This is a genomic window from Rhizobium sp. 10N414, from assembly GCF_056394785.1.
Genome location: NZ_JBFTIN010000003.1, coordinates 1 through 57,671 on the forward strand (window position 1 = coordinate 1; position 57,671 = coordinate 57,671).

The 57,671-nt window shown below is 60.7% G+C and carries 47 protein-coding genes and 1 riboswitch (1 of these 48 running past the window's edge); of the genes, 29 read left to right on the plus strand and 18 right to left on the minus strand.

Annotation, left to right across the window (positions count from 1 at the left end):
• Positions 1-145: 145 nt before the first annotated feature.
• From AC1DE4_RS05020 to AC1DE4_RS05030, 3 genes are all read right to left on the minus strand, one after another.
• Positions 146-1,021 carry a hypothetical protein gene (locus AC1DE4_RS05020; protein WP_192304772.1) on the minus strand — a complete coding sequence of 292 codons (876 nt, stop codon included), beginning with the start codon at positions 1,019-1,021 and terminating at the stop codon, positions 146-148.
• Positions 1,022-1,154: 133 nt separating this feature from the next.
• Positions 1,155-1,679 (minus strand): DUF1003 domain-containing protein, encoded by a 525-nt coding sequence (locus tag AC1DE4_RS05025; RefSeq protein ID WP_113471032.1) that lies wholly within the window; start codon positions 1,677-1,679, stop codon positions 1,155-1,157.
• Positions 1,680-1,760: 81 nt separating this feature from the next.
• Positions 1,761-3,689, minus strand: a complete 1,929-nt coding sequence (locus AC1DE4_RS05030; protein WP_477880349.1) for an LTA synthase family protein — start codon at positions 3,687-3,689, stop codon at positions 1,761-1,763.
• Between the two features lie 216 nt (positions 3,690-3,905).
• On the opposite strand from AC1DE4_RS05030, the gene AC1DE4_RS05035 reads away from it, so the two are divergent.
• Both AC1DE4_RS05035 and bluB read left to right on the plus strand, forming a co-directional pair.
• Positions 3,906-4,739, plus strand: coding sequence for a TolB family protein (locus AC1DE4_RS05035; RefSeq protein WP_018854828.1), 834 nt, complete (start codon positions 3,906-3,908; stop codon positions 4,737-4,739).
• A gap of 26 nt (positions 4,740-4,765) precedes the next feature.
• Positions 4,766-4,947: riboswitch (cobalamin riboswitch) on the plus strand.
• A gap of 40 nt (positions 4,948-4,987) precedes the next feature.
• Complete coding sequence (gene bluB, locus AC1DE4_RS05040; protein ID WP_192240598.1) at positions 4,988-5,677, plus strand: 5,6-dimethylbenzimidazole synthase; 690 nt, start codon at positions 4,988-4,990, stop codon at positions 5,675-5,677.
• A 6-nt stretch (positions 5,678-5,683) separates the two neighbouring features.
• Here bluB and AC1DE4_RS05045 read toward each other — a convergent pair whose 3' ends face one another.
• A complete protein-coding gene (locus AC1DE4_RS05045; protein ID WP_477880351.1) occupies positions 5,684-6,769 on the minus strand; it encodes a DUF2865 domain-containing protein in 1,086 nt (361 codons plus the stop codon).
• A gap of 122 nt (positions 6,770-6,891) precedes the next feature.
• Positions 6,892-9,204: an NADP-dependent malic enzyme gene (locus tag AC1DE4_RS05050; protein WP_113471035.1), complete on the minus strand. Its 2,313-nt coding sequence runs from the start codon at positions 9,202-9,204 to the stop codon at positions 6,892-6,894.
• A 227-nt stretch (positions 9,205-9,431) separates the two neighbouring features.
• On the opposite strand from AC1DE4_RS05050, the gene AC1DE4_RS05055 reads away from it, so the two are divergent.
• Both AC1DE4_RS05055 and AC1DE4_RS05060 read left to right on the plus strand, forming a co-directional pair.
• A complete protein-coding gene (locus tag AC1DE4_RS05055) occupies positions 9,432-10,256 on the plus strand; it encodes a UDP-2,3-diacylglucosamine diphosphatase (protein WP_477880353.1) in 825 nt (274 codons plus the stop codon).
• Between the two features lie 163 nt (positions 10,257-10,419).
• A complete protein-coding gene (locus AC1DE4_RS05060; RefSeq protein WP_018854833.1) occupies positions 10,420-11,640 on the plus strand; it encodes an MFS transporter in 1,221 nt (406 codons plus the stop codon).
• Here AC1DE4_RS05060 and dgcA read toward each other — a convergent pair.
• Complete coding sequence (gene dgcA / locus AC1DE4_RS05065; RefSeq protein WP_192240601.1) at positions 11,592-12,575, minus strand: N-acetyl-D-Glu racemase DgcA; 984 nt, start codon at positions 12,573-12,575, stop codon at positions 11,592-11,594. The genes AC1DE4_RS05060 and dgcA overlap by 49 nt on opposite strands.
• Positions 12,576-12,674: 99 nt before the next feature.
• Here dgcA and AC1DE4_RS05070 point away from each other — a divergent pair, with 99 nt between their 5' ends.
• From AC1DE4_RS05070 to AC1DE4_RS05085, 4 genes are read left to right on the plus strand one after another with little or no spacing between them, the layout of a single operon-like run.
• A complete protein-coding gene (locus AC1DE4_RS05070; RefSeq protein ID WP_026371471.1) occupies positions 12,675-13,844 on the plus strand; it encodes an MlaE family lipid ABC transporter permease subunit in 1,170 nt (389 codons plus the stop codon).
• A gap of 9 nt (positions 13,845-13,853) precedes the next feature.
• Positions 13,854-14,699 (plus strand): ABC transporter ATP-binding protein, encoded by an 846-nt coding sequence (locus AC1DE4_RS05075; RefSeq protein WP_037089011.1) that lies wholly within the window; start codon positions 13,854-13,856, stop codon positions 14,697-14,699.
• Between the two features lie 9 nt (positions 14,700-14,708).
• A complete protein-coding gene (locus tag AC1DE4_RS05080; protein ID WP_018854837.1) occupies positions 14,709-16,079 on the plus strand; it encodes an MlaD family protein in 1,371 nt (456 codons plus the stop codon).
• 22 nt (positions 16,080-16,101) lie between these two features.
• The gene (locus tag AC1DE4_RS05085) at positions 16,102-16,710 is read left to right on the plus strand and encodes an ABC-type transport auxiliary lipoprotein family protein (RefSeq protein WP_192240603.1); all 609 of its coding nucleotides are present in this window, start codon (positions 16,102-16,104) and stop codon (positions 16,708-16,710) included.
• Between the two features lie 184 nt (positions 16,711-16,894).
• Here the strand turns inward: AC1DE4_RS05085 and AC1DE4_RS05090 are convergent, their stop codons facing one another.
• Positions 16,895-23,104, minus strand: coding sequence for an apolipoprotein A-IV repeat region-like domain-containing protein (locus AC1DE4_RS05090; protein WP_477880357.1), 6,210 nt, complete (start codon positions 23,102-23,104; stop codon positions 16,895-16,897).
• 464 nt (positions 23,105-23,568) lie between these two features.
• On the opposite strand from AC1DE4_RS05090, the gene AC1DE4_RS05095 reads away from it, so the two are divergent.
• On the plus strand, positions 23,569-23,937 hold the full coding sequence (locus AC1DE4_RS05095; protein ID WP_025661679.1) for an Hpt domain-containing protein: 369 nt from the start codon (positions 23,569-23,571) through the stop codon (positions 23,935-23,937).
• A 204-nt stretch (positions 23,938-24,141) separates the two neighbouring features.
• Positions 24,142-24,462: a 2Fe-2S iron-sulfur cluster-binding protein gene (locus tag AC1DE4_RS05100; protein ID WP_018854842.1), complete on the plus strand. Its 321-nt coding sequence runs from the start codon at positions 24,142-24,144 to the stop codon at positions 24,460-24,462.
• Between the two features lie 290 nt (positions 24,463-24,752).
• On the opposite strand, the gene AC1DE4_RS05105 is transcribed toward AC1DE4_RS05100, so the two are convergent.
• Positions 24,753-25,379, minus strand: a complete 627-nt coding sequence (locus AC1DE4_RS05105; RefSeq protein ID WP_025661680.1) for a DUF922 domain-containing Zn-dependent protease — start codon at positions 25,377-25,379, stop codon at positions 24,753-24,755.
• Between the two features lie 92 nt (positions 25,380-25,471).
• On the opposite strand from AC1DE4_RS05105, the gene folP reads away from it, so the two are divergent.
• From folP to folK, 3 genes are read left to right on the plus strand one after another with little or no spacing between them, the layout of a single operon-like run.
• Positions 25,472-26,344: a dihydropteroate synthase gene (gene folP / locus AC1DE4_RS05110; RefSeq protein ID WP_018854844.1), complete on the plus strand. Its 873-nt coding sequence runs from the start codon at positions 25,472-25,474 to the stop codon at positions 26,342-26,344.
• Positions 26,341-26,709 (plus strand): dihydroneopterin aldolase, encoded by a 369-nt coding sequence (gene folB / locus AC1DE4_RS05115; protein WP_025661682.1) that lies wholly within the window; start codon positions 26,341-26,343, stop codon positions 26,707-26,709. Before folP ends, folB begins: the two co-directional genes overlap by 4 nt.
• Entirely contained in the window at positions 26,702-27,220 is a 519-nt protein-coding gene (gene folK, locus AC1DE4_RS05120) for a 2-amino-4-hydroxy-6-hydroxymethyldihydropteridine diphosphokinase (protein ID WP_477880360.1), read from the plus strand. The genes folB and folK overlap by 8 nt, the downstream gene beginning before the upstream one ends.
• A gap of 52 nt (positions 27,221-27,272) precedes the next feature.
• Here the strand turns inward: folK and AC1DE4_RS05125 are convergent, their stop codons facing one another.
• The 4 genes from AC1DE4_RS05125 to AC1DE4_RS05140 form a co-directional block, all read right to left on the minus strand.
• The gene (locus tag AC1DE4_RS05125) at positions 27,273-27,824 is read right to left on the minus strand and encodes a hypothetical protein (protein ID WP_477880362.1); all 552 of its coding nucleotides are present in this window, start codon (positions 27,822-27,824) and stop codon (positions 27,273-27,275) included.
• 209 nt (positions 27,825-28,033) lie between these two features.
• A complete protein-coding gene (locus AC1DE4_RS05130; RefSeq protein WP_477880364.1) occupies positions 28,034-29,110 on the minus strand; it encodes a YcjF family protein in 1,077 nt (358 codons plus the stop codon).
• Positions 29,107-30,579 carry a YcjX family GTP-binding protein gene (locus AC1DE4_RS05135; protein ID WP_025661685.1) on the minus strand — a complete coding sequence of 491 codons (1,473 nt, stop codon included), beginning with the start codon at positions 30,577-30,579 and terminating at the stop codon, positions 29,107-29,109. Before AC1DE4_RS05135 ends, AC1DE4_RS05130 begins: the two co-directional genes overlap by 4 nt.
• Positions 30,580-30,658: 79 nt before the next feature.
• Positions 30,659-31,156 carry a SixA phosphatase family protein gene (locus AC1DE4_RS05140; RefSeq protein ID WP_018854849.1) on the minus strand — a complete coding sequence of 166 codons (498 nt, stop codon included), beginning with the start codon at positions 31,154-31,156 and terminating at the stop codon, positions 30,659-30,661.
• Positions 31,157-31,428: 272 nt separating this feature from the next.
• Between AC1DE4_RS05140 and dksA the strand changes: the two genes are divergently transcribed.
• Positions 31,429-31,848 carry an RNA polymerase-binding protein DksA gene (dksA, locus tag AC1DE4_RS05145; protein WP_007532954.1) on the plus strand — a complete coding sequence of 140 codons (420 nt, stop codon included), beginning with the start codon at positions 31,429-31,431 and terminating at the stop codon, positions 31,846-31,848.
• A 76-nt stretch (positions 31,849-31,924) separates the two neighbouring features.
• On the opposite strand, the gene AC1DE4_RS05150 is transcribed toward dksA, so the two are convergent.
• Positions 31,925-32,941 carry a flagellar biosynthetic protein FliO gene (locus tag AC1DE4_RS05150; protein WP_025661686.1) on the minus strand — a complete coding sequence of 339 codons (1,017 nt, stop codon included), beginning with the start codon at positions 32,939-32,941 and terminating at the stop codon, positions 31,925-31,927.
• Positions 32,942-33,229: 288 nt separating this feature from the next.
• Between AC1DE4_RS05150 and cckA the strand changes: the two genes are divergently transcribed.
• A complete protein-coding gene (gene cckA / locus AC1DE4_RS05155) occupies positions 33,230-35,830 on the plus strand; it encodes a cell cycle histidine kinase CckA (protein ID WP_025661687.1) in 2,601 nt (866 codons plus the stop codon).
• 28 nt (positions 35,831-35,858) lie between these two features.
• On the opposite strand, the gene AC1DE4_RS05160 is transcribed toward cckA, so the two are convergent.
• Both AC1DE4_RS05160 and AC1DE4_RS05165 read right to left on the minus strand, forming a co-directional pair.
• Positions 35,859-36,785 (minus strand): pseudouridine-5'-phosphate glycosidase, encoded by a 927-nt coding sequence (locus AC1DE4_RS05160; RefSeq protein WP_477880367.1) that lies wholly within the window; start codon positions 36,783-36,785, stop codon positions 35,859-35,861.
• Between the two features lie 28 nt (positions 36,786-36,813).
• A complete protein-coding gene (locus AC1DE4_RS05165; protein ID WP_025661689.1) occupies positions 36,814-37,758 on the minus strand; it encodes a carbohydrate kinase family protein in 945 nt (314 codons plus the stop codon).
• 240 nt (positions 37,759-37,998) lie between these two features.
• Here AC1DE4_RS05165 and recA point away from each other — a divergent pair, with 240 nt between their 5' ends.
• The 3 genes from recA (at position 37,999) to AC1DE4_RS05180 (ending at position 42,893) form a co-directional block, all read left to right on the plus strand.
• Positions 37,999-39,087 carry a recombinase RecA gene (gene recA / locus AC1DE4_RS05170; RefSeq protein ID WP_016554154.1) on the plus strand — a complete coding sequence of 363 codons (1,089 nt, stop codon included), beginning with the start codon at positions 37,999-38,001 and terminating at the stop codon, positions 39,085-39,087.
• 154 nt (positions 39,088-39,241) lie between these two features.
• Positions 39,242-41,902, plus strand: a complete 2,661-nt coding sequence (gene alaS, locus AC1DE4_RS05175; protein WP_477880369.1) for an alanine--tRNA ligase — start codon at positions 39,242-39,244, stop codon at positions 41,900-41,902.
• Between the two features lie 139 nt (positions 41,903-42,041).
• Positions 42,042-42,893 (plus strand): AraC family transcriptional regulator, encoded by an 852-nt coding sequence (locus AC1DE4_RS05180; RefSeq protein ID WP_025661691.1) that lies wholly within the window; start codon positions 42,042-42,044, stop codon positions 42,891-42,893.
• Between the two features lie 11 nt (positions 42,894-42,904).
• On the opposite strand, the gene AC1DE4_RS05185 is transcribed toward AC1DE4_RS05180, so the two are convergent.
• The 3 genes from AC1DE4_RS05185 to AC1DE4_RS05195 form a co-directional block, all read right to left on the minus strand.
• On the minus strand, positions 42,905-43,525 hold the full coding sequence (locus AC1DE4_RS05185; RefSeq protein ID WP_018854856.1) for a glutathione S-transferase family protein: 621 nt from the start codon (positions 43,523-43,525) through the stop codon (positions 42,905-42,907).
• A gap of 88 nt (positions 43,526-43,613) precedes the next feature.
• Entirely contained in the window at positions 43,614-44,060 is a 447-nt protein-coding gene (locus AC1DE4_RS05190; protein ID WP_025661692.1) for a GNAT family N-acetyltransferase, read from the minus strand.
• Positions 44,061-44,138: 78 nt separating this feature from the next.
• Positions 44,139-45,350 (minus strand): NADP-dependent isocitrate dehydrogenase, encoded by a 1,212-nt coding sequence (locus AC1DE4_RS05195; RefSeq protein WP_018854858.1) that lies wholly within the window; start codon positions 45,348-45,350, stop codon positions 44,139-44,141.
• 187 nt (positions 45,351-45,537) lie between these two features.
• On the opposite strand from AC1DE4_RS05195, the gene AC1DE4_RS05200 reads away from it, so the two are divergent.
• The 11 genes from AC1DE4_RS05200 to AC1DE4_RS05250 all read left to right on the plus strand — a co-directional run.
• Positions 45,538-46,068, plus strand: a complete 531-nt coding sequence (locus tag AC1DE4_RS05200) for a hypothetical protein (RefSeq protein WP_025661693.1) — start codon at positions 45,538-45,540, stop codon at positions 46,066-46,068.
• A gap of 133 nt (positions 46,069-46,201) precedes the next feature.
• On the plus strand, positions 46,202-48,184 hold the full coding sequence (locus tag AC1DE4_RS05205; protein WP_477880373.1) for an FUSC family protein: 1,983 nt from the start codon (positions 46,202-46,204) through the stop codon (positions 48,182-48,184).
• Positions 48,185-48,241: 57 nt separating this feature from the next.
• Positions 48,242-49,072 (plus strand): RNA methyltransferase, encoded by an 831-nt coding sequence (locus AC1DE4_RS05210; RefSeq protein WP_018854861.1) that lies wholly within the window; start codon positions 48,242-48,244, stop codon positions 49,070-49,072.
• Positions 49,053-49,853 carry a glutamate racemase gene (gene murI / locus AC1DE4_RS05215; RefSeq protein WP_025661695.1) on the plus strand — a complete coding sequence of 267 codons (801 nt, stop codon included), beginning with the start codon at positions 49,053-49,055 and terminating at the stop codon, positions 49,851-49,853. The genes AC1DE4_RS05210 and murI overlap by 20 nt, the downstream gene beginning before the upstream one ends.
• Positions 49,854-49,994: 141 nt before the next feature.
• Entirely contained in the window at positions 49,995-51,122 is a 1,128-nt protein-coding gene (locus tag AC1DE4_RS05220; protein ID WP_025661696.1) for an MFS transporter, read from the plus strand.
• A 92-nt stretch (positions 51,123-51,214) separates the two neighbouring features.
• Positions 51,215-52,729: a helicase HerA domain-containing protein gene (locus AC1DE4_RS05225; protein WP_025661697.1), complete on the plus strand. Its 1,515-nt coding sequence runs from the start codon at positions 51,215-51,217 to the stop codon at positions 52,727-52,729.
• Between the two features lie 164 nt (positions 52,730-52,893).
• Positions 52,894-54,351, plus strand: coding sequence for an alkaline phosphatase (gene phoA, locus AC1DE4_RS05230; RefSeq protein WP_025661698.1), 1,458 nt, complete (start codon positions 52,894-52,896; stop codon positions 54,349-54,351).
• Between the two features lie 244 nt (positions 54,352-54,595).
• Positions 54,596-55,213, plus strand: a complete 618-nt coding sequence (gene rpsD / locus AC1DE4_RS05235) for a 30S ribosomal protein S4 (RefSeq protein WP_025661699.1) — start codon at positions 54,596-54,598, stop codon at positions 55,211-55,213.
• A gap of 69 nt (positions 55,214-55,282) precedes the next feature.
• Positions 55,283-56,212: a glutaminase gene (locus tag AC1DE4_RS05240; RefSeq protein ID WP_025661700.1), complete on the plus strand. Its 930-nt coding sequence runs from the start codon at positions 55,283-55,285 to the stop codon at positions 56,210-56,212.
• A 59-nt stretch (positions 56,213-56,271) separates the two neighbouring features.
• The gene (ttcA, locus tag AC1DE4_RS05245; RefSeq protein ID WP_025661701.1) at positions 56,272-57,156 is read left to right on the plus strand and encodes a tRNA 2-thiocytidine(32) synthetase TtcA; all 885 of its coding nucleotides are present in this window, start codon (positions 56,272-56,274) and stop codon (positions 57,154-57,156) included.
• A 29-nt stretch (positions 57,157-57,185) separates the two neighbouring features.
• On the plus strand, positions 57,186-57,671 hold the 5' portion of the coding sequence (locus AC1DE4_RS05250; protein WP_025661702.1) for an inositol monophosphatase family protein. It continues 339 nt past the right edge of the window; the window shows 486 of its 825 coding nt (coding positions 1-486); the start codon lies at positions 57,186-57,188; the stop codon falls past the right edge of the window.

Consider the following 57,671-nt stretch of genomic DNA (forward strand, 5'->3'; position numbering starts at 1 on the left):
TGCGACCACCGGGCACAAACGGCTTCAGCCGCTCCCACTGGTCATCTCGAAGAACCTCACCATCCATCGCCGACCTCCAAAAGTCAGCGTTGAATCTGATTTGCGACTCGAATGGAATCCCGGATCGTTAAATTGTCACCACAGCCTAGCGGATTTGGCCGGCCGCCCAGTGGATAGCGCTGTCCAATTCGGCAAACTTTGCGGATTGCCAGTGGAAATAGTCCTCGATGAATGTCTTGGAAAGCCATAGCGTGCCACGGTTGCGCGGGTTTTCCCAGCCGAGCATGCCGTCCGTTTCTGCTTTCTTGAACATCCGTTTCAAGTTGGTGAGGGAGATGCCGAAGTCGCTCGCGATTTCGCTGATCGTCACGCCTTTCAGCAGAGTGCGATCATGCTCCCGCGCGTCGTCCGGCAGGCGGCTGATCAGATCGTGCAGCACGAGGCCGCCGACATCCGACCAGAGGAAATGCCCGATGCTGCTCCGGGGTTCCTTCCAGACCGGATCCTGGATAAGGGCACGCGCAGCTCGCGGCTGTGCGAGAAGGAAGAGCCGCGGGGTGTCAGCGGTCAGGCTTGCGCGATTGCCGCCGTCGAGTTGATCGAGGCAGGCCATATGGCCCTGGAACCAGGAGGCCATGGCCTCCTCGCTCGCCTCGGTCGTCTCGAGGCGACGCAGGCGCCGGTCGGGCGTTTCATCGGCAGCATCCCGCAGGAACTTATAGGCAATCAGTTCTGCAAGGAACGACGCAGCCGTATTCTTACTGGCGAGATCGAACTCTTTGGCCACCTGCATCATGCGGCCGGCCGTGAGCCCCGAGCGTGGGTTGCCTCGGTCTCGTCCGGCATGCATGGCAAACAGCGTTTGCGTCATTAGCCACTTTTGGTGCGAGGCGGCGAGGCGGGCAAGGCGAGGAGCGCGCTTGTGAATGCCGATAAGGTGGAGTGCGATCTGGCGTTCGATCGACAGAAACAGAGGGTGATGAAGGATTTCGTCGCGTGTATGCAGTCGGCCAGTGAGCATCGTATCGTATTGTCGGATCGGATTGGTTCCCGTTGCTCCTCCAACATTTGCGTCGATGTTTCAATGCGGCACTTGGTTAGCGGATCGTTAATCGATTGGTATAGTTAAATTCAAGCGATCCCGGATCCTTCGATCAACTGGGCAGACGCTGGTTCAAACGCTCGATGTCTTCGCGCAATGCTGCAATTTCGGTGAGCACGCGCATGTCAATCTTCTGATGCAGGGATAGAACTTCCAGTTCTGCTTTGAGATTGACCTCATAGTCTTTTGCCGCCTCGAAACGATCGCGCTCCGCCTGGCGGTTTTGCGACATCATGATGATCGGAGCCTGGATCGCCGCCAGCATCGAAAGCACGAGATTGAGGAAAATGAACGGATAGGGATCGAAGGCGCGCGTCAGCAATACAATGGTGTTTACAACGCACCAGCAGACCAGGAAGAGCAGGAAAGCAATAATAAAGCTCCACGAGCCGCCAACACGCGCAATCGTATCTGCCAAGCGCTGGCCGGAGGAAGATTCGGCTTGAAGAGCGGCATTGATATCGGTCGAGATTATCTTCCGCTCGTGCGCCTTCGCGAGAACGCGCCTTTCGATCTCGCCGAGTTCGTCGGCCGGCTTGTCGAAGTGATGGTGGATGAGGTCCGATAGGTTATGCATGGCCGACTCCGAATGCTAGATCGCTCGGGCGCCAGTATTCCGTAGTGTTTTCAAATTGCAATGCGGGCTTGTGCCGCTTTTCTATGTGCCTTGCGCATAGAGCCAGGCATGCTGCGGGAAGAACCGCTCGAGCGTCTGAGCCTTGCCGAACATGATGTCATGCTGGAGGTATCGATAGTCCCGGACGAGGGGATCGAGGTTCTTCGGCTTCAGGACCCAATCGGGAGATGCCGTGTTGTCGCGGGCAATGAGCTGATATCGGTCGATGACGCTGTACTTCTTCTGCACGCGGCCGAGGAAGCCCGTGTAGTAGGGATGCTCGAAGCCGGCGAACTTCAGGAGGTGGTACGAAAGCAGTGACGGGCTGATGGTGCCGACATCCTTCTTGCTGCCCTTCTTGTTCGACCAGATGACGAGCGGGGTCTCGTGTTCCTGCTTCATGACGCTCACTGATGCCTTGCGGGTGGCAACCTGGTCCGGCATGTAGCCGGTCGCCATGTAGACATTGCCGAGCGGGGGCAGGTGGTCGCCCCACAGCACGATGATCGTTTCGCGGTCGCGCTTTTCTGCCCAATCCATCAGCATCTTGAGGCTGTCGTCGGCTTCCTTGACACCCTGCGTATAGGTGCCAAGGGTGGCGCGGTCGGCATCGTTCAGGTTGCCCTTGATGTCGATAGTGTTGTGGGCGTAACGGTTCGGTTCGTAGGGGCCATGTCCCTGCAAGGTGACACCAAAGAAGAAGAACGGGCGATCCATGCCGTCAGCCTCGTTCATGATCTCCTTCATAAGCGACTCGTCCGAAGCGAAGATGCCTCGCTTTTCCATGGGAGGCAGGGTTTCTTCGGAGCGGAACTGCTCGAAGCCGAAGTCCTTGTAAACCTCGTTGCGATTCCAGAACCAGCCGCTGAACGGATGAAGCGACCGCGCCGCGTAACCTTCGCCACGGAAGAACGTGGCGAGCGAGGGAACATCACGACGGATGTATTGCTGGTAGGGAATGCTGCCGTATGGCAGGAAGGCGTTGGAGAAACCTGTCAGCGCCTCGAATTCGACATTGGCGGTCATGCCGCCAAACTCCGGCGAGAAGACATAGCCGGACTGCTCTGCACGGATCGTCGGCATAGGATCTGGCGACAGGCTCAGCGTCTTCAGGCGGGTCGGATCCCAGAATGACTCGCTCATCAGCATGATCACGTCGGGCTTTTCGCGTGGCCCGCTGAGGTAGCCGTAGTTGCGGCCGGGGATGGCGTCGAGCGCCTCTGTACCGAAGCCGACAGGCGCTGCCACGTCTGCCATCGGAATGTTGAAGATGAAGGCGAGGATGAAGCCGTTGCTGCGGTAGTTTTCCTTCTGGTCCCACATCATCGGAACCACCTGCAGGCGGTCACGGATGAAGGAATATTGGGAATAGTCCATCAAGGACCCGAAAGCCGCGATAACGGGCAGGCCGACGCTAAGCCGGCGGACGCGAGAGGCCCTTGGGAGCTTTGGGAAGTTGCGCCAGGCGAAGCGCCAGAGGAAGACAATCGCGGTAACGGACAAGACGATGCCGACAAGCATCGCAACGGCCGTCCAGGGGCGGTCGCGCACCATCACAGGGAGCAGTTCCATGATCTGCCGCCCGAAAAGGACGTCCGATGGATAAAGCGGGTCCGAAAGGTAGTGCTGCTTCTGGTTGGATACGATGGCGGGGACGATCACAAGCGGAAGAACGATCAGCGCCGAAATGAACCGCCGGCCCAGGACTGCATCGAGCGACAGCATCAGGACAGTCAACATCACAACCGTCGTCATCCCCGGACGCACAGGCGATGTCAGGAATTCGCGGACGTCGGCCAACCCATCGCGGGCAATGATCTCGACAGTGGCGGTGGCAAGGAGCGCAAGCAGGGCACAAAAAGCAACGCTGAGTGCGGTGCGTAGGGCGGGCGACCGAGCGCTTCCCCCGAAATCGGTGGAAAGCGACGCAAAACGCGCTGCCGCTGCAGACCTCATTACCAACGCGATCAACTGGAAAACTCCGACGTCATAAAAGCTTCGTCGAACTGTCACATCTTTGTCATGAATGCTAGATGAACCGTTAGGTTTCCTGCATTTGTGATCGGTGGATAAACGCCCATCACGCAGGAACTACCTCCAGAGCAGATTCTCGGTCAGGCGCATTTGCTTGTGCTGAGTGGCGAGCCGTCGTAGGTCTGGCGGATTCGATGCTTAGGAGGATTCAGATTGCGCAGTTCCGTTGAGATCTACAGCATCAGGACAGGCGAGGCGCGCGTCGTCTGGCAAACCACGCAACTCGTTGAGGCGCCGAACTTTTCGCCGGATGGGACCTATCTGCTGTTGAACGGCGACGGACTCCTCTACCGTCTCGCACTTGATGGTTCGAGCAAGGTCGGCAAGGTCGATACCGGCTTTGCGACGACCTGCAACAACGACCACGGCATTTCGCCCGATGGCCGCCAGATCGTCATCTCCGACAAAACCGAGTTCGGGAAGTCGACGATTTATGTGCTGCCGGCCGAAGGTGGTACGCCGCGGCTGGTGACGCAAAATCGGCCATCCTATTGGCACGGCTGGTCGCCCGACGGGAAGCAACTCGCCTATTGTGGCATCCGCAACGATTTGTTCGATATCTACACGATCTCCGTTGACGGCGGCGAAGAAAAGCGGCTGACCCACGGCGAGGGACGCAATGACGGGCCGGACTATTCCGCCGACGGTCAATGGATCTACTTCAATTCTAGCCGCACCGGCCTCATGCAAATCTGGCGAATCCATCCCGATGGGACCGGTCTCGAGCAGGTCACCAGTGACAACTATGGGAACTGGTTTGCCCATCCGTCGCCCAACAACGACAAGGTTCTGATCCTTTCTTACGATCCTGATGTGTTCGACCATCCACGCGATCTCGATGTTCGCCTGCGGCTGATGGACATGGACGGCGGAAACCTGACGATGCTCTTCGATCTCTTCGGCGGGCAGGGAACGATCAACGTGCCCAACTGGTCGCCGTCAGGTGATGAGTTCGCCTATGTGCGCTACTTTCCCGTCTCGGATTAAGGGATTGCGTCGGCCAGGGTTTATGGGCATAGACGCGTCCGTCGGGTGCCCGCCGCGGGCGGGAGAATCGGGAATTCGGTGAAAGACCGAAACGTGCCCAACGCTGTAAGGCTGACGGCTGCCGCAAAGAGCCACTGGTCCAGTACCGGGAAGGCGCGGCAGTCGGATGACGCCAAGTCAGAAGACCGGCCCGACACCATAGACTGACCCGCGTGGACGGCGGGCGGTTGTGTTGTTGGGGATTGACGATGCGACCAGACCATTCAGGCTCCCTGTCGGGAGCCGCAGCCTTTTCGACCGAGGAACGCGACGCCGTCTACAGGGCGATTTCGACGCGACGCGACGTGCGTTCCGAGTTTCTCCCGGATGCCATTCCGGACGACGTCGTCAAAAGGCTTCTGACGGCCGCGCATCACGCGCCGTCCGTTGGGTTCATGCAGCCCTGGAATTTTATCCTGGTGCGCGATGACAAGGTGAAGGAGGCCGCGTGGCAGGCCTTCAATCGCGCCAACCGCGAGGCCGGCGAGATGTTTGAAGGCGGGCGGCAACAGCTCTATCGCTCGCTGAAGCTTGAGGGCATCCGAACCGCACCGCTCAGCATCTGCGTGACCTGCGATCCGGACCGCTGCGGCGATGTCGTTCTTGGCAGGACGCACAATCGGCGGATGGATTCCTACTCCACGGTCTGCGCCGTGCAGAATCTGTGGCTCGCCGCCCGCGCCGAAGGCGTGGGGGTCGGCTGGGTGAGTATCTTTCACGAGTCCGATATCAAGGACATCCTCGGTGTTCCTGATCGGGTCGAGATCGTTGCCTGGCTCTGCGTCGGCTATGTCGACCGGCTCTATGACCAGCCGGAACTCGCCGTCAAAGGATGGCGCCAGCGATTGCTGCTGGATGAACTGGTGTTTACGGATCGCTGGGACAATCCAGCGGACTGAGGGCGGCTATTGCTGCTGCGGCTGAGGGCCCGGCTTTGCCGGATGCTTGAGGTCGATTGTGCCTTGGTCGCCGGCCAAGAACTGCGGACCGATCTGGCGCACCTTGTTGGTCGCCGGATCATATGGCCTGTCCGGCACCTGAGGCTGCGGTGCAGCCGGGGCGGCGACCTTGCTCGCTGGCTCGGGCTTCTTGGTTTCGATCGTGGTGATCGATCCTTGTTGCGGCGGTTCGCTGATCGATTGGCTTTTTCGCATCCGCTCATAGTAGGCGTTGAGGTCGCAGCTGCAGGATGATTTTTCGCCGGGTTTGCGGTTCTTGTAGGCGAAAGCGTTCGGCATTGCGCTGTAAGGAGCGCCCGTCGCCGCCGATATCATCTGTGAAGTCTCAGTGCTGGAGACGTCATGATAAAAGAGCTCGGTGTCGATGCCGGGACACATCTTCGAGCAGGTGTCGGCATCGCGGGCGAAGTCCTGCGAGGTTGCATTCGAGCTTAACGGAAAAAAGCCACCGTCGCAGGTGCGCACACAGACGGTATTGAGATGAGAGGGCGTCGACATGCCGGGGAGACCGTATCGGCGCTGGCCGGGATCGCCACCCGGCGGTACGAAGGTGTCGTTTCGCAGCGCCTGATCTTCAATGCTTGGAGGCGGTGCATATCCATCGCCGCTGTCGGCGGGCCACTGTTCCTCGTTGCAGCCATTGTCATCGAGCGCCGCAAGAAGCTCGTTTCGCGTGCGGACATCCTCGCTTTGGCCACGCAGCTCGTCGCGCCGCTGCTGCAGATAACGGATGTTGTCGACCATTTTGCTCTCCGCGCGCTCAAGCTCCCCGCAATAGCCGTCATCGTCGCCGATCACGACCATGCTGCCGCTTGTGCAGCCGTTCTGACGGAGATCGCTACGGACTTTGCGAAGCTCAAGGTTCTGTTCGGCGATGGCGCTGGCGAATTTGCGCACCTCGGGTGTGCTGCCGATGATTTGCGGCAGATCCGCAAGGCGGGCACGCAGGTCTCCGCAGATCGCCGGCACCTGGGCATGGGCCGGGCCGATCAACACAAGTGCGGCTGCGAATGACAGAATCCAGCGGTTCAAGGCATCGTCCCATCGGTGAGCAGGTCGTAAGGCGCGGCGTCCCGCCGCGCCTCCATTGCTAGCCCGTTTGTCTTAACAGGCTGCAGTCGGAATCTTAGCGCATTTTCTCGATCGGCCGCAAATCACGCCGGCTGTGAAGCCTCGACGACGGCGAGGGCAGCCATGTTGACGACACCGCGGGAGGTCACCGAGGGCGCCAGGATGTGCGCCGGCAGCGCAGCGCCCAGCAGGATCGGCCCTACATGCAAGCCGTCGATCATCGATTTCACGACGCCGAGGGTGATATTCGCCGAATCCAGGTTCGGGAAGACCAGCAGGTTCGCTTCGTCATGCAGGGTCGTGTCGGGCATGACGCGCTTGCGCAGGGCGTCGGAGATCGCGCTCTCGCCATGCATCTCGCCGTCGACTTCAAGCTCCGGGGCTGCTTCGCGAACGAGCTTGAGAGCAGCACGCATCTTCGTCGCGCTCTCGGATTCACGCGAGCCGAAATTCGAGTGGGAAACGAGGGCCACGCGCGGCGTAATGCCGAAGCGCTTGATTTCCTCGGCGGCGAGAACCGCGGACTCGGCGATTTCTTCCGCAGTCGGATTGAAGGTGACGTAGGTGTCCGTGAAGAACGTGGCTCCGCGCTGCGAGATCAGCAGGCTGAGTGCCGAGAAGTCGCAGACGTCATGCCGCTTGCCGATGATCTGGCGAACGTCGCGCAGATGCTTCTCGTAACGGCCTTCCAGGCCGCAGATCAGAGCGTCGGCTTCGCCGCGCTTCAGCGCCAGCGCGCCGATGACGGTCGTGTTGGTACGAACGATCGTGCGGGCGGCCTCCGGAATGACGCCGCGACGCCCGACCAGCGAGAAGTAGAGATCGACATATTCGCGGAAGCGCGGATCGTCTTCCGGGTTGATGACGTCGAAATCCGAAAGCGGGCGGATGCGCAGGCCGTAGCGCTGGAGGCGCGTTTCGATGACCTGCGGGCGGCCGATCAGGATCGGTTCGGCAATGCCTTCTTCCAGCAGCACCTGCGCGGCGCGCAGCACGCGTTCATCCTCACCTTCCGAGAAGATGACCCTCTTGCGCTCGGCATTCTTCGCCGCAGCAAAGATCGGTTTCATGATGAAGCCGGAACGGAAGACGAAACGGTTGAGCTGGTCGAGATAGGCGTCGAAATCGGTGATCGGACGCAAGGCGACACCGCTTTCGGCGGCAGCCCTCGCGACCGCCGGGGCGATCCGCAGGATCAGGCGCGGGTCGAAGGGCGAAGGGATCAGGTAGTTCGGGCCGAAGACCGGCGTTTCACCCGAATAGGCGCGGGCGGCGACGTCGGACGGCTCCTCGCGCGCAAGTGCCGCGATGGCGCGCACGGCAGCCATCTTCATTTCTTCGTTGATGGTGACCGCGCCGCAATCCAAAGCACCCCGGAAGATGTAGGGGAAGCAAAGAACATTGTTCACCTGGTTCGGGAAGTCGGAGCGACCGGTGCAGATCATTGCATCGGGGCGGGCAGCGCGGGCGAGATCGGGCATGATCTCCGGCGTCGGATTGGCGAGCGCCATGATCAGGGGGTTTTCGGCCATCTGCGCCAGCAGTTCCGGCTTCAGCACGCCGGCGGCAGACAAGCCAAGGAATACGTCGGCGCCACCGATGTTTTCCGCAAGCGTGCGCGTGTCGCTCTTTTGGGAGTAGACGCTCTTCCACTCGTCCATCAACTCTGTACGGCCTTCGTAGACCAGGCCTTCGATGTCGTGGACCCAGATATTCTCGCGTTTGGCGCCCAGCGTGACGAGGAGGTTGAGGCAGGCGAGGGCAGCGGCACCCGCGCCCGAAGCGACGATCTTGACCTCGTCGATCTTCTTGTTAGCCAGTTCCAGGCCATTGAGGATCGCCGCAGCGACGATGATGGCCGTGCCATGCTGGTCGTCATGGAAAACCGGGATCTTCATGGTCTCGCGGAGACGGCGCTCGATCTCGAAACATTCCGGCGCCTTGATGTCCTCGAGATTGATGCCGCCGAAGGTCGGCTCGAGCGAGGCGACGGTCGAGACCATCTGATCGACACTCGTTGCATCGACCTCGATATCGAAGACATCGATGTTGGCAAACTTCTTGAAGAGGACGGCCTTACCCTCCATGACCGGCTTTGATGCCAGCGGACCGATATTGCCGAGGCCGAGAACGGCCGTACCGTTGGAAATGACCGCTACGAGATTTGCGCGCGAGGTATAGTCGGCGGCCGTCTCGGGATTGTCGCGGATGGCGAGACAGGGTGCTGCGACGCCGGGGGAATAGGCCAGCGCCAGGTCGCGCTGGTTGCCGAGCGGCTTGATTGCCTGGATTTCAAGCTTGCCCGGACGCGGATAGCGATGGAAGTAGAGCGCTTGCTCGTCGAGGCTTCCACCTGCCAAATTCTTTTCCGTCTTGGACTTTTCGTGATGATCCATCATCGCCTCCGGCTGCCGCATGCTGTCTTTGAACTGCCTTCAATACATCAAACGGGATGGTCGAACAGTCGGAATTTCCGTTCGAAATGCGAAAACAGCGCAAATCTGCCGTGACGGGAGCGCAGGTCTGTAGAGACCGGGAAAATCGGGCGTGACAACCGGATGTCATCTTCCTGAAACACGAGTCTGGTTTTGGAAGGTCAGGTGAACCATGGGACACGAGCAGGATGCTTGTGAGGGACAATATGGATACGCGGCACTTCCGTACGCTTTTCATTTCCGATGTGCATCTCGGCTCCAAGGCCGCGAAGGTGGACTTCCTGTTGGATTTTCTCAAGCATCACGAGGCCGATACCATCGTCCTCGTCGGCGATATCATCGATGGCTGGCGACTGAAGCGCAACTGGTACTGGCCGCAGGATTGCAACGACGTGGTCCAGAAGCTGCTGCGCAAGGCGCGCAAGGGCACGCGGGTGGTTTATATCCCCGGCAATCACGACGAATTCCTTCGTGACTTTCCAGGCACCCATTTCGGTGGCATCGAGGTTGCCGAGCGCATCATGCACGAAGCGGCCGACGGCAAGAAGTACCTCGTGCTGCATGGCGACGAGTTCGACGTCGTGGTGCGCAACGCCCGCCTGCTCGCCTATCTCGGCGACTGGGCATACGACATGGCGATCATAATCAATATTGGCCTAGCAGCAATCCGTCGCCGGATGGGGATGCCGTACTGGTCGTTTTCCGCATGGGCCAAGCTTCAGGTGAAGCATGCAGTCAACTTCATAGGCGAGTTCCAGCGCGTCGTTGCCGACGAAGCCCGTAAGCACGGTGCGGACGGCGTGATTTGTGGCCACATTCATCACGCTGTCATGGAAGACATGGACGGGATCCGTTACATCAACACTGGAGACTGGGTCGAAAGCTGTACGGCGATCGCCGAGCATCAAGACGGCGCCTTTGAATTGATCGAATGGCGTTCCATGAGCGGTACGCAGGCGGTCCCGATGGCGATCGGGCATCGCGAAAAGGACGTCGCCCCGCAAGCCGCTTAGGCGCAATCTCCCAAGCCAGCAATTCAATGCATCAGTTTAGCCCGTTGTGTCTTTGCGACAGGCCCTATTTATTTTTTTAAACGTTTCAATCGGGCAATTTCTTGCCATAGTCGCCCTTAGGTTGACGTGATAGGCAGCGTTCAGTTTCCTGCAGGTCCACCTAATGATTCCCGCTCAAAACCCTCAGACAGGCGAGGGCGCCCCGCCGCGCTTTCGGCTTCTCAGTGCCCTGTCTTACTGCGCGCCCCTGCTCGTCAATGGCGTTGCGTTGCCCTTCTTTCCGATGTGGCTTGCACAGCACGAATTCAACGACCACGAGATCGGCGTCATCCTCGCGGTGCCGATGGTCGTGCGCGTGCTCGTCGCCCCGATCGTGGCGATGTATGCCGACCGGATGAGGGAGCGAGCGGATGTGCTGCTGTTTTCCGGAGTCCTGTCGCTGCTGACAGCCATCGCGCTCTACTGGACGAACACATTCTGGCCGGTGCTGATCGTCTACACGATCCAGGGAGCGACCTTTGCCTGTTATGTCCCGGTTGTCGAATCGATCGTGATCTCCGGAGTGCGGCGCTGGGGTCTGGATTACGGCTCCATGCGGGTATGGGGGTCGGTAGCGTTCATCGTCTCCACTCTGATCGGCGGGCAGCTGATCGGGCATTGGGGTGGCGAGATGGTGTTGCCGGTCATGACCTTTGGCTTTGTTATGACTGTTGTGATGGCTATCTATTGTCCCCGGATCGGCCCGACGCGCAGGCGCGGGATACCTGTCGATATCTCGGCTGCAACGGGGAGTTCTCTGCGCCAGCCCCATTTGTTGGCGTTGCTGATCGGGGTCGCAATCCAGCAGTCGAGCCACGCGGTGCTGCAGGCCTTCGCATCCCTCTACTGGCGAGAACTCGGCTTTTCCGGCACCGAGATCGCCGTTTTGTGGAGTGCTGGCGTTGCGGCCGAAGTGACCGTCTTCTTTCTTTCCCGCCGGCTGAACCGCCGGTTCAGCGCCTGGACGCTAATCCGGTTCGGGGCGGCGGTCAGCGTGTGTCGCTGGATTCTGTTCCCGATGCATTGGGGGTTCTGGGGCTTCTTCCTGCTTCAGTGCATGCATTCCTGCACCTATGCGTTCGTGCATACGGGCGTGCAGACACGTATCGTCGCCTCGGTGCAGGAGACGCAGGAATCGTCGGCGCAGGGCGCGTATTTCTTCTACAACGGCATGTTCATGGGGCTGATGACCATCGCCTCCGGTTACATCTACGCTTGGCTCGGCCTCGCAAGCTACTACGTGATGGCACTCGTCGCCCTGACCGGTCTCGGGCTGGTTATCGCGGCTTACTATCTTCAGCCCCAGAGCGTCGTTTCCGGCGGGAAAACGAGAGAGGCCGTATAACGCAGTCCCGGTTCGCGGTCGCGAGCAAGCAGCAGCGGTCCATCGAGGTCGACGAACTCGGCGTCCTGGGCCAGCAGCACGGCTGGCGCCATTGCCAGCGACGTGCCGACCATGCAGCCGACCATGATCTTGAAATCAAGGCGTTGCGCCTCTTTCTTCATCACAAGCGCCTCCGTGAGGCCACCCGTTTTGTCGAGCTTGATATTGATCGCGTCGTAGCGGTCGCGAAGGCTGGCGAGGTCCCCGGTATGGTGGACGCTTTCATCCGCGCAAACGAGGACGGGACGACGGATCTCCGCCAGAAATTCATCCTTGCCGGCCGGCAGCGGCTGTTCGACCAAGGCGACGCCCATCTCGGCAGCGATGCGCAGATGATGCTCAAGCGTTTCGTCAGGCCAGCCCTCATTGGCATCGAGGATGATCGCCGCATTGGGCGCTGCCTCGCGAACCGCGCGGATACGGCTTTCGTCATCGCCGGTGCCGACCTTGACCTTCAGGAGGGCCCGATCGGCGTTTGCGCGCGCCTGTGCAGCCATGACGTCAGGTTCGCCGAGCGAGATCGTGAAGGCGGTCGTCAGCGGCTGCGGCTGCGCCAGGCCAAGCGCCATGATCACGGTTTCGCCCGAACTCTTGGCTTCCAGATCCCAGAGGGCGCAGTCAACGACATTGCGCGCGGCGCCGGGAGGCATAGCTCGCTGAAGTTCCTTTCGCGTCAGGCCGGCTTCAATCAACGGCTTTGCCGCTTCGATCTGTGCTGCCACGCTTTCCATGGTCTCGCCATAACGGCGATAGGGAACGCATTCGCCTCGGCCGGCAAACCCGTTTTCCCGGATTATGCAGAGGATCACGTCTGCCGACGTTTTGGCGCCCCGCGAGATCGAGAATGTGCCCGCTATGGGGAAGGAATCCGTCTGAATTTGAAGTGACCGTGGCATATTTGCAATCCTGCGCGCATGGAAATTTGGTGYGGCTTGGGTATATTGATCCGAAGCGGCGAACCGTTAGTTCGCGAGTCGGCAATGTCGCCGTAAGCCTTGAAAGACACAAGCGTTTTGAAGTCCGAAACCCGTAACGCCGCCTCACTGCATGTGGACGACCAGAGCCATGGCGCGGGTCAGTTCGTTCATATCGAAGGGAACTGGCGAAGCGCCAACCTGCATCTCGTTTTGCGTGACTTCGACAAGCTTACCGCCGGCCGAAGCGGCGAGGTGACACTCGACCTATCAGGCGTGACCGATATCGACACTGCGGGCGTCTGGCTGCTCTGCCGGCTGAAGAAGCAGGTGGAAGGCGCCGGTGGGACCGTGCGCTTCGAAGGCAGTAACACCCATATCGACGAGATGATCGCGGAGTTTTCCGAGGAACCGCCGCAGCCCGAGCAGGAGCCGCAGCCAAGCGCAAGCTGGCCGGAGCGGATCTTCGCACCGATCGGCAAGATCACCTCCGAGCTCTGGAACAACCTCGCGGCCGCGATGTATATCCTCGGCTCCGCTGTCCGCGGCGCGCAAATGAAATTCGGGCGAGGCAGCGGCGTATCGCCGGCGTCGATCGTCAACCAGATCGACCACATGGGCGTGCGCGCGGTGCCGATCATATTGCTGATGTCGTTTCTGATTGGTGCGATCATCGCGCAGCAGGGCGCCTTTCAGCTCCGCTATTTTGGCGCCGAAGTCTTCGTCGTCGATCTCGTCGGTATCCTGCAGCTTCGCGAAATCGGTGTGCTTCTCACCGCCATCATGATTGCCGGCCGTTCGGGCAGCGCCATCACGGCTGAAATCGGCTCGATGAAGATGCGCGAGGAAGTGGACGCATTGAAGGTCATGGGGCTCAATCCCGTGGGCGTGCTGATTTTCCCGCGCCTAGTTGCCCTTACGGTGGCGCTGCCGCTGTTGACGGTCATCGCGAACTTTGCCTCGCTCGCCGGCGCAGCCGTGGTCGCCTGGGCCTATTCCGGCATCACCTTCGCCAACTTCGTCTCCCGCCTGCATGAGGCGATCACGCTGTCGACGGTGCTGTCCGGGATGATCAAGGCGCCGTTCATGGCGCTGGTTATCGGTATCGTTGCGGCGGTCGAGGGCTTAAAGGTAGGCGGCAGCGCCGAGTCGCTTGGCCAGCACGTGACCGCGGCGGTAGTGAAGGCGATCTTTGTCGTTATCCTCATGGACGGGCTTTTTGCCATGTTCTATGCGGCCATCAATTTCTAAGGATTGTACGTGGACGGGCAGCATACAGAGACCGGAAACAACGAGGGGCGAGATGTCGTGCTATCAGCGCGCGGCGTGACCGTCGCTTTCGGGTCGAAGGTTGTTCTCGACCATCTGGATCTGGATATCTATCGCGGCGAAATTCTCGGTTTTGTCGGAGCGTCGGGAACGGGCAAGTCGGTCTTGATGCGGACGGTGCTTCGGTTGCTGCCGCGGCGCTCTGGAACGATCAAGATTCTCGGTCAGGACTTCGATGAGTTGGACGAGCCGCAGCGCAACGCGCTCGACATGCGGCTCGGTGTGCTGTTCCAGCAGGGGGCGCTGTTTTCGTCGCTGACCGTCCGGGAGAACATCCAGGTTCCAATGCGCGAGTATCTGGACCTGCCCCAGTCGCTGATGGACGAACTCGCGCAGCTCAAGATCCGCCTCGTCGGGCTTGCGGCTGATGCCGCCGACAAATACCCGTCGGAGCTTTCGGGCGGCATGATCAAGCGTGCTGCGCTGGCACGCGCGCTTGCGCTCGATCCGGAATTGGTCTTCCTTGACGAGCCAACGTCGGGCCTCGACCCGATCGGTGCCGCGGAGTTCGACGAGCTCATCGCAAGGCTCAGGGACACCCTCGGCCTGACCGTCTACATGGTCACGCACGACCTCGACAGTCTCTTCTCGGTCTGTGACCGGATTGCGGTGCTTGGCAAGAAGCGGGTATTGGTCGAGGGAACGATCGACGACATGCTGGCCTGCGACGATCCTTGGGTTCAGGCTTATTTCAAGGGCAAGCGGGCGCGTTCGGTCGTGCCGCAGCGTGGCCACGCAGGCAAGGACAGCCTGGCGCAAGATAGCCGCGGGAAGTGAGCGGATACGATGGAAACAAAAGCGAACTACACGATTGTCGGCTTTTTCACGGTGCTCGTTATCGCGGCGGCGTTCGGTTTCGTTTACTGGATGGCGGAATATGGGCGCGGTGGGCCGATGGCCGAACTGATCGTCCGGATTCCCGGCTCCGCGAACGGCTTGAGCGTCGGCTCGCCGGTGCGGTTCAACGGCATTCAGGTCGGTTCGGTCAAGTCGCTGTCCATCGATGCCGACGATCCCAGTTTCTCACTGGCGTTCACCGAGGTGCGGGTCGACGCGCCTATCTATCCCTCGACGAAAGCCATCCTTGAAATCCAGGGTCTGACGGGTGCTGCCTATATCGAACTTTCGGGCGGGAGGATCGGCGAAAAGAACATCCTTCAACAGTCCCTCGAGACCGGAAAGCGAGCGGTCATCGTCGCGGATCAGTCGAGTGTCACGAACCTTCTGGCGACGGCAGACAAGATTCTTGACAGAGCGAACGATGCTGTCGGGCAGATTCAGGGCTTTGTGACGGATGCACGCGGGCCGCTGACGAAGACATTGCAGAATGCCGAGACCTTCTCCGATGCACTGGCCAAGAACTCAGGCAACATCGACTCGTTCCTGCAGAGTGTCGGCCAACTCTCCGAGACCGTGCGTAAGGTCTCGGGTCGTGTCGACTCGACGCTGGAAGCGGTCGAGGCCCTCGTGAAGGCCGTCGACGCGAAGAAGATCGACACCATTCTCAGCAATGCCGAGAAAGTCAGCCGCGACGTCGCGGATGCTTCGGGAAACTTCAAGGGAGCGATCCAGAAGTTCCAGGAAACGGCGACTACGTACAACGACCTCGGCAAGAAGGCGCAGGCGACGCTCGATCGAGTAGATACGTTGGTCGCGCAGATCGACCCGGCGAAGGTCAAGGGATCCGTCGACGATATCTCGCAGGCGACAAAGGACGCACGCACCGCAGTCGCTTCGATCAAGGACGTCGCGAACACTGTTTCGGCTCGGCAGAAGGACATCGACCAGACGATCCAGAATGTTTCGCAGATGGCGAACAAGCTGAACGCGGCCTCCACACGTGTCGACGGCATTCTGATCAAGCTGGACGCGCTGCTCGGTACGGACAATACGCAGTCGCTGTTTGCGCAGGCGCGTGACACGCTCACCTCATTCAAGAAGGTCGCCGACAATCTGAATTCGCGCATCGGTCCTATTGCGGACAACTTGCAGAAATTTTCCAGCGGTGGGCTGCGCGATGTGCAGTCGCTCATCAACGACACGCGCTCCACCGTGCAAAACCTCAACGATGCGATCGGCAATTTTGACCGCAATCCGCAGCGGCTGATCTTCGGTGGGGATACCGTAAAGCAATATGACGGCCGGACGCGGCGTTAATAGGGATATTAGGGGAGCGCATATGGCCGTATCGGATCTGTTGCAGCGTCGTTCGTGGCTATCGACGACCGCGATTACGCTGCCGCTATTGGCGGGTCTGGCAGGCTGTGGGACGGCTGCCAGGAACGACACCTACGACCTCTCCGCGTCGGTGACTGGCAGTGGGCCGGCGGCCAGGGGCCGGCAGATCCTGGTGCAGCAGCCAACTGCGTTGCGGGCGATCGACAGCGAACAGATCGTCATTCGGGTGGCGCCGTCGCAGATACAGTACCTTTCCAAGGCGCAATGGGGCGACAAGCTGCCGCGCATGGTCCAGGCAAAGCTCGTCGAAGCCTACGAGAACTCAGGCAAGCTCGGCGGCGTCGGCGTGCCCGGGCAGGGACTGGCGATCGACTATCAGCTCGTGACCGATATCCGCGCTTTCGAGATCGACACGACCGGTGGCAGCCACGCGGTCGTCGAGATTTCGGCCAAGATCGTGAACGACCGGAATGGCACCGTGAGAACCCAGAAAGTGTTCAGACAAGCGGTGCCGGCCAATGGGTCCAACGACGGTCTTGTGACGGGTCTCGATCGCGCGTTCGCGAGCGTGACGGCTGAGATCGTGAACTGGACCCTCCAGTCGATCTGATAGAGGGCGCCGGCAATGCACCACAAGGTGCCTGCTGGCGCGTGCCGGCCTAGCGCGATGGCGTAACACGATCCACCGTCCACGACCCGACCCGACCTTTCGCAGAGAGCGACGTCAGGACAATCGCCCGAGATGAAAATGGCCGCCTCTTGGGCGGCCATTTCATTTGTTCCTTGAGTGTGGCTTAGCCCAGTCGCCCTGCGGCGTGAGCAAGCATCGTATAGACCTTGCCGGTATCCGAAGTCAGATAGGACTGCGTGATCGTCTTGTCGCGATCGCCGCGGGAAACATCAGAAAGGAGCTTCTCGAAATCGGCGATATAACGATCGACGGCGGTGCGGAACTCCGGCTCGCGATCATACTTGCGCTTGATCTCGTCGAAGGTCTGCTGGCCCTTCAGCGTGTAGAGGCGGCGCGTAAAGACGTCCCGTTCGCCACGCTGGTAACGACGCCACAGATCGACCGAAGCGTCATGATCGATTGCACGCGCGATATCTACCGAAAGCGAGTTCAGCGACTCGACGACGTGGCGCGGATTGCGGCTATCGGCCGTGCGGGCAGGTGCCGCCGCGGCAGCCTCGGCGCGTGGGGCTGGTTGCCGTGCTGGAGCTTCCTCGGCGGTCTCATCGCGCGATGCACCACGCAGGAGGTCGCTGATCCAGCCGCCGCTTGCCGGGGGAGCGGCAACGGGGGTGCGCTGCGGCGTTGCGGCTGCATGCGTCAGGGAGCCACGCAGACCGAGGTTCTCGATCGGCGAGGGTGTTGCTGCCGGAGCCGGGGCGGGGGCTGCGGGAGGGGTGGGCTGGGGCGCCTGCTGGGTAACGGCCGGCTGAGCCGGGCGTGGCGCAGGCTGAGGCTGAGGCTGAGGAATGGCCCGCGGCGCAGGCTCGGAGATCTCCAGTTGCTGCGTCGAGCGGCCAACGATGTGCGAGATGTCCTGCAAAGCCTTGATCTGCTCGGCAACGGCGCGGCGCATGGCAGCAGCGCTTTCCTTGGCCTCTTCCGGAAGATCGAATGCACCGCGTTTCAATTCGCTGCGGGTCATGTCGAGTTCCTTGCGGATATCGCCGGCCGAGCGGCGGATCTCCTCGGTGGCGCCGGAGAAGCGGGATACTGCCTCCTCGACTGCCTCGCGAAGCGACTCGCGCATGGTCTGGGCAGCGCCGTCGGATGCACGACCTGCCTCGCCCAGCATACGCTCGACTTCCGACAGGGAGGCCGTCAGGCCGCCACGCAAGCGGCTGGAAAGCTCGCTGGAGCGACGTTCGGCGTTGCCGAAGGCGCCGTCGATTGTGGCATTGGCGTCTTCGCCGGCCTTGACGATCGCAGCGCGCATCGTTGAGGCAGCTTCCTCAGCCCGCTTTTCGGTTTCGGAAAGAACGCGGCCGATGTCGGAGAACGAGGATTGCACGCTTTCGCGCAGCGTTCCGCTGACCTGGTTGGAGCGCTGTTCGGCGCGGTCGAATGCGGATTCGACCATGCCGCCCAGGGCACGCATCGTCCGTTCGATTTCCTCGGAGCGCTGGACGAGTCCCACGGAAAGGTTCTGGAGGGCGCTTTCGCGATCCTCGAGCGTTGACACGAGGTTGGATTGAGCGGCTGCCAGCAGGCCGGATGCCTGGCTGAGCACCTTGGAGTGTTCGTCGAACCGGCCGATGATACCGCCGACCTGGGCAAGCGTCTGGCCCGAAATGTCCGAGAGGCGGTCGACCTTGCCTTCGAGCAGGCGCGTCGAGGCAGACACCATTTCGGCGGCCTTCTGGGCAGACTCGGTGAAGCGCGACGTCGTATCGCCGAGGCGGCCATCCACTGCCGCGAGATTTTCGGCGGCACGGCTCATCACCTGGCCCATAGCTGAGCTGTTGTCCGACAGGCGTTCGATCAGCTTGTTGACGTTGGCAAGCAGGCTGTTTTCCATCGCGTCGACGGCCGAGGATGCGCTTTCGGTCCGTGCCGTGATTGCGTTGACGAGCGCCTCATTCTCACTGCGCAGGCGCTCGGTGCTGCGTTCGGTCGCTGTCGTAATGCGCGCGGCGGCGTCCTTACCTGCTTCGGCATAGCGGTCGATCAGCGGTCGCGCCGTCTCCTCGAGAATGCGCGACAGCTCCGTGGAACGACCGGACAGCATCGAATTGAGCTCGCGGGTGCGATCGTCGAGCGTCGAGCGGATGGCGTCGCCACGCGCCTCGAGCGCCTTTTCGACATTGGTCAGCGTCGAGTCGATTTCGCGCGTGCGATCCTCGAGGTTCGAACGGATTGCATTGCCACGTGCTTCCAGAGCACGTTCGACGTCTGCCATGGTTGAGGTAATTTCCTGACTTGCGTCGGAAATCGTCGTGCGGATACCGGCACCATGGTTTTCGAAAGTCGCTTGGGCGTCGCCGAGGGCGCGGGAAATGGCGCCAACCTGGCCACTGACGAGGGTCTCGGCTTCGGCGACCTTCTTGATAATGGCATTGCCGGCTTCCGAGAAAGTCTGGGCAACGGCCGCTGCCTGGCCGGCCAAACGGTTCTGGGCGTCGGAGACGCGGCCGACGATCTGCTCGGAACGCTCTTCGATCGTGCGGGCGAACTCGTTGCTCTTGGCGTCGAGGCCTTCGGCAAACTGCTGGCCGGTGCGGCCTAGGTTTTCGGCGGCGCGGGCTGCTTCGTCGTCGATGCCCTTCGTCGTCTCGGCGACGGCGCTGCGCAGCGAAGCCGCGAGCCCGGCAGCCTTACCTTCGATCGTGCGATTGACGGCGTCGAGGCCGACTGTGAGGGCCCGGTCCATCGTGGACAGGCGCTCCTCGATGCGGACGCTGCCGCGTTCCATCGCCTCGTCGATGCTGACCGTACGGGAGTCGATCTCCGAGGTGAGGTTGGCGGTGCGGCGATCGATCGTTTCGGTAAACTTCGTGGCGCTGCCGTTGATCGCCGCAGCGATACGGTTCGTTGCGTCTTCGCCGAGCGTTCCGAGGCGGGAAATGCCGTCGGACAAAGTGCTGGAGAGGCGACCGCCAGCGGCGTCGACCTGCTCGGCCACGCCGCCGACGCCGTCACGGATGCGGTTTTCGAGGGCGGCAAGGCCGGCCTCGACGCGCGAGCCGGTTTCCGCAAAGCGGCCCGTCATGCCCTCGATCGACTGGTCGAGCTGTGAAGAGAAGGTCTCTGCCGAACGTGAGATCTCGCCAGCAGCCTCCTGGAAACGGCCGGCAATGTGACCGGTGCTGTCGCGCAGGCGGTCTTCCAGGGCCCGGCCACTGTTGTCGATCGCCTGGCGAAGCGAGACTTCATGGTCTTCCAGGGACATTTCCAGCATGCCGACGCTGGTGGCAATCGAGGCGCTGATCGTCGTCGCCTGATCGGAGAGCGTATCGCTGATACGGCTGTGGGCGTCGGTGAGGGCGAGGTTGATAGCCTGCTCGCGATCGGCCAGCGTCGAACGGATGCGTTCATGGGCCGAGTCCAAGCCGCTTTCGATACGCGTAGCGGCATTGCCGGTCAGGGCTTCGAAACGATCATGCGCAGCCGCAAGACCGCCTTCGATGCGGGCGGCAGCGTCGCCGTGCAGTGTTTCCAATTTCTGATGCGCATTGCTGAGGTTGTATTCGATGCGGGCCGCGGCGCTGCCAGCCAGCTGCTCGATCCGATCGCTGCCGCTCGACAGCGTGCCGGCAAGCGTCGATGCGTGTTCGTTCAGGGAACGCTCGAGGCGCTCCTGGCTTTCCGTGTAGGCGCTGCGGATGGCGTCCGACTTGTCGACGAGGGCGCCGGCAACCCGGGACTCGGCGCCGGCCACGGTGTCGAGCAAGGCGTTGGTGCGGGCTTCCAGTGCATCGTCAAAACGGCTCTGGCTTTCTCCGAAGGAGATCGCGAGCGCCATGGCCTTCTCGTCCAGCGTATCCGAGAGGCGGTCCTGGACCGTAGCAATCGAATTCGCGATGGTATCGACGCGCCGGGCAAGCGCCTCGTCGATGCGGCTATGACCTTCGTTCAGCGATACCGTAAGCGCCATGACACGGTCATCAAGCGCCTCGGTGATCCGGTCGTGCCCGCCGGCAAGCGAGTTGCTGATCGTTTCGGCGTGATGGCCGAGCGTGTCTTCAATGCGCGACTGGCCTTCGTTGAGGGAGATGGCGAGGGCCATTGCCTTGTCATCAAGAGTATCGGCGAGCTTCTCATGGCCGCTGGCGATCGAAGCGGCAATCGCTTCCGCACGCTTGGCGATCGCATCCTCGAAGCGGTTCTGACTCTCATCCAGCGAGATGGCCAGCGTCATGGCCTTGTCGTCGAGTGCGTCCGCAAGGCGCTCATGGCTGCCCGAGACGGCGCTGATGATTGCGTCCGAGCGGCTTGCCAGGGTGCTCTCAAAGCGGTCGTGGCTGTCGGCAAGGGCGGCAGTCAGCGCGCCTCCGCGATCGGTCATCACGCCGTCGATCCGCTCATGCGCGGAATCGAGCGCGTGCGTGATATCGGCAGCGCGCTTGGAGATCATCGTGTTCAGATCGTCGGCGCGGCCGAAGGCCGAAGTAATTTGCTCGGTGCCCGCGGAGACGGCCGAGCTGAGATCGGAGGTCGTGGACAGCAATGTTTCGCGGAACTCTGTCGCGCGTGCGGAGAGATTATTGTGGAGTTCCGAGGTGCCCGACGCAAGCGCCAGGGAGATTTCGGACGTGGCGTGGCTCAACGCCGAGGTCATGCCTGTCGTGTGGGTATGGATAGCCTCGGTGACCTCGGAGACCTTGCCTGCCAGCGAGGTTTCCATAACTTCCTGGCTGGTCGCGAGGGCAGTGGCCAGTGCGAACGATTGATCGGTCAGCGACGCGCCAAGGCGTTCGATGCTCGAGCTCAAAATGCCGTTCAGCGACTCCGAACCGCCGGTCATGGTGTCGTTGATGCGGTTGAGGCTCTCCATGAGCTTCGTGTCGAGCGAGCCGGCACGCTTGTCGAAGGCATTGGCGAATTCCGCGACGCGCTCATCGAACGAGGTCGAGAGCTGCGCGACAGTCGCTTGCAGCCGTTCGTCAAAGAAGCCGGAACGAAGGTCGAGATCCATGATGGTGTCGTCGACGCTCGACTGCAGGCTCTGGCGGAAGGTCGAACCCTTCTCGTCGAGCGCGCTGTTGAGCTTGGAGAGAACGTCATCAAGCGTGGTGCTGATCGTGCGCTCGCCACCGGTCAGGCTCTCGTTGATCTCGCGGGTGCGGGCGATCAGGATTTCGTTCAACTGGCGGGCACGGTCGTTCAGCGCGGCGTTCAGCTTCTCGGCGTTGCTGTCCATCGTGGACGCACGCGTCTCGAACTGCCGAAGGACAAGCTCTCCATGCTCGCTCAGGCTCGACGCCAGGGTATCCAGCCGCGTGTCGAATTCGTTGGTGAGTGCGAATCCGGAGGAGGTGAGCGTTTGCAGCAGTGAATCCGTCTTTGCCGCAAGCAGCGTGCCGAGCGACTGGATGGCCGATTCCGACTTTTCGGTGATCGCCGCGGCGCGCGTGTCGATCATCGAGGCGAATGCTTCGCCCGAGGTCGCAAGGCGTATCGCGATCTCTTCCGTGGCAAGAGAGAGGTCTTCCTTGAGCTGATCATGCACGCCCGAGATCGACGTGCGGATGCGCTCAGCGTGGTTGACGATCGCTTCGCGCTCCGACCCGAGTTCATGGACGAGGCCGCGCACGCGCAATTCATTGTCGGCGTAGCTGCGCTCGAGGGCGTTGACCTCGGAGTGGACGAGGGTTTCAAGCTCCGAAGCGCGTGCGATGGTGCGTTCGATGCCTTCGTTCATCGCCGAGACTTCGCGGCGAACGGCCTGGCCGACCGTCATGATGCGTTCGGAAGCGACGGTCTCGGGCTCGGAGAGGCGAAGCGCAACTTCGGCCATGGAGCGTGCTGCGTTGCGCATGTCCTGGGCGCGCGCCATCATGACGGCAAAGGCATAGAACAGCAACACCGGCACGATGATGCCGATGAGGCCGGCAACAATGCCCGGAAGAGCCAAAAGATCGGCGATCGAGCGGATCTGCCAGATCTGCGGCGAATAGAGCAGGGCCATGAGGCCGAGACCGCCGACGATCCAAAGCAGCGACACGATGGTTGCGTTGCGAACAGCCGATCGGCTGGAGCCGGTCTCCAGGGACTTGAGAAGCGTAGCCGGCGATATGCGGTTGGCGTCGTTGGCGGCGAAGGACGGGGCGCGAGACGGCTGCTCGGGCTGGCGAGGCGTATTGGCGGGGCGCACGCGCTCCTTGGAGCCTTGTTGATTGCGGGCACTCGGTGTTTCGGACAATTTGGCCTCCGGGGCGTCGGTCTTGCCGTTGCGAGACAGCGTATCGTCTTCTCCGAAGTCGATCTGGAGCGCCTCGTCCAATGCCTTGAACGCCTTGTCCTCGATCGATTCGCTGTACTTGTTGTTCGCCATTTACGTTACGCCTCGTTACATCCCAGCCGGTTCAACAACGCCTCGGGCTTCCCGCGGAGCCCGCACAAAACCTTAGCCTCTGAGCCCGCCCGTCGACATTGCCGAGGACGGATAAGCATATCATTTCAGAGTGGATAGCTGCTTTTTCATACAGACGGTATCAAAACATTACCATTATCCACTTGGCGAGCAAAGGCAGGTACCGGAAAGCTCGCCCAGTAGTATCGTAGTGACACATCCGGGACTGCTAGACAATTAACGCAATCGCTCAAATTCCCGGATAATAAGGTCTTGTTAACATCATTTAATAAAAGCGGGCCTTTGAAACCAAAGCGTTAGAGACGTTTAGCTGGCGTTAACCATACCTCAAGAAATCCGCCCTGAATGTGCCGGAATTTAACGCGATGGCCACTCGGTGCCCGCACTTTTGTGGAAAGTCGGCATGGACGACGGAGGATTGGCACATGGCAGCAGTCAGTATTGCGTTTGCGGCGCCCGACATTTGCAAGGGACCTCGGCCTTCACAGGAGCGTCCGGTAGATCTTGTGCATCTGGCAAACCAGACAATGGGCGACAAGAGCCTGGAAATCGAAGTTCTGCAAATGTTTGCGCGTCAGGCGCGGGCCTGCCTGCAGGAAATATCGTCCGGTGACGCGAAGATCGTTGAAGCCGCGGCCCATCGCCTCAAGGGCGCGGCCGGAGCGGTTGGGGCGTTTCGCGTCCATGCGGCTGCCGAGGCGCTTGAGGGCAATTGCGGCGACGCGGCCAGCATGGCGGCGGTCGGTACTGCCGTGATCGAAGCGGAGAATTTTATCCTCAAGCTTTGCCGCTGAGTTCTATAAATCTGACGGAATAGAGGCCCGCTGATCCATTTCGGAGCAGCGGGTCTTTTTGTGACCGCCAGCATGGCGCATTTTGACAAGCGCGTCGCTTCTCAATCTGTGATGAAGGACACCGAGCGGTCGATGTTGACTGCCTCGGCGATTTGTTGGAAGAAAAAATCCAAACCCTCCCATTGACGACCACCGGAAATCATCATGCCCAAACTGACCATTGTCGCCTTCGACGGCACGCGCTTCGATCTTGATGTCGATCAGGGATCGACCGTTATGGAAAATGCCGTGCGCAATTCGGTACCAGGTATCGAGGCCGAATGCGGCGGCGCATGTGCCTGCGCGACCTGTCACGTCTACGTCGACGACGAATGGACGGAACGCGTCGGCTCGCCTGAGGCGATGGAAGAGGACATGCTCGATTTCGCCTTTGACGTGCGTCCGACGTCGCGCCTCTCCTGTCAGATCAGAATGAAGGCGGCTCTGGACGGGCTCGTGGTTCACGTGCCCGAGCGGCAGGCCTGATTCCACCACAGTCCAAAAAAAGCCTCGCTTGCCGTTAGACGAGCGAGGCGAGGTAGGCGCATTACCTGCGGACGAGGGAGGATCATCCGCGGCTTCGCAACGCGCCAGGAGAACCCAGGAGCGAAAGTTCGGGCTTACGGACCTGAACTTTCGAATGTTTGAATATTACCGCGTTATGGTTGATTTAGCTAGACCGAGAAATAACCACTAAATCACTGGGGCGATTGCGGTTTCGCACAAGTTTTGTTACGCGGCTAACCTTTTGTGATCGCGTTAAGCTTGAGAATCAGCTATCTTGCGCCGCCGGATATTTTAATCCGATCGTTCAGAAGTCTCATCATTCGACTTTGAAAATTGACGGCTTCGATTCGGTCGAATCGGGCCTGCAACCTGTCGTGCTCATCGATGCCGCGGGTCGATACCTCGGTGACGAGCTCCTGCATACGCTCGCAGCTGCGCTGCGGTGGAAGTGCGAGGATCTGCTTTTCCATGACACGCGCCTGGTTTCGCGCGATCTCTGCATGGCGCTCCTCGTGCCGCTTGATGTCGCTCGCAAGTGCATCCCAGATGATTGACAACTGCTTGCTGGCACCCTTGCGGTCGGTCCAGCGGGGCAGGATTATCTGCGTATGGACGGTGACCTTGGCGCTGGAGACGCGGCAGCGCCCTCCGGCCTGAACATAGGTCGCATCGCCGCCGAAGCGGATCTTGGTCGCACCCGGGTGGCGGGCGGACGAGCCACTGGCCGTCGGCCCGTTGATGCTCAGTTGCTGGTCGAGTTGGTCCGCGGTTTTGCCCTTGATGGGAAAATAGGAATAGCTTCGCGTCGCGATTACGGTGGCGGCAGCTGGGCTGCACGCCGCTACGGCCATGGAAAAGCCGAGGAGGAGGGGCATATAACGCGGTACGGAATGCATTCTGCAGATACTCATGTTGAAGTTTGCCGGAGCTTGGGGCATAGCCACGGCCAGTGCAAGGTCATGGGCGCCTTTTTCGATCGATAGGATGAATGCCGTTGGCACAGCTTGAGAGCAGTTTCTGGCGCGTCGGGCATGGCCGCGAGATCGAACTGGGCGCGCGCGCCGTCCTTATGGCGATCGTCAACGTGACACCGGATTCTTTCTCGGACGGCGGGCGATACGAGACGGTCGATGCGGCCGTGACGTATGCGCTCCAGGCGGTAAGCGATGGCGCTGAGATCATCGACATTGGCGGTGAATCGACGCGCCCCGGCGCAGACGTCGTCACTCCACTGGAAGAACAGGCCCGGGTGCTGCCGGTGATCGAGGCGTTGCGCGGCAAGACCGATGCCTTGATCTCGATCGACACCTATCGCGCTGAGACCGCCCGGCTTGCCGTCGCTGCAGGCGCGCATGTAATCAACGACGTATTCGGGTTGCAGAAGGAGCCGGAGGTGGGAAGGATCGCAGCCGATACCAGTGCGGGACTGTGCCTGATGCATACCGGCCGCGATCGGGAGAAGCTTCCGGATGTGATCGGAGACCAGTTCTACTTCCTGGAGCGCTCGCTCGCGCTCGCTTCGGCGGCCGGCGTGCCCAAGGATCGCATCGTACTGGATCCGGGCTTCGGCTTTGCCAAGGATATACAGGAGAATGTGGAACTGATGGCGCGTTTCGGAGAACTGCGCCGCTTGGGGTTGCCGCTGCTTGCCGGCACGTCGCGCAAGCGTTTCGTCGGCGCGATCACAGGTCGGGAAGCCGCCGATCGGGATGTGGGAACGGCTGCGACAAGCGTATTGTTGCGTTTGGCGGGCGCTAGCATTTTTCGTGTACACGATGTCGCAATCAACAAGGACGCTTTGGCCATCGCCGATGCTATGCTCGCGGCGCGCTATAGCTTTGAGCAGGGACAATTGGCATGAGCACCACCTACACCATCACGCTTCAGAACTGTGCCTTCTTTGCCCGCCATGGCGTTCATGACGAAGAAGAGTTCCTCGGCCAGCGCTTCTTTGTGGATGCCGAGCTCGACGTCGTCGCCGGCGACGCCCTGGAGAGCGATTCCATCAATGACACGGTCAATTATGGCATTGCCTTCACCGTGATCGAGGAGATCGTGACGGGCAAGCGTCGCTATCTGATCGAGGCGCTTGCGCTTGATATCGCCAAAGGGCTGTGTTCGAAGTTTCCGCAAATCACGCGTGCAAAGATTACGGTGCGCAAGCCGAACGCGCCGGTGCCGGGCGTTCTGGATTTCGTTCAGGTGAGCGTCGAACACTTTGCCTGAGTCCATTTTCAAGACGGCAACACTCGGCCTTGGCGGCAATCTCGGCGAGCCTGTGCACGCGATGGCCGTGGCATTGAGGGCGCTTGACCAGCGCTCCGATTGTCGTGTGGTAGCCGTGTCGCGGCTCTATCGGACGCCGCCATGGGGAAAGACCGACCAGTCCTATTTCTTCAACGCTTGTGCTGAAATCCAGACAACGCTTGGCCCCGAGGCGCTTCTCGACGTCTGCCTCGATATCGAACGGGAGATGAAGCGCGAGCGTATCGAGCGGTGGGGGCCGCGAACGCTCGATATTGATGTCCTGACCTACGCTGATGTGGTGCAATCGGCACCGCGACTTGAGCTACCGCACCCGCGCATGACGGACCGTGGCTTCGTGCTGATGCCGCTTGCCGATTTTGCGCCTGACATGCTTGTCGAAGGAACAACCGTTCTCGAGTGGCTGGCGAAGGCCGATGTGCAGGGGATCGAAGTGGCCGATCAAAGAAGCGCTTGGTGGCATATCGCCTGAAATGCAAAAGCGGCGGAAAATCCGCCGCTTTGGAATGTCTGGGGTTGGAACGCTATTCGACAGAGCCGACCGTGATTTCGTCGACCTGGCGCGTCAGCGTCAGGCCGATGACAGGGATCATCTGGCTTTCGACCTTGACCGAAACGGTGACGTTCATGGTCTTGTCGTCACGGACACGGGCGATCATGGCGCCGTTGAGCTTGGAGCGATTGAGGCCGACGACGACGGTATCCTGCGTGACAGCACCTGACACGACGTCGAGCCCCTTGCCTTCGGCGCCGTCAAGAAACTTCCCCTTGTAGGAACTCCCCGACTGGGTGATGAGCGCGGTCATCGGCTGCTTGAAGACGCCGACCCTGCAGCTTCCGTCGAGCTTGATGCCAGCACCTCCGGCGCTCACTGGTTCGCCCACCAGATTGCAGGTGAATTTCGTGCCTTTGTACTTTCCGGCAACGATCTCGCCGGGACCGCGCCAAGTGCCGGCGACAGACTCGAAAAAGGCTTTGTCACGTGTCGCCGCAGTCGCCRACGAAGCCATGTCGGCGGCCGGTGACAACGCCACCGCAGCCAGGCCGAAAAGAAGAAGAAACTTGCGCGAATACATGGATTTTCCCTAGCGACACCATCGCTTAACTAGGTTCAAGTTTTGCCGATGAATGGTTAATGCTTGGTTTCTTTTAGGCCGAAAAGCACTGAGCAGCAAGTAATTCCGCGGCTCGCAGAGGACGGCGCGGAATGTTAGTGCGTTGAATTCTTGACGAGTATTTTGGTGCAGCGCTTCTGCCACGGCAGGCGCGACGAAAGTTTCAATTCTCAGGAATTCTTGTCGCGCGCTGTCATGGACGGTGTCAGGTCCCCGATGAAATCGCCGATTCCCGGACGTTTCAGCGCGTGAAAAGAAAGGGGACGGCAAAGATCCATCGCCGCGATCCCGATGCGGGCCGTCATCAGGCCGTTGATGACGCCTTCGCCGAGGCGCGCCGACAGCTTCGACGCCAATCCATGGCCAAGTACCTGCTGCACGAGGCTATCGCCGACCGCGATCGAGCCCGTCACGGCGAGGTGCGCCAGAACATCACGCATCAGCCGGATCATGCCCAGCGTTCCCGGCCGGCCGCCATAAAGATCCGCCATGGCTCGGACAAGCCGGGCCGCCTCGTAGAGCACGTACAGGAGATCGACGATCGCGCGCGGGCTGACCGCCGTAACGATGGAGACCCGTTTCGAAGCGTTGACGATCAAGGCCCGCGCCTGCCGGTCGAGCGGTGCCAGAAGCTCGCGTTCCGCGAGGGCGATGAGATGCGGTGGGTCGATGATGTCGCCTTCCGCCGCCTTCAACGTGGCCCGGCCCTTCGCCGTCTCCGGCTTTCCGGAGAGCAACGATTCCAGCCGCTTGACCAGCGCACGTGCCTTCGCCGACTTCGTCTCCACCATGGCGGCCTCAGCTTCCGCCTTGATTTCCTGCACGGCCGCCAACCGCATCATGCCCGCCGTTTCACGAACGACGATGGCAATCACCGCCAGAATGCCGATTGCGAGCGCTCCAAGGGCCGCATAGCCGAGCCAATCCGCGCGGCTGAAGAGATTGCGGATGAGGCTGTCGGTCCAAAGCCCGARGGCGAGGGAGAAGAGAACGCCGAAAGCGGCGGCAGCGATTTTCGCGAATGAGGTGCCACGCTTGCGCGTCAGGGCGACAGCAATTGGAGGGACATCCTTTTCGGGGTTGAGGAATGGATCGTCCTCGTCGGCGGTCAGCACGACATCGTCCGTGAAGCTACCGGGCTTTCGCGGGCTGTGTTTGGTCGTGACAGGCGTGGAGGGCGTGTCCTCCTCGTAGGAGAAGGCGGCCGGCGCGCGTCGTGCGGGGTGTTCGGAGGGCGGCTTGATCATGCGAGGCGATCTCCGAACAGAAACTGCATGGCACGGTCGAGGCGAATATGCGGGACCGAAAGCTTTATGCCGCCACCGGTCTCTTCGAGGTGCGGCGGCCGAAAACGCACAACGCTGACATCGGGCAGCACGATATTTTCTCCGGATTCGATACGCTCGAACAGGTTCTCGGGGTCTGCCGGCAGGTCGCCCGGAAAGATTGCCGTCTTCTTGTGGCCGTCAAAGCTCTCTCCACCGATGGTCTCGCCTGCCATCGGTGTTCCGACGATGACCGGGAGGTCATGGCCGTCGCGTTTCACCGTCGCTTCGCGCGTGGCGCGGACCGAAGCCAGTGCCATGACGTCGATTCCCGCGCCTGTGACACCAATGCGTTGGACGGCACGGTCGACCAGGCGGCGGGTGAGGGCGTCGAGCCGGTCATGGCTTTCATGGTGCAGGTGGTCAGCTTTGGTTGCGGCGACAAGGACGCGATCGATACGGCGGCCAAGCAGCGACGTCAGCCATGAGTTCGTGCCCGAGCGGAAGCAGGCCAGAACGTCCGTCAGGGCGCGTTCGAGGTCCTGCACGGCCTCCGGACCACGGTTGATGGCTTGCAGCGCATCGACGAGGACAATCTGCCTGTCGAGACGGGCGAAGTGTTCGCGAAAGAAGGGCTTCACGACGACGGATTTGTAGGCCTCATAGCGTCGTTCCATCATCGCCCAAAGCGATCCCTTTTGCGGCTTGGCTTCCGGCGTGAGTGCAAGCGGCGCGAAGGTCAGGGCAGGAGAGCCGTCGAGATCGCCGGGTAGCAGGAGGCGGCCAGGCGGCAGCGTGGAAAGCGAGCGTTCATCGGCTTTGCAGGCTTTCAGATAATCGGCAAAAGCGGTGGCGAGGTCGCGAGCCCGCATTTCGTCTGCCGGGGCGTTGCTATCTGTGGCGCGTGTAAGGGCAAGCCAGGCGCGTGAGAGTTCCGCACGAATGCCCGTTCCGGCCAAGGCGATCGTCTCTTCGCAAAACGTCCGATAGTCCTTTCCAAGCAACGGAAGGTCAAGAAGCCACTCGCCTGGATAATCGACAATGTCGATCGACAGGCGGCCGGGCGAGAAGAGCCGGTTCCAGCCGCTGGCGCTCTGGTATTCGAGCGTAATGCGCAGTTCAGAGATTGCTCGCGTCGAATCGGGCCAAACGCGGTCCTTCACGAGTGAGCGGATGTGATCTTCGTACTGGAAGCGCGGCACGGCATCATCCGGCTGCTGCTCAAGACGCACCGCCGAGACACGACCTGACTGCACTGGCTCGAAGAGAGGCAGCCGCCCGCCGTGCAGCAGATTGTGTAGCAGCGAGGAAATGAAGACCGTCTTGCCGGAACGCGACAAGCCAGTGACGCCAAGGCGCACCGTGGGATTGATGAGGCCCGATGCCCGGTCCGCGAAATTGTCCAGGGCGATGCGCGCGTCATCGGAGAGGGAGGTCAGGCTGGGCGGCAAGGCGGAGTTCCGGTTTCTAATCGTGACAAGCCATATAGGAAGGGCAGATCGACGCGAAAAGACGTTCCGCGAAAAGACCTTAGTCGATCACGAAATCAACGAGCTGCCAGCCTGTCAACTCGCTGTCATAGTCCAGAACCGCAAGTCCGGCAGTCGGAAAGCCTGTCGGCAGTGCCTGATGGAGCGCCTCGTGACCGATCAGCGCTTCAAGCGTCTGCTCCATGGTCGGATTGTGGCCGACAAGCATGACAGAGCCGAGCGCCTCCTGGGCGTCGATGATCTCGAGGTAGATATCAGGCGATGCATTGTAGAGTTCATCGACGAATCGAAGCTCGAGCGTGGAGCCCATGGCCCGATGCACCGCGTCGGCAGTATCGCGGCAACGCGCTGCCGTCGAGCTCAGAAGCAGATCCGGCCGGTACCCCTTGTCCGCCGCTTTGTCGGCGATGAGCTCGGCGTCTGCATAACCTTTCGCGTTCAGGGGACGGTCGAAATCACGCTGCCCGGGTGTTGCCCAAGCGGCTTCGGCATGCCGCAGCAGATAGATCCGGGAGGGTGGAGGCGTGATTGCAGCCATAGGAAAATCCACGTCGAAGGGACTTTTTCAGTAGCGGGTCGGCGGCACGCACGTCAACCGCAGCGCCAGGTGTTGCGGCCAAATCCGGGTAGGAAAGTGCGGGGTTACCGGGAGGCGAATAGGCGTTCGGGGGAATAGTGATGAGAAAATAGTCTGTTAGCTCAAAAATATGACAGATTTAAAAAACTGTTTACCTAGCGTATTTGGCTTGAATCACCAGTAGTGCTCGCGATATACACCCGCCACATGAGATCTGCTTCAGGAGAATCGCGTTGAGTGAGAAGATCGATCTTAGCAACTACGTACCCTCGGAAGAGGAAGAGTTCATGAACGGCAATCAGCGGGCTTACTTCAGAGCCAAGCTGGTCGCCTGGAAGAATGACATCCTCAGAGAGGCGCGCGAAACCCTCGACCACTTGGCCGAGGAAAGCGCAAACCACCCGGATCTTGCTGACAGGGCATCGTCCGAAACCGACCGGGCCATCGAACTGCGCGCCCGCGATCGCCAGAGAAAGCTGATTTCCAAGATCGACGCAGCACTGCAACGTATCGAAGACGGCACCTACGGCTATTGCGAGGAGACCGGAGAGCCGATCGGGCTCAAGCGGCTTGATGCTCGACCGATTGCGACGCTCTCTATCGAGGCTCAAGAGCGGCACGAGCGGCGGGAAAAAGTCTACCGGGACGAATAAGTCCCTACATACCGACAACAAAAAGGGCACCGCGACGCAAACCGTGGCGCCCTTTTTGTTTTGTTCGGTTGATCCGCTACTTGTCGCGGTTAACGCTCATCTCGCCGAAAATGCGTGCGACTTCGTTTTGAAGAGCGGCATCCGCGCCGGTGAGCGGCGCCATTTCAGGATCGCGGCGAGGCTGGTTGCCTGACGCCGGACCGGGTTTTGCGGCGGGCGCCTGTGGCGCCGGCACAATACGCTCGGCGGCAAGCGTGCTCGTCATTTCCTCTTCGAGAATGCGCTGGAAGTCGCTCGGCTGCGCGGCAGGCGCCAGCGTGCCAACCTCGACGAACGCCGATGACGGCTGTGCGGGCGCGGGAGTGCTCCGGACGGAAGGCTGCGTCACCTGCGGCTCGATGCGCTGCTGCGGCAACACGCGTTGACGGGCGGAATCGAGGATGTCTGCCGCGGCCGAGGCTTCGATCGGGGCTGGTGCCGGTCGCGGTTCAGGACGCGGCTCGAAAGACGGCGCTGGGCGTGGGGCACGCTCACGTTCGGCGATGACGGGCGCAGGCGAGGCGGGAGTCGCAACCATGACCGGTTCTGGCCTGGCTTCGATCGGCGCACGTTCGGGCACGTAGGGTTCGGATGGCGTATGACCGCGGACCGGGGGCACATACTGGGATTCGGTCGGTACGATGTGAACGGGCGCCGGCGGCTCTGGCGCTGCCTCGAGCTGTGGTGGCGCGACAGGGGCAGGAGCCGGCGCCACCAGGGCTGGGGCTGGTTGAGCAGTTGCCTCGACCGGTGCGGACTTGTCGGTGGCCTCACCAATCCTGCTCTCGATGACGATATCGGTCGGCCCGCCGATCATGATCAGATGCTCGACGTCATCCCGACGGACGAGGACGAGGCGGCGGCGCGCATCGACGGCGGCTGCATCGAGGACCTGCAGCCGTGGTTGGCGGTTGCGGCCCCCCCGAAGGAAGGGCGAAGGTGCGCGGTTACGCATGAACCAGAGCACGACGATCAGCAATAATAGAGCTATGCCAACGCCGCCGGCTGCGAGAAGGAAGCGGCTCCCATAGGCTCCCATGAGATCATCGAACATCTTGGCTTACTCCCTTCGCGGTTTTGAACCACATGGCGACTTTTACCACTTCGTAGACAAGTCGTGATGGCCTTGTCCAGTCATGCCAACCCGAAGTGGAATTCGAACATGCTTTCTTAACAACGCATTTTAATGGCGAAATTGGCGCTCTTCGTTGTGAATTCAATCAGTCTTCACAGAGAGCAGTGTTTTTGCGGAGACCGCAAATTGGTAAGAAGGAAAAGGCGCCTGATTCCTGCTTTGTCTCCCTGTTACGAGTGAAGCCCGGCAGGCCATGCGAGGGAATAGATGACGAGACCGCGTCAGGCCGACGATTATAGCGAACCGCTCTTGGACCGCGGGGGCCGCACGGGAACGGCTTTGCGGATCATCCTGCTGGCCCTTGTGCTGATCGGCGCAGCCGCGGCGTTCGTCGTTTTCAAGAGTTCTCTCGACAACGAAATGGTGCTCGGCGTTCTCGGCGTGCTTGCCATGGTCGGGATCTTCTTCCTCGTGTCGTCGGTGATCGGCTTTATCGAAGTCATGCCGCAGCGGCAGTCCGACAGCCTGGCGCGGGCATTTTTGAACAGTCACCCCGACGGCTCTCTCATCACCGACGACAAAGGCCGTATCGTTTATGCGAACGCGGCCTATGGCGAGTTGACGGGCGCTCGCAAGTCAACTGAAGTTCAGACGCTCGAAGCGCTGCTGTCGCGTCATCGGGAATCGAACGAGGCGCTCTATCGCCTTTCCAACGGGCTTCGCGAAGGCCGGGAGGGGAGCGAAGAATTCCGGCTGCTGCGGTCCCTGGGCCCCTCGACAAACGGTTCCGGAGCGCATTGGTACCGCCTGAAAGCACGGACCCTGCAGAGCGAGGAGATCGGACGCAAGCCGCTCCACATCTGGCAGATCAGCGACATTACCTCCGAGCGCGACGATCAGGAGCGGTTCTTCAAGGAACTGCAGAATGCGATCGACTATCTCGACCACGCACCAGCCGGGTTCTTTTCGGCCGGCCGCAAGGGAGAGATCTTCTACCTCAACGCAACGCTGGCGGAATGGCTTGGCATCGATCTTACCAAGTTCGTTCCGGGTTCGGTCACGATCGGCGATTTTGTCGCGGGCGAGGGGCTTGCGCTTATTCAGTCGGTGCAGGCCGATCCGGGCCTGAAAAAGACGGTGACGCTCGATCTCGACTTGAAGAAGATGAACGGCCAGAGCCTGCCGGCGCAGATCGTCCACAGCGTGACGTCAATGCGCGATGGCGCTCCTGGAGAGAGCCGGTCGATCGTACTGACGCGGCAGAAGAGCGGCGAGAACGATCAGTCCGCCTCGGCGGCTGCGATGCGATTCACCCGCTTTTTCAACAACACGCCGATGGCGATTGCCTCGGTGGATGGGGCAGGCAGGATCCTGCGAACCAATGCCCCATTCCTGAAGCTGTTTTCGGGTATCGTTTCCCGAGACGATGTCGAGAACGGCGCACTGCTCGAAGTCATTGTGCAGGACAGCGACAAATCCAAACTGCAGCAGGCGCTCGCGGCGGCGAAGGACCGCCAGGGCGATATCCCGCCGATCGATTCGCGCACGCCGACCGATGAAGCACGCCATTTCCGCTTCTACGTCAACGCGGTGATCGACCAGAGCGACGAGACGCCGGAAGAGGCGGCGATTGTCTATGCCGTCGAGGTGACTGAGCAGAAGGCGCTCGAAGCGCAGATGGCGCAGACGCAGAAGATGAATGCGGTCGGCACACTCGCGGGCGGGATCGCGCACGACTTCAACAACGTCCTGACCGCGATCCTGCTGTCCTCCGATCATCTGCTGCTGCAGGCCCGGCCGGCGGACCCTGGCTTTGCGGATCTGATGGAAATCAAGCGCAACGCCAATCGCGCGGCCGTGCTCGTGCGGCAACTGCTGGCGTTCTCGCGCAAGCAAACGATGCGGCCGACGGTGCTCAATCTCACCGATGTGGTTGGCGACCTCAGGATGCTGGTCGATCGCCTGCTGTCCGGTACCAACGTAAAGCTCGACGTCGAGTATGGCCGTGATCTCTGGCCTGTGAAGACCGACCTGTCGCAGTTCGAGCAGGTGCTGATAAACCTCTGCGTCAACGCGCGAGATGCGATGCCGCAGGGCGGGAAGCTGACGCTTCGCACGAAGAACGTGACGGCGGCAGAGGTGGCGGCTTTCAACTATTCCTACATGCCGCATGAGGACATGGTCCTCATCGAGGTCTCGGACAACGGGACCGGCATTGCGCCTGAGATCATGGACAAGATTTTCGAGCCCTTCTTCACGACGAAAGAAGTGGGCAAGGGAACGGGCCTTGGCCTCGCGATGGTTTACGGCATCGTCAAGCAATCGGGCGGCTACATTCAGCCGGAGTCGGAAGTTGGCAAAGGCACGACGTTCCGCGTCTTCCTGCCGCGCCACATTGTCGAGCCAGCGGTTGCCGCGGAAGGCGATGCCGTCACGCCTACTATCGGCACACCTGCGGAACAGGCGCCCACCGCGGTGGAGCAGCCCGAGGATCTGACAGGCTCGGCTGTGATCCTGCTGGTCGAGGATGAGGAAGCGGTGCGTCGCGGCGGCAAGCGCATGCTTGAGACGCGCGGCTATACAGTTTACGAGGCCGGGTCCGGCGTCGAGGCGCTCGATATCATGGACGAGCTCGCGGGTAAGGTCGACATTGTCGTTTCGGATGTCGTGATGCCGGAGATGGATGGTCCATCGCTGCTGCGCGAACTGCGCAAGAACTATCCGAACCTGAAATTCATCTTCGTTTCAGGCTATGCCGAAGACGCGTTTGCCCGCAACCTGCCGCCGGATTCCAAGTTCGGCTTCCTGCCGAAGCCGTTCTCCCTCAAGCAGCTTGCCGTCGTCGTCAAGGAGACGCTGGACAGTTAAGGGGCGCCGCAGCGCCCCTTCTTCAAACTCAGCCAGCCAGCGCGACGGCAATTTCTGCCGCGAGTCGAGCATTGTTTTCCACCAACGCAATGTTGGTCTTTAGGCTCTGGCCGTCGGTCAGGTTGAAGATCGTGCTGAGCAGGTAAGGGGTTACTTCCTTGCCGCTGATTTCGTCGCGCTCGGCGCTGTCGAGGGCGCGCTCGATATAGATTTCCATTTCCTCGCGGGGGATCTCGTCTGCCTCCGGCACCGGATTGGCAATGAGCATGCCGCCGTCAATGCCGAGCTGCTCACGTACAGTCTGGAAGTTGGCGATGGCAGCCGGGCTGTTCAGCGTCAGCGGACTGCGCAATCCGGACGAGCGTGACCAGAAGGCCGGGAATTCCTCGCTCTCGTAGGTGACGACAGGCACGCCCGCGGTCTCCAGGACTTCAAGGGTCTTCGGTATATCGAGGATCGCCTTGGCGCCGGCACAAACGACGATGACGCTGGTGCGGCCGAGTTCCTCGAGGTCAGCGGAGATATCGAAGCTTTCTTCCGCGCCGCGGTGGACGCCACCGATGCCACCCGTTGCAAAGACCTTGATGCCGGCACGCTCGGCGGCGATCATCGTTGCTGCGACGGTCGTTGCGCCGTGACGGCGCTCGGCGATCGCAAAGGCGAGATCGGCGCGCGAAACCTTGAGGACGTCCTTGGCCTGCGCCAATTGCTCCAACTGGTCGGATTCGAGGCCGATATGCAGCGTACCGTGAATGACCGCGATGGTGGCTGGGACCGCGCCCTGCTCACGAATGAGCGCCTCGACGCTGCGGGCCATCTCGATGTTGCCAGGGTAGGGCATGCCATGGGTGATGATGGTCGATTCAAGCGCCACGATCGGCGCGCCGCGCTGCTTGGCGCTTGCGACTTCCTTGGAGTAGGCGATCGGCAGGAGGGGGGAGATCGGTTTCGTCATTGTCGCTTCCATTTCATCGGTATTGCCTTCAATGCAAAATTCTCGCCGGCGGAACAAGGGAAAGTGTCTCCCTCACGAGATCTGGGGAGAGGTTTTCATTGACGGCATGCGGCGATTGTACGGTAAGTGCCGCGGCCGCGGCGCCCTCCCTGATGGCATCGGCCAAGGAAATTCCACGCATCAATCCGGAGATAACGCCGGCTGCAAGCGAGTCACCCGCACCGGTGACATCCGCGACATCTTCGAGGTTTGCCGGCTGCTGGGCAACAACATGGCGATCCGCGAAGGCGATCAGCTCGCGTTGGCCGCGGGTGACGACGCCACCGCGTAAACCGATGTCACCCAGCAGTGACGGCCAGTGCGCGGGATCGTTTGGGCGCTCGCCGCTCAATGCGGCAGCCTCGGCCTCGTTGAGGAAAAGATAGTCGATCCCTTCGATGCATGGTTTGAGCTTGAGGGCCTTCGCGGGCGAGATGGCGATCGCGCCCACCGGCTTGCCGAGAGCTTTTGCGCGCTCGACGATCGATGCCAGCGTCTCTGCCGGCAGGTTGGCATCAATGAGAATGAAATCGGTGGCGGCAAAGGCGTCACGTACGGCACGGATCGAAAGGCGCCGCGGCACAAACATCCGATAGAGATCCATGTCGGCAAGCGCAATCACGAGGTTTCCGTCGTTCTCGATGATTGCGGTGTAACTCGGCGTCTTCCGATCCAGGAAAATGAAGGGGCGATCATGAACCCCAGCGAAGTCGGCCGCCTCGCCGACCATCTCGCCGATCGGATCGCCGCCACGCGGTGAAATCATCGTCACATCGAAGCCCAACCTGGCAAGGTTGCGCGCCGCATTGAAGCCGCCGCCGCCCGGCTCCTCAAACCATGAGCCTGGATTGCTGGCGCCGAGCACGGTGTCACCTGAGATGCGTCCGCGCCTGTCGATGTGGGCTCCGCCGAGGACAAGAATCTTCCGCTTCATTTCATCGTCCCGCATGGTCGAAAGATACGAATCGTCCTGCCGCCGCTGGTCGGCTGGCGACCAGAGCGCTATATCTAAGCCGTTGCATTCCATCACGAAAACAAATGTAGAACACTGGCAATTTTACCTTTTTGTTTCAATCATTTGCTCCCAGCTTGCGCAATGAGAACAAATGCGGTACAAAATCGCCATCGCTGGCGACATTGCTTGAGCGGCTTCAATAACCTAAAGGTGGATCGAATGTCACAGAATACATTGCGGCTTGTAGAGGACAAATCGGTGGACAAAAGCAAGGCACTTGAAGCGGCACTCTCACAGATCGAGCGGTCGTTCGGCAAGGGCTCAATCATGAAGCTCGGCTCGAACGAGAACGTCGTCGAGATCGAAACGGTTTCGACAGGTTCTCTCGGGTTGGATATCGCGCTCGGCATCGGCGGCCTTCCAAAGGGCCGTATCATTGAGATTTACGGACCAGAAAGCTCGGGTAAGACGACGCTGGCGCTGCAGACGATAGCGGAATCGCAGAAGAAGGGTGGCATCTGTGCCTTCGTCGATGCGGAACACGCGCTTGACCCGGTTTACGCCCGAAAGCTCGGTGTCGATCTGCAGAACCTCCTGATCTCGCAGCCGGATACTGGCGAGCAGGCGCTCGAGATCACCGATACGCTGGTGCGTTCCGGCGCTGTCGACGTTCTTGTTGTCGACTCGGTTGCCGCGCTGACGCCGCGTGCCGAAATCGAAGGCGAAATGGGCGACAATCTGCCGGGCCTTCAGGCGCGCCTGATGAGCCAGGCGCTGCGCAAGCTGACGGCTTCGATTTCGAAGTCCAACACCATGGTCATCTTCATCAACCAGATCCGCATGAAGATTGGTGTCATGTTCGGTTCGCCGGAAACGACGACCGGCGGCAACGCGCTGAAATTCTATGCGTCCGTTCGCCTCGACATCCGTCGTATCGGTGCGGTCAAGGAGCGCGAAGAGGTCATCGGCAACCAGACGCGCGTCAAGGTCGTCAAGAACAAGATGGCGCCTCCCTTCAAGCAGGTCGAATTCGACATCATGTATGGTGAAGGCGTTTCGAAGACCGGCGAGTTGGTCGACCTTGGCGTCAAGGCTGGTATCGTCGAGAAATCAGGGGCCTGGTTCTCCTATAACAGCCAGCGTCTTGGCCAGGGCCGCGAAAATGCGAAGCTGTTCCTGCGTGACAATCCGGATCTCCTGCGCGAGATCGAGACGGCGCTTCGTCAGAATGCTGGCCTGATTGCGGACCGCTTCCTGCAGAATGGCGGCCCTGATGCAAATGACGGCGACGAGGCTGCAGACGGCTGATTTGCCTGACGGTTTCCCAGAGTTCAAAACCGGTCGCATTCCTAATGAGATTGCGGCCGGTTTTGTTTGTCTGCTGGACAGTGGTTAAGGCGAGCGATAAAAGCCACTGGATTTAAGTTTTGACCTGCCTTCCGGCAGCATTGAAGGGCATAGCATGAGCGGTGTGAATGATATCCGGTCGACCTTCCTCGACTACTTCAAGAAGAACGGCCACGAAATCGTTCCGTCGAGCCCGCTGGTGCCGCGCAACGATCCGACGCTGATGTTCACCAATGCCGGCATGGTGCAGTTCAAGAACGTTTTCACCGGTCTGGAGCAGCGTCCATACAAGACGGCCTCGACCGCGCAGAAGTGCGTCCGCGCCGGCGGCAAGCATAACGACCTTGATAACGTTGGCTACACCGCACGCCACCACACCTTCTTCGAGATGCTCGGCAACTTCTCATTCGGCGATTACTTCAAGGAGCGGGCGATCGAGCTTGCCTGGAACCTGATCACCAAGGAATTTGCGCTCGACGCCAAGCGGCTGCTGGTCACCGTCTATCACACGGATGATGAGGCCTTTAACCTCTGGAAGAAGATCGCAGGCCTGCCGGACGAGAAGATCATCCGTATTCCCACCAGCGACAATTTCTGGGCGATGGGTGATACCGGCCCGTGCGGCCCATGCTCGGAAATCTTCTACGACCACGGCGCTCACATCTGGGGCGGCCCTCCCGGTTCGCCGGAGGAAGATGGTGACCGCTTCATCGAGATCTGGAACCTCGTCTTCATGCAGTACGAGCAGGTCACGAAGGAAGAGCGCATCGACCTTCCGCGTCCGTCGATCGATACCGGTATGGGACTGGAGCGCGTCGCGGCAGTTCTGCAGGGCAAGCACGATAACTACGACATTGACCTGTTCCGTGCCCTGATCGAGGCTTCCGAGGAGGTCACGGGTGTAAGGGCCGAGGGCGAGCGCCGTGCGAGCCACCGTGTCATCGCCGACCACCTGCGCTCCTCCGCGTTCCTGATTGCCGATGGCGTGTTGCCGTCCAACGAAGGCCGCGGCTACGTGCTTCGCCGCATCATGCGCCGCGCAATGCGCCACGCCGAGCTCCTGGGTGCCAAGGAACCGATGATCTGGAAGCTGTTGCCGACACTCGTTCAGGAGATGGGTCGCGCCTATCCGGAGCTGGTGCGTGCGGAATCGCTGATCTCCGAGACGCTGAAGCTGGAGGAAACTCGATTCCGCAAGACGCTGGAGCGTGGTCTTTCACTGCTTTCCGATGCAACGACGACGCTCGGCAAGGGCGACATGCTCGACGGCGAAACCGCGTTCAAGCTTTACGACACCTATGGCTTCCCACTCGATCTGACGCAGGATGCGCTGCGCGCCCGCGAAATCGGCGTCGACATATCAGGCTTTACGGACGCCATGGAACGCCAGAAGGCCGAGGCGCGCTCGCACTGGGCCGGCTCCGGCGACAAGGCTACCGAGACGATCTGGTTTGAACTCAAGGAAAAGCACGGCGCGTCCGAGTTCCTCGGCTACGACACTGAGACCGCAGAAGGCGTTGTTCAGGCCATCGTGAAGGACGGTGCCGCGGTCGATGCTGCGTCGGCCGGCGACAAGGTTCAGATCGTCGTCAACCAAACGCCGTTCTACGGCGAGTCCGGCGGCCAGATGGGCGATACCGGTGTCATCACCTCCGATACCGCGAAGGTTGAAATCACCGACACCCAGAAGAAGGGCGAGGGCCTCTTCGTCCACATCGGCATTGTTGTCGAGGGCACAGTGAAGGCCGGCGAGCCGGTTGCGTTGACGGTCGACCATGCGCGCCGTTCGCGTCTGCGCGCGAACCACTCCGCCACCCACTTGCTGCACGAGGCGCTGCGCGAAGTGTTGGGCACGCATGTGGCTCAGAAGGGCTCGCTCGTTGCGCCCGAGCGCCTGCGCTTCGACGTTTCGCATCCAAAGCCGATGACGGCCGACGAGCTGAAGGTCGTCGAGGACATGGCGAACGAGATCGTGTTGCAGAATTCGCCGGTCACGACGCGCCTGATGAGCGTCGATGACGCGATCTCGGAAGGCGCCATGGCGCTGTTCGGCGAAAAATACGGTGACGAGGTCCGCGTCGTGGCCATGGGCCAGGGCGTGCGCGGCGCAAAGGCCGGCAAGGCCTATTCGATCGAACTTTGCGGCGGCACGCATGTCGGCGCGACCGGTCAGATTGGGCTGATCCGCATTCTCGGCGAAAGCGCGGTAGGCGCCGGCGTGCGTCGTATCGAGGCGGTCACCGGCGAATCTGCGCGCGAATACCTGGCGGAACAGGACGAGCGCGTCAAATCGCTCGCAACGTCGCTGAAGGTGCAGCCGGCCGATGTTCTTGCTCGCGTTGAGGCGCTGGTGGACGAACGCCGGAAGCTCGAGCGTGAGCTGGCCGATGCCAAACGCAAGCTTGCGATGGGCGGAGGGCAGGGCGGCCCTGCCGATGCGGTTCGTGATGTTGCCGGCGTCAAGTTCCTCGGCAAGGCAATTTCCGGAGTCGATCCCAAGGACCTCAAGGGCTTGGCCGATGATGGCAAGGCAAGCCTCGGTTCCGGTGTCGTCGCGCTGATCGGCGTCGCCGAAGACGGCAAGGCGAGCGCAGTGGTTGCCGTGACCCCGGATCTGACGAGCCGGTTCAGCGCCGTCGATCTCGTGCGCGTTGCATCGGCGGCTCTTGGGGGCAAAGGTGGCGGCGGTCGTCCCGATATGGCCCAGGCCGGTGGTCCGGATGGGACGAAGGCTGATGAAGCCATTGAGGCCGTTGCGGTCGCACTGGCAAGCTGAGCGAATTGAAGTTTGTAAAGGTCTTAGAGAGGCGGGGCTGGTCCCCGCCTTTTTCTTTGCGGATTCGCCAAAGTCCGCAGGATTTGTCAAACCGGGCTATGGTTTTCTGCAGCCGATCGATTTGCAGGAGGTTTTGACAATGAACGGCGAAACGGCATGGGCGCTCTACGAGAACCGTCTCAGACGGGTATCAGCCTATATCCATGATCATCTCGACGAAGAACTCGACATGGATAAACTTGCCGGGATCGCCTGCATGTCGAGCTACCACTGGCATCGGATCTACCACGCGATTTTCGGCGAGACACTCGCGGCGACAGTCAAGCGATTAAGGCTGCATCGTGCAGCCGGCGACATGGTTCGCACGGATCTTTCTGTCGGGGAGATAGCAAAGCGATCAGGCTATCCCAACCTCCAGTCTTTCAACCGTATCTTCAAATCGGTCTATGGCATGCCGCCAGGTCAGTACAGGAAAGAGGGAAGCCATAAAGCCTTTGAACCCTCACCTAACGGAAAGACTGCAGCGATGTTCGACGTTACCCTACGGAAGATTGAGCCAATTCAATTGCTCGGAGTGCCGCACACCGGCTCGTACATGCAGATCGGCAAGGCGTTCGAGACCTTGTTCGGCACGCTCTATGCGCGCGGGCTTGCCAAGCCGACGATGCGGATGATCGGTGTTTATCTGGATGATCCCGATATCGTGCCGCCCGAGAAGCTGCGCTCGATCGCATGTGTGACTACGGACGGCGAGGTTGTCGCGACGGCGCCGTTCGAAGCGCGGATGCTCGACGGAGGCGAGTATGCCGTACTGCGTCACAAGGGGCCTTATGCAGACATGCACAAGGCTTACCAGTGGCTTTATGCGGAATGGTTGCCCGCCTCGGGTCGGCAGCTTCGCGACAGTGTGATGTTCGAGGAATACCTCAACAACCCACGTGAGGTTCCGCCGACCGAGCTCTTGACCGATATCTACATGGCGCTTGCCTGAGCGACCTGTTTCTACTGGGCAGCCTTCATGGCTTCGTCATCGATCGCGGTGGCACGCTTGTAGGCCGGGCGATCGGAGATGCGGCCGAGATAGTTGAGGAACGCTGGGCGCTTTTCAAGCGTACCTGTGCTCATGCCCCAGCCAATATGGGAGCCGACGTAAACATCGGCTCCCGTGAAACGATTGCCGGCAACGTAAGGTGTCGCACTGACGGCGCCTTCAAGCGCGTTCATCACGTCGGCGAAACTGCCATATCCCGCCATCCGGGCTTTGTCTGGTGGCGTCTCGAAGCCCAATGCCTTGTTGGTCGCCGCTGCCTCCAGCGGTCCGGCGGTAAAGAACATCCAGCGGTAGTAGCTGCCGCGTTCATCTGATGTTGGAGCGAGCCCGGCTTCGGGGAAGGTCTCAGCGAGGTAGGCGCAGATCGCTGCGCACTCAGTCACGATCGTTTTTCCGTGCCTGATGGCCGGGACCTTTCCCATCGGGTTGACGGCGAGATATTCAGGCGCCTTCATCGTTCCGCCGAAGGTCATGATCTCTGTTTTGTACGGTACGCCTGTCTCTTCCAGCATCCAGCGGGCGATGCGGCCGCGCGACATGGGGTTCGTATAAAATACCAGTTCGTCTGCCATGAACTCCTCCTCGTTTGCTGAATGCAGCGTATCAAGTCCGCCATCAGGGACATAGGACAGAGAGGTCCGGCGCAAAGGCCCTAACTATCTACAGCGGCTTGCGATATTGGATGAAACCGGATCGTTCGGCGATCCTGTCGTAGAGTCTTCGGGCGGTGGCGTTTGTTTCATGCGTCATCCAGTAGAGCCGGCCAGCCCCATTCGCGCGGGCAAGATCCGCCACGGCATCGATGAGAGCCGCACCTGTGCCGAGACCGCGCTGCGTGTCGTCGACATAGAGGTCCTGAAGATAGCAGGTGTATTTCGGCAGCCAGGTCGAACGGTGGAAAATCGCATGAACGATACCGACAAGGCGGCCGCTGTCGTCGAAGGCGCCAAGCGCGTGCATGTCTTCGCCTGGATCCTGAAATCGGCTCCAGGTCAGGTTCGTCGTCTCGGGCGGGATAACAACCTCGTAGAAGCGCTGGTAGCCGGCCCACAGAGGCTCCCAGGCGACCCGGTCGGATGGTTGCAGCGGACGGATTGTTATGGTCATCCTCTTGTTCCCTTTGCTTGTCCTTGAAACGAAAACGGCGGGGAAATCCCCGCCGTCCATTCGGATATTGGCCTTGGCTTAGGCCATCGCCTTCTGCAGGTTCTGATCGATCTTGTCGAGGAAGGCAGTCGTGGAGAGCCACGGCTGATCCGGACCGATGAGCAGCGCCAGGTCCTTGGTCATGAAGCCGGCTTCGACGGTGTCGACGCAAACCTTTTCGAGCGTCGCTGCGAACTTTGCGAGTTCCGCATTGTCGTCGAGCTTGGCACGATGGGCGAGGCCGCGGGTCCAGGCGAAGATCGAGGCGATTGAGTTCGTCGAGGTTTCCTGGCCCTTCTGGTGCTGGCGGTAGTGGCGGGTAACCGTGCCGTGTGCGGCTTCGGCTTCGACCGTCTTGCCATCCGGCGTAAGCAGAACGGAGGTCATCAGGCCGAGCGAACCGAAGCCCTGGGCAACCGTGTCCGACTGGACGTCGCCGTCGTAGTTCTTGCATGCCCAGACATAGCCGCCGGACCACTTCAGCGCCGAAGCGACCATGTCGTCGATCAGGCGGTGCTCGTAGGTGATGCCGATTTCCTTGAACTGGTCCTTGAACTCGGTCTCGTAGACTTCCTCGAAGATGTCCTTGAAGCGGCCGTCATAGGCCTTGAGGATGGTGTTCTTGGTCGACAGGTAGACTGGCCACTTGCGCATCAGGCCGTACATCATCGAAGCGCGGGCGAATTCGCGGATCGACTCGTCGAGGTTGTACATGGCCATGGCAACGCCGGCGCCGGGGGCGTCGAAGACTTCCTTTTCGATGACCTGCCCGTCTTCTCCGACGAACTTGATGGTCAGCTTGCCCTTGCCCGGGAATTTGAAGTCGGTCGCGCGGTATTGATCACCGAAGGCATGACGGCCAACGACGATCGGCTGCGTCCAGCCGGGAACCAGGCGCGGAACGTTCTTGCAGATGATCGGCTCGCGGAAGATGACGCCGCCGAGGATGTTGCGGATCGTGCCGTTCGGGCTCTTCCACATCTGCTTGAGGTTGAATTCCTTGACGCGTGCCTCATCTGGCGTGATTGTCGCGCACTTGATGCCGACGCCGTGCTTCTTGATGGCGTTGGCGGCGTCGATCGTCACCTGGTCATTTGTGGCGTCGCGGTTTTCAACGGAAAGATCGAAGTAATCGATCTCGAGGTCGAGATACGGATGGATCAGCTTATCCTTGATGAGCTGCCAAATGATGCGAGTCATTTCATCGCCGTCGAGATCGGCGACGGGATTGGCGACCTTGATCTTCTTCATGTATCTGCCTCGTTAAGCTTGGAAGGGACCGACGTCCCGGGTGGGTGATATAAAAATCCCGAGCGCTATAGCATTGTGGACCGGGAGTGCAAAGCCGGAAGCAGGATGCGGCGGCGTTTTTGCGGCCATTGCCAAGCGGAGGAAAATGGCTAGTCTCCGGCGCAAAACCATTGCCCGGATATTCGCCATGAAGAAGATTCCCCTTGTCCTCGCGATCCTGCTCGGTTCGACCTCGCCGATGCTTGCCGCCGACGTTACCGCGCCTGTGAAGGAGATCATGGATGCGACGATCAAGAACTGGTCGGGCGCAGATAGCGACTGGATCGACATCTTTGATCCGGGCAAGCTATCGCGGCTTTACAGCAAGGATTTCGTGACGAAATACCAGGGAGCGATCCAGAACCCGGCTGCTGACGAAGATGGTGTCTCGCCCTTCGACTACGATGTGATCGTGAATGGTGAGGATGCGTGTCCACTCGAAGATTTGACCTATGAGCCGAAGCCGACCGCCGGTGGCGCGACGGAGGTCGTCGTCACCTTCAAGAAGGCAACCTGCATGGACGACGGATCGGACAAGCAGGCGGTGACGACCGTTCGATTCGAGATGCTTGAAGAAGCCGGCAAGCCTGTTATCGACGACATCGTCACCGAGGGCGATCCCGGGCAACCGGCGAACTCGCTCAAGAATACGATGGTGCAGATCGCCAAAGGTCAGTGAAGCGCGGACTGCATTTTTCCAACGAAGCCTGTGTGCTACGTTTTCGTTGTTGAAGGGCGGCCGCTTCGGGTGATGGGGGGGCCGTCCTCGGTGTGTCGAGAAATTCCCTCGGCCATTGGCTGTCGGGGGCTGAATGAGAGGCCAGGGCCGCTTGCTTTCCGGTTTTGATTTCCGCGACTGGCTTCTCGCCAACGACCCGGCGCTCTCGCGCTTGCGAATGGCGTCGCGCGTGACGCTGACAATGGCGCTCTCGTTCGGGGTGCTATTGGCAATCGACAGGCTGCTGCTTCCGCTTCCGACCGCCGCATATGGGTTGGGGCTTGTCCTGTCGATCGAGGGTGGCGTCGCGGTAAAGGACAAGGGGAGCGCACCGCAACTCGTGACACGCTTGCTCGGCTGTGCCGCAAGTGTCTGTGTCGTCGGCCTTGCCGCGGCCCTGGAATCAAATCGCATCGTTTCGGATGTGGCCTTTCTCATCATCATCTTTCTTGCTGCTGCCGGGCGAGTGTTCGGGCCACGCGGACACGCAATCGGCATGTTCGCCTTCACCTCCTATTTCATGGGTGCCTATTTCCGCCCCCCGCTTGGTGAGCTTCCGTTGATTGCGATGGGGCCCATCGTTCCGGCATTGATCGGGCATGTCGTGCGCTCTCTTGTCCTCCCCGATGATTGGCGCCCGGATCTCTTGCGCTCACTCGAAAGTGTGCGCGGCCGCATCAACCAGATCCTGTTCAAGATCGCGACGCTCGCCTCCGTTGGGCGAATGACGGCGAGGGATGCGCACAAATTAGAGCAGTTGGAAAACCGCCTGAAGGAAGTCGTTCTGATGGCCGAGGGGTTCATTCCGCGGCCGCCGTCCGGCGTGTTTGATGGTACGGAGCCTGCGGCAATCCTGGCGATCCGACTGTTCGACGTCCATCTTGCCGCGGAGAGTGCGATTGTGCTGAGCTCGCGGAGCTTGCCGCCGTTCGCTCTCGTTCATGCCGTCATCGAGGGCGATCCCGTTCTGGTGGAGGCGAAGAAATCGGATGATCTGCAGGCCAAGACGGCTCGATCCTTGATCCGGCTGGGAGAGGCGCGAGCGCTCCTCTCGGAAACGATCGAGAAGGGCTACTCGACAGGATTTGCCGAAGTCGGGGCCGTAACCGAAGCGACTGCTGCTCCCGCGAAGATCGACTTCTCGCTGGCCAATCCCCTGATCCGCGCGGCCCTGCAGATTACGCTGGCATCGGCAATCGCAATGACCCTCGGGCTGATGCTGTCACGCGAACGTTGGTTCTGGGCGGTGCTTGCATCCTTCCTGGTGTTCACCAACACGAATTCGCGTGGTGATACGGCGATGAAGGCCCTCCAACGCTCGCTTGGGACGCTGTTCGGGATTGCGATGGGCTTGTTTCTCGCAACAGCTCTGACGGGGCATATGGCGGTTGCCCTAGTAATCACCACGATTGCCATCTTTCTGGCCTTCTATTTTCTTCAGACATCCTACGCGACAATGACCTTCTTCGTATCGATTGCGCTTTGCCTAGTCTATGGCATGACGGGATCGCTGACAGTCGACCTGCTGTTGCTGCGCGTCGAAGAAACAATGCTTGGGGCTGCAGCGGGCACGTTCATTGCCTTCGTCGTTTTTCCTGCGCGAACGCGCAGCGCGCTCAATACGGCGCTGGCGACGTGGTTTTCGGCATTGGAAGAGCTGCTTTCTGCCGCAGCGGCGGGCGAAGCAACGAACGCGTTGATCGCTCTTTCGCAGAAGCTCGATGCGGCTTACCGGGACATAGCTGCAGCTGCTCGCCCACTCGGTTCGACCTGGTCGGTTGTCACCAGGCCGGGACACATACGGCAGACGCTCGCGATCTTTCTTGCGGCGACCTATTGGGCGCGAATCCTGGCGAAGGATTTCGACAGGAGCGCGTGTGACAACGATGGCATGAAACTGATCGATGCTGAACGTGAGCGTGCGACGCTTCTCGCAAAGCGCCAGTCTGACTGCTTCTTCGTCGACCAAAAGGCCAGCAGTGCACCGGAACGGCATTTGCCGCTGTCGCATGCGGGTGCGCGCCTTGGGGTCGAGATGATCGGCTCGACGCTCGATCGCCTCTACCCGAATGGTTGACCCTTGCCGTTTCGGCCCGGCTTGGCTATTCCGCCCGTAGCAAAAGGATCCAGCGTCATGGCAGGCACGAACAGCGAGCGGCAACTTCTCACGGAAGGTCCGGTAATCATTCTCGTCGAACCCCAAATGGGGGAGAACATTGGGATGGTCGCGCGGGCCATGGCGAATTTCGGCCTCTCGGTACTGAGGCTCGTCAATCCGCGTGACGGTTGGCCGAACGAGAAGGCACAGGCCGCCGCCTCGAAGGCCGACCACGTCATCGAGGGCACCAAGGTCTACGACACACTCGAGCAAGCTATCGCCGACCTGAACTTCGTTTATGCAACGACAGCGCGTGAGCGCGATGGCTTCAAGCCCGTACGGTCGCCCGTCGTGGCGGCGCAAACGCTGCGCGCGAAATTCCAGGCAGGCGAGGGCAGCGGCATCCTGTTCGGCCGCGAGCGCTGGGGACTCACGAACGAGGAGGTTGCGCTGGCCGACGAGATCGTCACCTTCCCGGTCAATCCTGCCTTTGCGTCGCTCAACATCGCCCAGGCGGTATTGCTGATGTCCTACGAGTGGATGAAGTCGGGCATGGAGGATGTCGGATCCGTTCCCTTCCAGGCGATGTCGCAGACGCAATCCACGAAGGAACAATTGTTCGGTCTCTACGACCAGTTGGAAGAAGCGCTGGATGCACGCAATTATTTCCATCCACCCGCGAAAAAGCCGAAAATGGTAGACAACCTCAGGGCAGTCCTTTCCCGTCGCGCGTTCACGGAGCAGGAAATCAGCGTGTTGCGCGGCGTAATCTCCTCCCTCGACCGCTTCTCGCGGAAATATCCGCGCGGGAGGCGGCCGCCTGTCGACGTCAAGGAACAGTCGGAAGATGACAGCAGCGCTGAATGAGCTGAAACCGGTTCTGGTCTTCGATTCCGGTATCGGAGGGCTGACCGTATTGCGGGAGGCGCGCGTGCTGATGCCGGAGCGCGGCTTCATCTACATTGCTGACGATGCCGGCTTTCCCTATGGCGGCTGGGAAGAGCAAGCACTGAAGGAACGGATCATTGGTCTTTTCGCCAAGCTGCTTGACGAGCATGATCCCGAAGTCTGCATCATCGCCTGCAACACGGCCTTTACGCTTGTTGGCGCCGATCTGCGTGCGGCGTTTCCGCAGATGACCTTCGTCGGCACGGTACCGGCGATCAAGCCGGCCGCCGAGCGGACACGCTCGGGGCTTGTCTCCGTGTTGGCAACGCCGGGTACGGTCAAGCGGGCCTATACGCGCGACCTGATCCAGTCCTTCGCGCAGCAGTGCCATGTGCGTCTGGTCGGGTCCGAAAATCTGGCCCGAATGGCCGAGGCCTATATCCGCGGTGATGTGGTGTCGGATGAGGCTGTTCTTTCCGAGATAGATCAATGCTTCGTGGAGAAAGACGGATCGAAGACCGATATCGTCGTGCTCGCCTGCACGCACTATCCCTTCATGGCGAACGTCTTCCGTCGACTTGCGCCCTGGCCGGTAGATTGGCTCGATCCCGCTGAGGCAATTGCCCGGCGTGCCCGCAGCCTCGTGCCGCATGTCGCCGATGCCGTGCATCCCGATAATTTCGACTTTGCGGTCTTCACCTCAGGCAATCCCGATTTTGCGACGAGGCGGCTGATGCAGGGTTTTGGTCTCAAGGCTTGATGGGCTGCTTGCAGGGCTGACCGGCTGGTCAGGCGGTTCCCGCGCAATCGCGTCGAACGTTGATGCGATAGGGGCTTTCGCAAGACCTAATGACTGCGCAAACTGAGGGTTGTGATTCGCATCGATCCCGCCAGGCTCCGCATGTCTTTCCAAAAACTTGTTATGGCTATCTTCTTCCTGCAACCGATTGCATTTGGCAGCTGGTTGCCGCGCATTCCCGAAATCCAGGCTCGTCTGGGGCTCGGTCCTGCTGATCTTGCGCTGGCGCTGCTCGGCATGCCGGTCGGCATCCTCACGACGCTGCCTGTCGCCGGACGTGTGGTGTCGCGCATCGGCGGCAAAACCACCGTCATCGCAGGATTTGTAGTTTTCTCGGTGATTGTCTGCCTTCCGGCCTTCTCCCGGACGCCGGTTGAATTGTTCATCGCGCTTGCCCTCCTTGGCGTTGCCATGTCGACGCTGGAGCTTGGGTTGAATGTCGAAGCCGATCGTGCTGAGAAGGATACCGGCTCTGTAATTATGAACCGGTGCCATGGCTTCTGGAGCCTAGGCATCATGGCCGGCAGCCTGCTTGGTTCGGGAATGGTGGCGATTGCCGTGCCGGCCGAATGGGCGATCATGGCGGCAGCCTTCGTCGTTTTGCCGTTTGCCATAGTGGCAAGTCTCCGCCTGCCGCCCGATCGCGAAGCTGGCGCGGCTCCGCCGCATATGCCGTTCAAGCTGCCAAGCAGCGCGCTTCTCGGCATCTGCGCCTTCGTCTTCGGGATTACGATGACCGAAGGAGCGATCGCCGACTGGTCTGCCGTCTATCTCAAGGACGTTTTCCAGACCGACGGCATGATGACCGGTATCGGATATACGATTTTCGCCATGATGGTGGCGGTGGGCCGTTTCAGCGGCGACCATCTGAAACAGCGCCTCGGGGCGATTTCACTGGCCCGGGGCTGCGGCGCGGCTTCGCTGGTGGGCATGCTCATGGTCGTCTTTGCCTGGCATAGCCTGGTGACGCTGGCGGGCTTTGCACTGGTTGGGATCGGTGTGTCGGTCGGCTTTCCGTTGGCTGTTACCGCGGCGGCAAGCCTCAGGGATCGACCGGCGGCCGCCAATGTCGCGATCCTATCCTTCATGGCACTGACCGGCTTTCTGATCGGACCGCCTCTGATCGGTTTTATCGCGGAGGTATCAGGGCTACGGGTCGGATTGGCGGTCTTGCTGGTACCTCTCGCGGTCAGCCTGGCCTTTACGCGAATGTTGAAGGCAAGTTTCTGACGTTTTTCTTCTGTGGGTTTGTGCGGGCGTGTTGCCAAAGACACGGCCAAACCTGCTAGGACGCCGTGTTTGATTGAAAGAGGAATGTGACATTGCAGGTTGGTATCGATATGGGATCGGCGTCGGGAGGCAATCCGGCCACGCTCGATATCGAAGAGCTTCTGGCTACCCGTCTTCTGGTGCAGGGCAATTCCGGCTCCGGCAAGTCGCATCTGCTCCGCCGTCTGCTGGAGCAATCAGCGCAGTGGGTGCAGCAGGTCATCATTGATCCCGAAGGTGATTTCGTCACACTGTCGGACAAGTTCGGCCACGTCGTCGTCGACGGCGAGCGCACCGAGGCCGAATTGGCCGGTATTGCCAATCGTATCCGCCAGCATCGCGTCTCCTGCGTTCTGACCCTCGAGGGTCTCGATATCGAGCAGCAGATGCGCGCCGCAGCCGCTTTCCTCAACGGCATGTTCGATGCCGACCGTGAATACTGGTATCCGGTTCTCGTCGTGGTCGACGAGGCGCAGATGTTTGCGCCTTCGGTCGGCGGCGACGTCTCGGAAGATGCCCGCAAGATGTCGCTTGGCGCCATGACGAACCTGATGTGCCGCGGCCGCAAGCGCGGTCTTGCCGGCGTGATCGCGACGCAGCGCCTGGCAAAGCTTGCCAAGAACGTGGCCGCGGAAGCCTCGAACTTTCTGATGGGGCGCACCTTCCTCGACATCGACATGGCGCGTGCTGCCGATCTGCTCGGGATGGATCGCAGGCAGGCGGAAATGTTCCGCGACCTGAAGCGTGGCAATTTCGTTGCGCTTGGGCCGGCCTTGTCCCGCCGCCCGCTGCCGATCCAGATCGGTAATGTCGAGACCTCGGCGCGTTCGTCGAGCCCCAAGCTCATGCCGCTGCCGGACGCACCGCAGGACGTCGAAGACCTGATCTTCACCCCGGATCCGGAAGAATTTCAGCGGCCGATCGTTCGGCGCGCCGCGCCCGCACCACGGCCGACCACCGATATTCTCGCGGAGTTGTCGCGATCGGCTCCTGCTGCCTCGGCTCCGGTTTCGGAGACGCGTGCGCCTCAGCCCGAGCTGTCGGTCGAGGAACGGGAGGAGCGGCTGACGGCGGTGCTCAACGAAATACTGGACGATCCGAGCTCCGGATTCCGAACAGATTCCGTGCTTTACCAGGAGTTCCTGGTGCGACTTCGCATGCGCCGGGTTCCAGGTGCTCCGATGTCTTTGTCGGAGTTCCGACGCCGCGTGGCGATTTCGCGTTCCGGCGTAGGTGCGGCGACCGCAGAAACCGAGGCCTGGGGAATGGCGTTGTCGCTCTCTTCTGGCGTCACCGACGATCTTCAGGGTGTTTTCCTGATGTTGGCAAAAGCGGCAATTTGTGGCGAACCATGCCCCTCGGATGCACGGATTGCGCGCGCTTACGGCACCCACTCGGCCCGGCGTGCGAGACGTCTACTTGGCTATTTCGAGGAGCAGGGGACTGTGGTTGTGCACACGGACTTCTCGGGCAAGCGCATCGTCGCTTTCCCCGACATGAGTTGCCAGACCGCTCCCGGCGATGCCAATGCGCCTGATGTGGATGAGGTGCGCTCCGCAGCAGAATGACGGCCGAATTGACGGCAAATAGCGCGCGGACAATGTGCCCGGTTTATACTCGATCTCTAATGTCACACGAAGAAGTTGCTTTTGTCACAAGAGCTTCATTCGGTTGGTGGATAAGGCGCGCGACCCGTGCGGTCGATGCGGATTATCAAAAGGAGATCTCGGTCATGAGAAACAACGTTCGTCACCAGCTGCTGCGCCTTGTCGTCGGCGGCCTGCTTGCAACCGTTGCCCTTCAGCCTGGCTATGCCGATGATGCGGCGAACAAGCTTCTGGAACGTGCGGCAAGCGCGGATCTCAGCGCTCCCGGTGGCGCACGCCGCCTTTCCGGCGACATCACCGAGGCTTATCGCGCCGCGCTCATCGATACCCGCCCGAAGAACGTCATCCTCCTGATCGGCGACGGCATGGGCGACTCCGAGATCACCATCGCACGCAACTATGCGGTCGGCGCGGGCCAGTATTTCAAGGGCATCGATGCGCTTCCGGTCACCGGGCAATACACGCATTATTCGCTCGACAAGAAGACGGGCAAGCCGACCTATGTGACCGACTCTGCTGCCTCGGGCACCGCTTGGGCGACGGGCGTGAAGTCCTACAACGGCGCGATCGGCATCGACATTCATGAGAAGAGCCACGAAACGCTGATCGAAAAGGCAAAGGCTGCCGGTCTTGGCACAGGCAATGTCTCGACAGCCGAACTGCAGGATGCAACGCCAGCCGTGCAGATCGCGCACGTGACCCAGCGTAAGTGCTACAGTCCGGCATCCACCACAGAGAAGTGCCCGACGAACGCGCTTGAAAACGGCGGCAAAGGTTCGATCAGCGAGCAGTTGCTGAATACGCGCCCCGACGTGACACTCGGCGGGGGCGCAAAGAGCTTCGGCGAGACCGCCAAGGCCGGCGAATGGAAGGACAAGACGCTTCGCCAGCAGGCGGAGGAACGAGGCTACAAGATCGTCTCGAACCTTGACGAGCTCCAGGCCGTCAAGCAGGCGAACGACAGTGCGCCGGTACTCGGCCTGTTTGCCGAGGGCAATATGCCGGTTCGCTGGGAAGGCCCGAAGGCCAGCCATTACGGCAATGTCGAGAAGGAGCCGGTCGTCTGCAAGCCCAACGAGAAGCGCACGTCGGCAACCCCGACGTTGGCACAGATGACGGCCAAGGCGATCGAACTGCTCAGGACGAACGAGAAGGGCTTCTTCCTGCAGATCGAGGGAGCGTCGATCGACAAGCAGGATCATGCCGCCAACCCGTGCGGCCAGATCGGCGAAACGGTTGATCTCGATGAAGCCGTTCAGGAAGCGTTGAAGTTTGCGCAAGAAGCCGGCGACACGCTCGTCATCATCACCGCCGATCATGCGCACGCGAGCCAGATCATCGATGCCGACGCCAAGGCTCCGGGCTTGACGGAAGCGTTGATGACGAAGGACGGCGCCGTGATGGCCGTGAGCTACGGCAACTCCGACGATGCGGATGACCAGGGCCATACCGGCTCGCAGCTTCGCATTGCTGCTTACGGGCCGCGCGCTGCCAATGTCACTGGCCTGACGGACCAGACGGATCTGTTCTATACGATCAGCGACGCGCTCGGCCTGAAGACCGAGACGGCCAGCGCCAAGTAGGCCGCGTCGGCGAATGCCACGGGCGAAAACGTGGAATTGTGATTGACATTCCAGCGACTTCGCCCTAAAGACCGCCCCAGCACCGGGCAGAGATGTCCGGTGTTTCATTTGACATGTCCCGTGGATTTGTCCTGTTCGCGTAATGGGATGATCCTGTCGGATCCTCGAAAGAAGATCAAAGGAGGGCGTGTTTCCTTCACGCGGTTTGGCAACAGACCGTTCTAACTTTCTGAAAGGAAATACGATGAGCAAGCGCGAATCGTCCAAGTACAAGATTGACCGCCGTATGGGCGAAAACATCTGGGGCCGTCCTAAGTCCCCGGTGAACCGCCGCGAATACGGCCCGGGCCAGCACGGTCAGCGCCGCAAGGGCAAGCTTTCTGACTTCGGTGTGCAGCTGCGCGCCAAGCAGAAGCTCAAGGGTTACTACGGTGACCTGCGCGAGAAGCAGTTCCGCGCGATCTTCGCTGAAGCCGACCGCCGCAAGGGCGATACCTCGGAAAACCTGATCGGTCTTCTGGAGTCTCGTCTTGACGCGATCGTTTATCGCGCCAAGTTCGTTCCGACCGTTTTCGCTGCTCGCCAGTTCGTCAATCACGGCCACGTGACCGTGAACGGCGTCCGCGTAAACATCGGTTCTTACCGTTGCAAGGCTGGCGACGTCATCGAGGTTCGTCAGAAGTCGAAGCAGCTCGTTTCCGTTCTGGAATCTGTTGGCTTGGCTGAACGCGACGTTCCGGACTACATCGAAGCTGACCATAACAAGATGGTTGCTACCTTCGCTCGTGTTCCGGCGCTCGGCGACGTACCGTATCCGGTCGTCATGGAGCCGCATCTGGTGGTCGAATTCTATTCGCGTTAATCGCGAGGCGTTTTCGCATACGGAAAAGCCGCCTCCTGGGGCGGCTTTTTTGTTATCTGGGGAGATACGATGACGGACTTGCAGGCAGTTCTCGATAGCATCCACAAGGAGCTGACCCCCCGTATCGGCGAGGGGAAGGTTGCGGACTACATTCCGGAACTCGCCAAGGTCGACCCAAACCAGTTCGGCCTAGCGGTCGTCACCGTGGATGGCAAGGTCTACAGCGTCGGCAATGCCGATGTCCCGTTCTCCATCCAGAGCATCTCGAAGGTTTTCATGCTGACGCTTGCACTCGGCAAGGTCGGCGAGGGACTCTGGAAGCGGGTCGGCCGCGAGCCTTCGGGCTCGGCGTTCAACTCGATCGTCCAGCTCGAGCACGAGCAGGGCATTCCACGCAATCCCTTCATCAACGCGGGGGCAATTGCCGTGACCGATGTTGTCATGGCCGGCCATGCGCCACGCGAGGCTATTGGTGAGTTGCTGCGCTTCGTCCGCTATCTCGCCGATGACGAGTCGGTCACCATCGATGATCGCGTTGCAAAGTCCGAGACACAGACGGGCTACCGCAATTTCGCGCTCGCAAACTTCATGCGGGCCTATCGCAACCTCGATCACCCAGTCGAACACGTGCTTGGCGTCTATTTTCACCAGTGCGCCCTGTCGATGACCTGCGAGCAGCTGGCGAAGGCCGGGCTGTTTCTGGCCGCACGCGGCAGCAATCCGATGACTGGCCACTCCGTTGTGTCGCCGAAGCGGGCGCGGCGTATCAACGCGCTGATGCTGACATGCGGCCACTATGACGGTTCCGGCGACTTTGCCTATCACGTCGGTCTCCCCGGCAAGAGTGGTGTCGGCGGTGGTATTTTTGCAGTGGCGCCCGGCATTGCCTCGATTGCGGTGTGGTCGCCGGGGCTCAACGAGGTCGGCAACTCGCAGCTCGGTGCTGTCGCGCTCGAAATGCTGGCGGCCCGCACTGGGTGGTCTGTTTTCGGCGATTGATGCTGGGTTGTCGTGACGCTTTCTGCTAAGGCGGAGGCTGACTCTGATTGGACGAGAAAATGAACATCGCAGCCAACATTGCCGATGAGCTGGAAACGCCGAACGCGGATGGGGCGATCGCGCACGCGCTCTTTGCCGAAGCTCCTGACTCGGTGTCGTTCAACAAGCTGCGCAAGCGGCTGTTGCGGAACGTCAGACAGGCATTCGACGATTTTGCGATGCTGAAGGGGCAGACGCGTTGGCTGATCGGTCTCTCCGGCGGCAAGGACTCTTATGGATTGCTCGCCCTTCTTCTCGACCTGCAGTGGCGCGGTCTTCTGCCGGTGGAACTGATCGCCTGCAATCTCGACCAGGGCCAGCCGAACTTCCCAAAGCATATCCTGCCTGAATATCTCACCAAGGTCGGCGTCAAGCACCGCATCGAGTATCGCGACACGTACTCCATCGTGAAGGAGAAGGTTCCTGAAGGAGCGACCTATTGCTCGCTCTGTTCGCGCCTGCGTCGCGGCAATCTTTATCGGATTGCCAAGGAGGAGGGCTGTGACGCATTGGTGCTCGGCCACCACCGCGAGGATATTCTCGAAACCTTCTTTATGAACTTTTTCCATGGCGGGCGGCTCGCTTCGATGCCGGCCAAATTGCTCAATGACGAGGGCAACCTCGTGTTGCTGCGCCCGCTCGCCTATTGCGCGGAAGACGACATGGCGAAGTTCGCGGCTGCCATGCAGTTCCCGATTATTCCATGCGATCTTTGCGGCTCCCAGGACGGGCTGCAGCGCAATGCGATGAAGGACATGCTCGCCGATATCGAGCGGCGTATGCCGGGCCGCAAGGATACGATGCTGAGAGCGCTTGCGCATGTGAACCCGTCGCATCTGCTCGATCCCAAGCTTTTCGATTTCGCTGGCCTGATGGCCGGAGAGACCGCGCCGAAGAGTGAATAGTCGGCGCCCACGGCAAAGAAGGAAAGTCCATGTGTTCCACGATAGATGTAACGACGCTTGCCGATCTCCTGAGGCGGGCGGCGAAGGCAGAGATATTGCCGCGCTTCCGTCGACTTGGAAGCGATGACGTGCGCGCCAAGAGCGAAGCGACCGATCTGGTGACGGAGGCGGACCTGCAGGCGGAGCGGATGATTAAAGCTGAAGCCGCTGCACTCTGGCCGGATGCCGTGTTCATCGGAGAGGAGTCGGTCGCGGCGGATCCTGATCTGCTCGGCAAGCTCGAGGGAGCGGACCTTGCCATCGTGGTCGATCCCGTTGATGGGACCTTCAATTTCGCATCCGGCATTCCGGCCTTCGGCGTGATGGCGTCCGTCGTGTCCAAGGGCGAAACAGTTGCCGGCATCATCTACGACCCGATGGGCGATGACTGGGTAATGGCGGAGAAGGGCGGTGGCGCGTGGCTTCGGCGTCCTGGCGGGGAGGCGGAGCGGCTCGCCGTTGCAGCGCCCGTCGCG

What these genes read in the sequence shown, in the direction of transcription:
- AC1DE4_RS05240 (WP_025661700.1), top strand. Translation starts at nt 55,283, where the DNA reads ATGACGGACTTGCAGGCAGTTCTCGATAGCATCCACAAGGAGCTGACC.
- AC1DE4_RS05160 (WP_477880367.1), bottom strand. Translation starts at nt 36,785, where the DNA reads ATGACGAAACCGATCTCCCCCCTCCTGCCGATCGCCTACTCCAAGGAA.
- AC1DE4_RS05195 (WP_018854858.1), bottom strand. Translation starts at nt 45,350, where the DNA reads ATGAAGAAGATCAAGGTCGCCAATCCCGTCGCCGATCTCGACGGCGAT.
- murI (WP_025661695.1), top strand. Translation starts at nt 49,053, where the DNA reads ATGACAGCAGCGCTGAATGAGCTGAAACCGGTTCTGGTCTTCGATTCC.
- recA (WP_016554154.1), top strand. Translation starts at nt 37,999, where the DNA reads ATGTCACAGAATACATTGCGGCTTGTAGAGGACAAATCGGTGGACAAA.
- AC1DE4_RS05190 (WP_025661692.1), bottom strand. Translation starts at nt 44,060, where the DNA reads ATGACCATAACAATCCGTCCGCTGCAACCATCCGACCGGGTCGCCTGG.
- AC1DE4_RS05105 (WP_025661680.1), bottom strand. Translation starts at nt 25,379, where the DNA reads ATGCATTCCGTACCGCGTTATATGCCCCTCCTCCTCGGCTTTTCCATG.
- AC1DE4_RS05165 (WP_025661689.1), bottom strand. Translation starts at nt 37,758, where the DNA reads ATGAAGCGGAAGATTCTTGTCCTCGGCGGAGCCCACATCGACAGGCGC.
- AC1DE4_RS05050 (WP_113471035.1), bottom strand. Translation starts at nt 9,204, where the DNA reads ATGGATCATCACGAAAAGTCCAAGACGGAAAAGAATTTGGCAGGTGGA.
- folP (WP_018854844.1), top strand. Translation starts at nt 25,472, where the DNA reads ATGCCGTTGGCACAGCTTGAGAGCAGTTTCTGGCGCGTCGGGCATGGC.
- alaS (WP_477880369.1), top strand. Translation starts at nt 39,242, where the DNA reads ATGAGCGGTGTGAATGATATCCGGTCGACCTTCCTCGACTACTTCAAG.
- dgcA (WP_192240601.1), bottom strand. Translation starts at nt 12,575, where the DNA reads ATGCCACGGTCACTTCAAATTCAGACGGATTCCTTCCCCATAGCGGGC.
- AC1DE4_RS05150 (WP_025661686.1), bottom strand. Translation starts at nt 32,941, where the DNA reads ATGTTCGATGATCTCATGGGAGCCTATGGGAGCCGCTTCCTTCTCGCA.
- AC1DE4_RS05100 (WP_018854842.1), top strand. Translation starts at nt 24,142, where the DNA reads ATGCCCAAACTGACCATTGTCGCCTTCGACGGCACGCGCTTCGATCTT.
- AC1DE4_RS05210 (WP_018854861.1), top strand. Translation starts at nt 48,242, where the DNA reads ATGGCAGGCACGAACAGCGAGCGGCAACTTCTCACGGAAGGTCCGGTA.
- AC1DE4_RS05140 (WP_018854849.1), bottom strand. Translation starts at nt 31,156, where the DNA reads ATGGCTGCAATCACGCCTCCACCCTCCCGGATCTATCTGCTGCGGCAT.
- AC1DE4_RS05220 (WP_025661696.1), top strand. Translation starts at nt 49,995, where the DNA reads ATGTCTTTCCAAAAACTTGTTATGGCTATCTTCTTCCTGCAACCGATT.
- AC1DE4_RS05025 (WP_113471032.1), bottom strand. Translation starts at nt 1,679, where the DNA reads ATGCATAACCTATCGGACCTCATCCACCATCACTTCGACAAGCCGGCC.
- AC1DE4_RS05200 (WP_025661693.1), top strand. Translation starts at nt 45,538, where the DNA reads ATGAAGAAGATTCCCCTTGTCCTCGCGATCCTGCTCGGTTCGACCTCG.
- AC1DE4_RS05080 (WP_018854837.1), top strand. Translation starts at nt 14,709, where the DNA reads ATGGAAACAAAAGCGAACTACACGATTGTCGGCTTTTTCACGGTGCTC.
- AC1DE4_RS05055 (WP_477880353.1), top strand. Translation starts at nt 9,432, where the DNA reads ATGCTTGTGAGGGACAATATGGATACGCGGCACTTCCGTACGCTTTTC.
- phoA (WP_025661698.1), top strand. Translation starts at nt 52,894, where the DNA reads ATGAGAAACAACGTTCGTCACCAGCTGCTGCGCCTTGTCGTCGGCGGC.
- cckA (WP_025661687.1), top strand. Translation starts at nt 33,230, where the DNA reads ATGACGAGACCGCGTCAGGCCGACGATTATAGCGAACCGCTCTTGGAC.
- AC1DE4_RS05090 (WP_477880357.1), bottom strand. Translation starts at nt 23,104, where the DNA reads ATGGCGAACAACAAGTACAGCGAATCGATCGAGGACAAGGCGTTCAAG.
- bluB (WP_192240598.1), top strand. Translation starts at nt 4,988, where the DNA reads ATGCGACCAGACCATTCAGGCTCCCTGTCGGGAGCCGCAGCCTTTTCG.
- AC1DE4_RS05095 (WP_025661679.1), top strand. Translation starts at nt 23,569, where the DNA reads ATGGCAGCAGTCAGTATTGCGTTTGCGGCGCCCGACATTTGCAAGGGA.
- AC1DE4_RS05185 (WP_018854856.1), bottom strand. Translation starts at nt 43,525, where the DNA reads ATGGCAGACGAACTGGTATTTTATACGAACCCCATGTCGCGCGGCCGC.
- rpsD (WP_025661699.1), top strand. Translation starts at nt 54,596, where the DNA reads ATGAGCAAGCGCGAATCGTCCAAGTACAAGATTGACCGCCGTATGGGC.
- AC1DE4_RS05180 (WP_025661691.1), top strand. Translation starts at nt 42,042, where the DNA reads ATGAACGGCGAAACGGCATGGGCGCTCTACGAGAACCGTCTCAGACGG.
- AC1DE4_RS05205 (WP_477880373.1), top strand. Translation starts at nt 46,202, where the DNA reads ATGAGAGGCCAGGGCCGCTTGCTTTCCGGTTTTGATTTCCGCGACTGG.
- folB (WP_025661682.1), top strand. Translation starts at nt 26,341, where the DNA reads ATGAGCACCACCTACACCATCACGCTTCAGAACTGTGCCTTCTTTGCC.
- AC1DE4_RS05085 (WP_192240603.1), top strand. Translation starts at nt 16,102, where the DNA reads ATGGCCGTATCGGATCTGTTGCAGCGTCGTTCGTGGCTATCGACGACC.
- ttcA (WP_025661701.1), top strand. Translation starts at nt 56,272, where the DNA reads ATGAACATCGCAGCCAACATTGCCGATGAGCTGGAAACGCCGAACGCG.
- AC1DE4_RS05060 (WP_018854833.1), top strand. Translation starts at nt 10,420, where the DNA reads ATGATTCCCGCTCAAAACCCTCAGACAGGCGAGGGCGCCCCGCCGCGC.
- AC1DE4_RS05020 (WP_192304772.1), bottom strand. Translation starts at nt 1,021, where the DNA reads ATGCTCACTGGCCGACTGCATACACGCGACGAAATCCTTCATCACCCT.